Origin of the sequence: Kordia sp., from assembly GCF_022447245.1 — a bacterium.
Taxonomy (GTDB): domain Bacteria; phylum Bacteroidota; class Bacteroidia; order Flavobacteriales; family Flavobacteriaceae; genus Kordia.
Map to the genome: position 1 here is coordinate 1 of NZ_JAKVBC010000005.1, position 57,671 is coordinate 57,671.

Annotated in this window: 43 protein-coding genes (1 of these 43 running past the window's edge); 37 read left to right on the forward strand and 6 right to left on the reverse strand. The window is 34.6% G+C overall.

The features are described from left to right. Position 1 precedes the first annotated feature (1 nt). The 4 genes from MK119_RS05035 to guaB all read left to right on the forward strand — a co-directional run bounded on the left by MK119_RS05035 (position 2) and on the right by guaB (position 4,225). Positions 2-625, forward strand: coding sequence for a LysE family translocator (locus MK119_RS05035; protein ID WP_290671487.1), 624 nt, complete (start codon positions 2-4; stop codon positions 623-625). 345 nt (positions 626-970) lie between these two features. Beyond that, a complete protein-coding gene (locus MK119_RS05040; RefSeq protein WP_290671489.1) occupies positions 971-1,711 on the forward strand; it encodes a hypothetical protein in 741 nt (246 codons plus the stop codon). Positions 1,712-1,771: 60 nt separating this feature from the next. Beyond that, entirely contained in the window at positions 1,772-2,635 is an 864-nt protein-coding gene (locus MK119_RS05045; protein WP_290671491.1) for a hydroxymethylglutaryl-CoA lyase, read from the forward strand. Positions 2,636-2,743: 108 nt separating this feature from the next. Further along, a complete protein-coding gene (guaB, locus tag MK119_RS05050) occupies positions 2,744-4,225 on the forward strand; it encodes an IMP dehydrogenase (protein ID WP_290671493.1) in 1,482 nt (493 codons plus the stop codon). Between the two features lie 362 nt (positions 4,226-4,587). Here the strand turns inward: guaB and MK119_RS05055 are convergent, their stop codons facing one another. The 3 genes from MK119_RS05055 to MK119_RS05065 all read right to left on the reverse strand — a co-directional run bounded on the left by MK119_RS05055 (position 4,588) and on the right by MK119_RS05065 (position 6,305). Continuing rightward, positions 4,588-5,109 (reverse strand): OmpH family outer membrane protein, encoded by a 522-nt coding sequence (locus MK119_RS05055; protein ID WP_290671495.1) that lies wholly within the window; start codon positions 5,107-5,109, stop codon positions 4,588-4,590. Between the two features lie 109 nt (positions 5,110-5,218). Then, positions 5,219-5,455: a hypothetical protein gene (locus MK119_RS05060; RefSeq protein WP_290671497.1), complete on the reverse strand. Its 237-nt coding sequence runs from the start codon at positions 5,453-5,455 to the stop codon at positions 5,219-5,221. A 109-nt stretch (positions 5,456-5,564) separates the two neighbouring features. Further along, positions 5,565-6,305, reverse strand: a complete 741-nt coding sequence (locus MK119_RS05065; RefSeq protein WP_290671499.1) for a T9SS type A sorting domain-containing protein — start codon at positions 6,303-6,305, stop codon at positions 5,565-5,567. A 256-nt stretch (positions 6,306-6,561) separates the two neighbouring features. Here MK119_RS05065 and MK119_RS05070 point away from each other — a divergent pair, with 256 nt between their 5' ends. The 11 genes from MK119_RS05070 to MK119_RS05120 all read left to right on the forward strand — a co-directional run bounded on the left by MK119_RS05070 (position 6,562) and on the right by MK119_RS05120 (position 26,195). Continuing rightward, positions 6,562-8,544: a peptidylprolyl isomerase gene (locus MK119_RS05070; protein WP_290671501.1), complete on the forward strand. Its 1,983-nt coding sequence runs from the start codon at positions 6,562-6,564 to the stop codon at positions 8,542-8,544. A gap of 5 nt (positions 8,545-8,549) precedes the next feature. Next, complete coding sequence (locus tag MK119_RS05075; RefSeq protein WP_290671503.1) at positions 8,550-9,398, forward strand: peptidyl-prolyl cis-trans isomerase; 849 nt, start codon at positions 8,550-8,552, stop codon at positions 9,396-9,398. 1 nt (position 9,399) lies between these two features. After that, positions 9,400-10,821: a peptidylprolyl isomerase gene (locus tag MK119_RS05080; RefSeq protein ID WP_290671505.1), complete on the forward strand. Its 1,422-nt coding sequence runs from the start codon at positions 9,400-9,402 to the stop codon at positions 10,819-10,821. 7 nt (positions 10,822-10,828) lie between these two features. Beyond that, positions 10,829-11,782 carry a MoxR family ATPase gene (locus MK119_RS05085; protein WP_290671507.1) on the forward strand — a complete coding sequence of 318 codons (954 nt, stop codon included), beginning with the start codon at positions 10,829-10,831 and terminating at the stop codon, positions 11,780-11,782. Between the two features lie 135 nt (positions 11,783-11,917). Continuing rightward, positions 11,918-12,868 (forward strand): DUF6438 domain-containing protein, encoded by a 951-nt coding sequence (locus tag MK119_RS05090; protein WP_290671509.1) that lies wholly within the window; start codon positions 11,918-11,920, stop codon positions 12,866-12,868. Positions 12,869-13,384: 516 nt separating this feature from the next. Then, entirely contained in the window at positions 13,385-16,165 is a 2,781-nt protein-coding gene (locus tag MK119_RS05095) for a bifunctional aconitate hydratase 2/2-methylisocitrate dehydratase (protein WP_290671511.1), read from the forward strand. A gap of 180 nt (positions 16,166-16,345) precedes the next feature. Beyond that, positions 16,346-18,613 carry an aconitate hydratase gene (locus tag MK119_RS05100; protein ID WP_290671513.1) on the forward strand — a complete coding sequence of 756 codons (2,268 nt, stop codon included), beginning with the start codon at positions 16,346-16,348 and terminating at the stop codon, positions 18,611-18,613. A 541-nt stretch (positions 18,614-19,154) separates the two neighbouring features. Next, positions 19,155-20,465 carry an anthranilate synthase component I family protein gene (locus MK119_RS05105; protein ID WP_290671515.1) on the forward strand — a complete coding sequence of 437 codons (1,311 nt, stop codon included), beginning with the start codon at positions 19,155-19,157 and terminating at the stop codon, positions 20,463-20,465. 180 nt (positions 20,466-20,645) lie between these two features. After that, entirely contained in the window at positions 20,646-21,959 is a 1,314-nt protein-coding gene (gene tilS / locus MK119_RS05110) for a tRNA lysidine(34) synthetase TilS (protein WP_290671516.1), read from the forward strand. Next, positions 21,956-24,343 (forward strand): thioredoxin family protein, encoded by a 2,388-nt coding sequence (locus MK119_RS05115; protein ID WP_290671517.1) that lies wholly within the window; start codon positions 21,956-21,958, stop codon positions 24,341-24,343. The genes tilS and MK119_RS05115 overlap by 4 nt, the downstream gene beginning before the upstream one ends. 19 nt (positions 24,344-24,362) lie before the next feature. Then, positions 24,363-26,195 (forward strand): DUF885 family protein, encoded by a 1,833-nt coding sequence (locus MK119_RS05120; RefSeq protein WP_290671518.1) that lies wholly within the window; start codon positions 24,363-24,365, stop codon positions 26,193-26,195. 388 nt (positions 26,196-26,583) lie between these two features. On the opposite strand, the gene MK119_RS05125 is transcribed toward MK119_RS05120, so the two are convergent. The 3 genes from MK119_RS05125 to MK119_RS05135 form a co-directional block, all read right to left on the reverse strand. Continuing rightward, positions 26,584-27,603: a T9SS type A sorting domain-containing protein gene (locus tag MK119_RS05125; protein ID WP_290671519.1), complete on the reverse strand. Its 1,020-nt coding sequence runs from the start codon at positions 27,601-27,603 to the stop codon at positions 26,584-26,586. A 138-nt stretch (positions 27,604-27,741) separates the two neighbouring features. Further along, positions 27,742-28,308: a tail fiber protein gene (locus MK119_RS05130; protein ID WP_290671520.1), complete on the reverse strand. Its 567-nt coding sequence runs from the start codon at positions 28,306-28,308 to the stop codon at positions 27,742-27,744. A 46-nt stretch (positions 28,309-28,354) separates the two neighbouring features. Beyond that, positions 28,355-28,921, reverse strand: coding sequence for a tail fiber protein (locus MK119_RS05135; RefSeq protein WP_290671521.1), 567 nt, complete (start codon positions 28,919-28,921; stop codon positions 28,355-28,357). Between the two features lie 232 nt (positions 28,922-29,153). Here MK119_RS05135 and MK119_RS05140 point away from each other — a divergent pair, with 232 nt between their 5' ends. The 22 genes from MK119_RS05140 to MK119_RS05245 form a co-directional block, all read left to right on the forward strand. Next, the gene (locus MK119_RS05140) at positions 29,154-29,510 is read left to right on the forward strand and encodes a hypothetical protein (RefSeq protein WP_290671522.1); all 357 of its coding nucleotides are present in this window, start codon (positions 29,154-29,156) and stop codon (positions 29,508-29,510) included. Positions 29,511-29,513: 3 nt separating this feature from the next. Continuing rightward, positions 29,514-30,158 carry a hypothetical protein gene (locus MK119_RS05145; protein WP_290671523.1) on the forward strand — a complete coding sequence of 215 codons (645 nt, stop codon included), beginning with the start codon at positions 29,514-29,516 and terminating at the stop codon, positions 30,156-30,158. 5 nt (positions 30,159-30,163) lie between these two features. Next, positions 30,164-30,958, forward strand: coding sequence for a sensor histidine kinase (locus MK119_RS05150; RefSeq protein WP_290671525.1), 795 nt, complete (start codon positions 30,164-30,166; stop codon positions 30,956-30,958). An 11-nt stretch (positions 30,959-30,969) separates the two neighbouring features. Further along, positions 30,970-31,650 carry a response regulator transcription factor gene (locus MK119_RS05155; protein ID WP_290671527.1) on the forward strand — a complete coding sequence of 227 codons (681 nt, stop codon included), beginning with the start codon at positions 30,970-30,972 and terminating at the stop codon, positions 31,648-31,650. 173 nt (positions 31,651-31,823) lie between these two features. Next, positions 31,824-32,453 (forward strand): dTMP kinase, encoded by a 630-nt coding sequence (tmk, locus tag MK119_RS05160; protein WP_290671529.1) that lies wholly within the window; start codon positions 31,824-31,826, stop codon positions 32,451-32,453. A gap of 250 nt (positions 32,454-32,703) precedes the next feature. Then, on the forward strand, positions 32,704-33,270 hold the full coding sequence (locus tag MK119_RS05165) for a Pvc16 family protein (protein ID WP_290671531.1): 567 nt from the start codon (positions 32,704-32,706) through the stop codon (positions 33,268-33,270). After that, positions 33,263-33,817: a hypothetical protein gene (locus tag MK119_RS05170; protein ID WP_290671534.1), complete on the forward strand. Its 555-nt coding sequence runs from the start codon at positions 33,263-33,265 to the stop codon at positions 33,815-33,817. The genes MK119_RS05165 and MK119_RS05170 overlap by 8 nt, the downstream gene beginning before the upstream one ends. Before the next feature lie 75 nt (positions 33,818-33,892). Then, positions 33,893-35,860: a phage tail sheath C-terminal domain-containing protein gene (locus tag MK119_RS05175; RefSeq protein WP_290671536.1), complete on the forward strand. Its 1,968-nt coding sequence runs from the start codon at positions 33,893-33,895 to the stop codon at positions 35,858-35,860. A 51-nt stretch (positions 35,861-35,911) separates the two neighbouring features. Further along, entirely contained in the window at positions 35,912-36,343 is a 432-nt protein-coding gene (locus MK119_RS05180; protein ID WP_290671538.1) for a phage tail protein, read from the forward strand. Positions 36,344-36,351: 8 nt separating this feature from the next. Continuing rightward, a complete protein-coding gene (locus MK119_RS05185) occupies positions 36,352-36,810 on the forward strand; it encodes a phage tail protein (RefSeq protein WP_290671540.1) in 459 nt (152 codons plus the stop codon). Positions 36,811-36,820: 10 nt separating this feature from the next. Then, positions 36,821-36,976, forward strand: a complete 156-nt coding sequence (locus MK119_RS05190; RefSeq protein WP_290671542.1) for a hypothetical protein — start codon at positions 36,821-36,823, stop codon at positions 36,974-36,976. Positions 36,977-36,978: 2 nt separating this feature from the next. Continuing rightward, positions 36,979-37,734 (forward strand): LysM peptidoglycan-binding domain-containing protein, encoded by a 756-nt coding sequence (locus tag MK119_RS05195; RefSeq protein WP_290671543.1) that lies wholly within the window; start codon positions 36,979-36,981, stop codon positions 37,732-37,734. Then, the gene (vgrG, locus tag MK119_RS05200) at positions 37,731-39,476 is read left to right on the forward strand and encodes a type VI secretion system tip protein VgrG (protein ID WP_290671545.1); all 1,746 of its coding nucleotides are present in this window, start codon (positions 37,731-37,733) and stop codon (positions 39,474-39,476) included. The genes MK119_RS05195 and vgrG overlap by 4 nt, the downstream gene beginning before the upstream one ends. Before the next feature lie 12 nt (positions 39,477-39,488). Further along, positions 39,489-39,779, forward strand: coding sequence for a PAAR domain-containing protein (locus tag MK119_RS05205; RefSeq protein ID WP_290671547.1), 291 nt, complete (start codon positions 39,489-39,491; stop codon positions 39,777-39,779). Positions 39,780-39,783: 4 nt separating this feature from the next. Then, entirely contained in the window at positions 39,784-40,197 is a 414-nt protein-coding gene (locus MK119_RS05210) for a GPW/gp25 family protein (RefSeq protein ID WP_290671548.1), read from the forward strand. Between the two features lie 2 nt (positions 40,198-40,199). After that, positions 40,200-43,406, forward strand: a complete 3,207-nt coding sequence (locus MK119_RS05215; RefSeq protein WP_290671550.1) for a hypothetical protein — start codon at positions 40,200-40,202, stop codon at positions 43,404-43,406. Beyond that, positions 43,400-46,261 carry a hypothetical protein gene (locus tag MK119_RS05220; RefSeq protein ID WP_290671552.1) on the forward strand — a complete coding sequence of 954 codons (2,862 nt, stop codon included), beginning with the start codon at positions 43,400-43,402 and terminating at the stop codon, positions 46,259-46,261. Before MK119_RS05215 ends, MK119_RS05220 begins: the two co-directional genes overlap by 7 nt. Before the next feature lie 103 nt (positions 46,262-46,364). After that, a complete protein-coding gene (locus MK119_RS05225) occupies positions 46,365-51,596 on the forward strand; it encodes a hypothetical protein (protein WP_290671554.1) in 5,232 nt (1,743 codons plus the stop codon). Further along, entirely contained in the window at positions 51,571-53,298 is a 1,728-nt protein-coding gene (locus tag MK119_RS05230; RefSeq protein WP_290671556.1) for a contractile injection system tape measure protein, read from the forward strand. The genes MK119_RS05225 and MK119_RS05230 overlap by 26 nt, the downstream gene beginning before the upstream one ends. Positions 53,299-53,326: 28 nt before the next feature. Beyond that, a complete protein-coding gene (locus MK119_RS05235) occupies positions 53,327-56,053 on the forward strand; it encodes a hypothetical protein (RefSeq protein ID WP_290671557.1) in 2,727 nt (908 codons plus the stop codon). 51 nt (positions 56,054-56,104) lie between these two features. Beyond that, positions 56,105-57,649, forward strand: a complete 1,545-nt coding sequence (locus tag MK119_RS05240; protein ID WP_290671559.1) for a hypothetical protein — start codon at positions 56,105-56,107, stop codon at positions 57,647-57,649. Between the two features lie 6 nt (positions 57,650-57,655). Then, positions 57,656-57,671 carry the beginning of an immunity 49 family protein gene (locus tag MK119_RS05245; protein WP_290671560.1) on the forward strand. 857 nt of this gene lie beyond the right edge of the window, so 16 of the gene's 873 nt are visible here — the first part of the coding sequence; its start codon is at positions 57,656-57,658; the stop codon falls past the right edge of the window.

The window sequence follows — 57,671 nt, forward strand, 5'->3', positions numbered from 1 at the left end:
ATTGAATATAGAAATACTCATAGGATTTATTACAGCAACATCACTTTTGGCAATTTCGCCAGGTCCCGATAATATTTATGTTCTCATGCAAAGTATTGCAAATGGTCGTAAATATGGAATTGCTACAGTCGCAGGATTAATTACAGGGTGTCTCATACACACTACATTGGTAGCTTTTGGTGCTTCCACCATACTAAAGCAAAATCCCAAATTATTCTTTACCATTAAGCTTTTGGGAGCACTGTATTTGGTGTATTTGGCCTACAAAGTACTTAAAAGTTCAGATGAAATTGAATTAGGAGGAGATGCTATCCCTAAAAAACCTGTCTTTGAATTATTCAAGCAAGGTTTTATCATGAATGTGTTGAATCCGAAAGTTACTCTTTTCTTTTTAGCACTATTCCCAGGATTTTTATTCAGTGATACCATGAGTGAAGTTTTACAGTTTTATATTCTTGGTATCATTTTCATGATAGTATCTTTCATTGTGTTTGGAGCTATTGCAGTTTTTGGTGGAAAAATCTCAGAATCAATCAAAAAAAATAAAAGTATAGGGAAGTATATGAAGTGGATGCAAATAGCAGTCTTTACTGGAATTGCAGTTTACATTATGTTAACAGATTAAAAAGAGGTGAATCGAATTCGCCTCAATATGTTTTTATTCGTTATCAGCTATGTATGTCAATTTGGTAACACAAATTAATGCATAAGATAATGTGGTAGGCTTTTGACAAAAAGGAATGATTGTAGTAAGATCACCTATAATATTTGTACTTTGATTTTCTCCTGTTTTTATTTAATCAAGATCAGCGATAGATTTTTTGTTCAACTTCAAGTTCTTTAAATACTTTTTTTCATGATAATTTGTTTTAATCTATGTTAATATGCTTCAAGTTCCAGAAAAATAAGCTAAATTCACAGACACACTTATCGTGTTTCAATAAATACGAGTGTAATTTTATAAAATCAAATGCGTTTTTTTAATGTCTATAGGAGATGGTTTTGGCTATTCTCACTGGAATTCTTCCTTGCCACGATTATTGCTACACAAACACATGAACTAGGGCATATAGCTGTGGCTGAAAGTTTAGGGTATGAAACTCAACTTAGTTACGGAAGTATGTCATACAATCACAAAGGGTTTTCTGAAGATGAAGATGTGATTGCTTGGCGAAATATGTTTAAAGATTTGAATCCTGACCAAGAACCTACGGAAGCTCAAAATAAAGAAGCAAAAAGGCTCTTTGAAAAAATAAGAGCAAAATTCCCAAGAGACCAAGAGCATACTTTTTACATAACACTAGGTGGACCTGTACAAACAATTCTAAGCTGTTTTATAGGTCTTTTCATTTTGGCTTATAGGAGTTCTGATAAACAAGAGAACTTTAAAATTGTTGATTGGTTGGCAGTATTTATGTCGCTGTTCGTCCTTCGAGAAGTATTTAATACAGTCATAGCAGCTGGAAGCTATTTTATCAATGGAACTAATGATTTTAGTGGAGATGAATTCGGAATTTCATCATATTTAGGTTTTAATCAATGGACTATTCCGATCATGACAGCTATTTTGGGAGCCATCATTGCGAGTTTTGTAATTTTCATGATTGTACCTAAAAAGTATCGATTCACCTTTATATTGGCTGGTTTCTTTGGAAGTATACTTGGGTTTGTATTGTGGTTCAATTACTTAGGGCCTTGGTTGTTTTTGTAGCAAAAATCTGTTATCGAAAACATTTCCTAAAACGTTTTCGTTGTGTATCTTTGACATTATATGGAAAACATTAAAATAATAGAATGCCCACGTGATGCTATGCAAGGTATCAAGATGTTTATTCCAACAGAAAAAAAAGTGCAATACATTCAATCGCTATTGCGTGTTGGCTTTGATACTATTGACTTTGGAAGTTTTGTGTCGCCAAAAGCCATTCCACAAATGGTTGATACTGCTACGGTACTTTCTCAATTAGATTTGTCATCAACTAAAAGTAAATTATTGGCGATCGTAGCAAACGTTCGTGGAGCTAATGATGCAAGTATACATTCTGAAATTCAATACTTAGGCTATCCATTTTCTATTTCTGAAAACTTTCAAATGCGTAATACGCACAAAACCATAGCGCAATCAATAGAAACCTTACAAGAAATTTTAAACATTGCTGATAAAACAAATAAAGAAGTAGTTGCTTATTTGTCTATGGGATTTGGAAATCCGTATGGAGATCCTTGGAATGTAGAAATCGTAGGAGAATGGACAGAAAAACTTTCTAATATGGGCGTTAAAATACTATCACTTTCAGATACAATAGGTTCATCAACCCCAGAAGTGATAGACTATTTATATTCGAACCTTATCCCTAAATATCCTGACATTGAATTTGGTGCGCATTTACATACAACCCCAAGTTCATGGCATGAAAAAGTAGATGCGGCTTACAAAGCAGGTTGTAGACGTTTTGATGGGGCTATTCAAGGTTTTGGCGGTTGTCCAATGGCAAAAGATGAACTAACAGGAAACATGCCAACAGAAAAAATGGTTTCTTACTTCACGGCGACAAAAATCAACACAAATGTGCAAGCAATGTGCTTTGAATCTTCTTACAATGAAGCTTCCAAAATTTTCAATCAATATCATTAGTTGTTAAAAATCATACTAGACCTTTAATAAATTGTTATGTACAATACCAAATAGTATTATTTGTTGAAAAAGTAGTATATTTGCACGCAATTATATTTTAATTGCACAATGACAGCACACAACAACAAAATTCTAGGCGAAGGTTTAACTTATGACGATGTCTTACTAGTTCCTGCGTATTCCGAAGTACTTCCAAGAGAAGTCAATATTCAAACAAAATTTACAAAAAACATAACCATTAATGTTCCGATTATTTCGGCTGCGATGGATACCGTTACTGAATCTGCCATGGCAATTGCAATGGCACGTGAAGGAGGAATTGGTGTTTTACATAAAAACATGACGATCGAACGTCAAGCACAAAAAGTACGAAAAGTAAAACGTGCTGAAAGTGGAATGATCATCGATCCCGTTACTTTGCCACTAATAGCTACTGTTGCTGATGCCAAAGCAAGTATGCGGGAGCATAGTATTGGAGGAATTCCAATTGTTGATAAAGAAGGAGCTTTAAAAGGAATTGTGACCAATAGAGACTTGCGTTTTGAACACAATAATCAACGCCCTATTGTTGAGGTTATGACGAGTGATAAAGATGGTTTGGTTACTGCTTCTGAAGGAACTTCATTAAAAGATGCTGAAGCAATTTTACAAAAAAATAAGATTGAAAAACTTTTAATAGTAGATGATAATTACAAACTAAAAGGATTAATCACGTTTAGAGATATTACGAAAGTAACACAAAAACCAATTGCAAATAAAGACTCTTACGGACGTTTACGTGTTGCAGCTGCATTAGGAGTTACAGCAGATGCTGTAGAAAGAGCAGAAGCGTTGGTTAATGCAGGAGTAGATGCTGTTGTAATTGATACTGCACACGGACATACCAAAGGTGTGGTGAATGTACTTAAAGATGTAAAAGCAAAATTTCCAAATCTTGAAGTAATTGTCGGAAACATTGCCACTGGTGCTGCGGCTCGTTATTTAGTAGAAGCTGGTGCAGATGCAGTAAAAGTAGGAATTGGACCAGGATCTATTTGTACGACTAGAGTTGTTGCAGGAGTTGGATTTCCACAATTTTCAGCCGTATTAGAAGTTGCTGCCGCAATTAAAGGAAGTGGAGTTCCTGTCATAGCTGATGGAGGAATTCGCTATACAGGAGACATTCCAAAAGCAATTGCTGCAGGAGCTGATTCTGTAATGTTAGGATCGTTATTAGCAGGAACAAAAGAATCGCCAGGAGAGACGATTATTTACGAAGGAAGAAAATTCAAATCGTATCGAGGAATGGGTTCTGTAGAAGCGATGAAACAAGGATCAAAAGATCGTTACTTCCAAGATGTAGAAGCTGACATCAAAAAACTTGTTCCAGAAGGAATAGTAGGACGTGTACCATACAAAGGAAATCTAGACGAAAGTATTCACCAATTTATCGGAGGATTACGTGCAGGAATGGGATATTGCGGTGCAAAAGATATTGAAACTCTAAAAGAATCAGGACAATTTGTGCGTATTACAGCAAGTGGAATCAACGAAAGTCATCCACATGATGTTGCTATTACCAAAGAAGCTCCAAACTATTCTAGAAGATAAAAGAGTAGACTACATAAAATACCAAAGGCTGTTGCACTTTGACTTTGCTCAATGATAAACAGCCTTTTTTAATTCTTAAGTTTTCTTATCTAGGATTCGTATCTGTTGATGCACGTTGTCTATATCCTTCAGGATATTACTTATTTGTAAAGTTAATCCATTTTCGGGTTTCTTTTTTTTACGAGTATGTGGTTTTTATTTGAGATCAAGGTAATAAAACTTACATGTAAGCCGAAGTAAATCAGGTAAATAAAAAGAGAAAATGTCTCCTCAAACTTACTAGTTTGAGATCGATGATATACATAAAAAAAAGCCTTGCATTTATAATAAACACAAGGCTTTAGAATATTTTACGAAAGAATTTATTTCTTTTCTTCTAATTTAATACCAAGTTTTGCCGCTGTTTTCAATGTAATATCAAATTTTGGATCAACGTATGCCAATTCGTTTCCATCAAGGGTGAAAACTTGCGTGAACTGTTCAGTTTTTGCTACTTGTGCAACTGCATCACCTACTTTCTTATACAGTGGTCGCATCAATTCGTCTTGACGTAGCTGTACTAATTGTACGGCATTTTGTCTAAACTTCTGAATATCTTTTTCTAATTGAAAAATCTCTTGTTGCTTTTTCTTCTTATCTTCTTGACTCATAGTTTCAAAAGCTTTATTCGCTTCTTCAACTTCCTTTCCATATGCATCTAATTTTGCTTTCAAATCAGCTTGCAATTCCTTTTCATACGTTTCCATTCCTTGTTTAACATTTACAATTTCTGGTAATTTAGAAACTAAAATGTTAATATTTACAGTTCCTACTTTTGTTTGAGCAGTAGCTGTATAAGAACAAAATACAATAGCGAATGTGTAAAGTAAATGTTTAATTTTCATCAGATTAAAATTTTTGTTTTTCAAAGTTGGCTAAAGTAATGAAAACATCATACCAAAAAAACAAAGTTGTGTAAAATTAACGTTTTTAACATGCTTTTTTTAGCAAAAACTAGGCTTCAACACGTTGTCCTCTATGTGGTCTTAACTTTTCGCGCATAAATGGAACATCTTCTTCATTGATAATCATAATGGCAGCTGCATGCATTTCTGAAAACTCTACAACCTTGATCGATTCTCCATGCATCTTTTCCATTTTGATAAAATCGCGTAAATGAATACAATGATGTTCCGCAGTAAGTTTTCCAGCTGGACCTCTAAAGTCCCAAATCAGTTTAACCTTTCCCATTCCTAATAATTTTCGCAAAAATAATCAACTCTACATTAAAGAACTCAGAAAACATAAAAAAAGCGAATGGATACCATTTGCTTTGTATTTTGTATTTTAAGTTTTAAAATTACTTTGCTACAATTTTAAACGTTTTTGAAAATGCAGGAGAAGAAATTTTCACGATGTAAATATTATTCTTTGGTAAATCTAAATATTTACTGAAAGTACCATTGATAGCAACATTTCTTAAATCGACTACCTTTTTTCCTAATAAATTATAAATAGTAACATTGGAAGTTGTATAGATTCCAGAAATTTCCAATTTTCCGCCATTATATCTTGTCTGTACTTTATTTTGATTGCTATCAGTAATACTTAGTGTTTGAGTCAAAGGAGCATCAACTAAATCAATGTACAAATCAACAGTTTGATTATTTCCGCCGCCGCCAAATTGGTTTTGGAATAACAAATTGATTCCATACACATCTTGACTTACTAAAGAAGGAAATAATAAGGCAGGTATAAAAGTGATTTCATACGTATTACTAGGAGTTACTGCATTACCGTCCGTTAAGTTTAATACTGGTTGCCAGTTCAAATCATTAAAATCTCCAGGAACAGCCTGAAAACTTCCATTGGCGGTTGTTAATCCTAAATACATATAAATTGAATTTTGATTCTCAGTATAAAAATTATTGATGATGTCTGTGTCTTCAAATCGGATTATAATTACATCATTCACTGTGGCTGTCATGGCTGTTTGTGTGCTTCCCGCACCATTATACCCTGTAAAACTTATCACTTCTTCTTGTGAAAAGCAGACAGTTGCCAACAACATAAAGAATATTAAAAGGTAATTTTTTTTCATAGTGTAAACTTTACATAAAATTAGACAAAATCATAAAAAATCAAAGTTGAAATTTCTTGTTTTTTTGTAAAACTCCAATAATTGAGCCAAAAAAATGAAAAGGCATTTAATAATAGACATCCTAATTAGTTGTGAAATATTGATGAATTCTTATTTTTGTCTTTCTCAAAAAACATTCTAGATATAGTTTGTCATAATTCTCAGTACAATAACTGACAAATTATTTCTGTTAAGAATAGATAAATTAAAAACATAGATGAAAAAGAGTATTCAATTATTACTGATTCTTTTTGTAGCGTTCACAAGTTTCGGACAATCCGAAAGAGACAAATTATTATTCACTATTGACGGTGAACCTACGTATGTTTCAGAATTTTCAAGAGTTTACAAAAAAAACCTTGATATTATTGACAAGAAAGATCAGAAAGAAATTGAAGAATATTTTGATTTGTTTCTTGAATATAAATTAAAGTTAAAGGAAGCAAGAACCTTAAAACTTAACGAAAAGGATTCGTATAAAAAAGAATTAGCTGGATACAGAAAACAATTATCTAGAAACTATCTTACAGACAATCAGGCTACAGATAAATTGACAAAAGAAGCGTACGATCGTTTGCAAAAAGAAGTAAAAGCGAGTCATATCTTAATCAAAGTATCTCTAGATGCTGCACCACAAGACACTTTGGTTGCTTATGAAAAAATCATGAAACTTCGTAAATCTATTCTTGATGGAGCTGATTTTGGAGAATTGGCTATGAAAAATTCAGATGATCCATCTGCAAAAGGAAACAAAAACAATCCAGCAAATAAAGGAAATCTAGGATACTTCTCAGCGTTTAGAATGGTATATCCGTTTGAATCTGCTGCTTTCAACACGAAAGTAGGTGAGATTTCAATGCCAATTCGTACACAATTTGGATATCACATCATAAAAACAGAAGATATTCGTGACAATGTAGGAGAAGTTACTGTTGCTCACATATTATTATTGGATGTAAAAGAAGGTGAAAACAAAGAAGATCCAGCTCAAAAAATAAAAGACATTTACTCGCAAATTGAAGCTGGAGGAGATTTCGGAAAATTGGCAAAGCGTTTTTCAGAAGATAGAAGTTCTGGTGTAAATAATGGAAAATTACCAAAATTTGGACGTGGACGTTTGCGCTCAAAAGTATTTGAAGAAGTAGCATTTTCATTAAAAGAACCAAATGAAATTTCGAAGCCATTCAAATCTGAATTCGGATGGCACATAGTACAATTGGTTTCAAAGCATGCTATGAGAAGCTATGAACAAGAAAAAGGAAACTTAGAACGTAAAATAAAGAATGACAAAAGAGCTAATGTGATCAACTCGTCTATTCTTAAAAAAATAAAAAATACGTATACAATTAAAGAAGGAAAAGATGCGAGAAAGGACTTTTACGAATTAGCAGATGAAACCTTTTTTAGTAACAACTGGAAAAAGCCAACAGATACAGAATTCTTAAACAAAACGTTATTTCAAGTAAAAGATACCAGAGTAACGTATAACGAATTTGCAACGTATTTACTAAAAACACGTGCGCGTACTATGATTAAAAATCCTGAAGCCAAAGGATTTATTAATCGTTACTATACTGAATTTATGAATGGTCGATTGATGACTTTTTATGAAAGTGATTTAGAAAATATCAATGAAGAATTTGCGGCTATCTATGGTGAATATCGCGATGGTTTGTTATTGTTTGATTTGATGGAAACAGAAATCTGGGAAAAGGCAAAAACAGATACGCTTGGCCTAGAAAAGTTCTTCAATGCAGAAAAAGAAAACTACAAATGGAAAAAGCGTGTAGAAGGAGTAATAGCTTCTTGTACAAAAGAAGAAGCTGCTAAAAAAGTGCAACAACTCTTAAAAGAAGGAAAATCATTAGATGAAATCAAACAAGCAATCAATCAAGACAGCAAAGTTGATGTAATATTTTCTCCAGGAGTATACGAAGAAGGACACAGAAACTTGCCAAAAGATTTTAAGCTAGAAAAAGGTGTTTCTAAAATTTTCAACGATGGAAATACAGACTTTACCATTATAAAAGCAAATGAAATTATGCCTGTGAGTTACAAAGAACTTTCAGAAATCAAAGGGAAAGTTATCAGTGACTATCAAGTGCATTTAGAAAAAGAATGGATAAAAACCTTAAAAAATAACTACAAAGTAAAAATTAACAAGCGAACCTATCGTAGACTAGAAAAACTCGTAAAATAATCATATTGAGAAAACTAAGTGTCATAATTGCGATCTTTCTATGTATTTCCTGTGAATACTTCCAAACTACGGAAGTAAATGAACCTGTTGCTAGAGTAGGTGAAAGTTACTTGTATAAAAGTGATATTACACCATTAATTTCTGATAATATATCTGCGCAAGACAGCAGTATCATTGTTAGTAATTATATAGATCGATGGGCAACACAAGAACTCTTCATTCAAAGAGCCAAAATCAATCTTCCACAAGAAAAACAAGATGCGTTTGAAGAATTGGTAGAAGAATATCGAAATGATTTATACATTGAGGCTTACAAAGAAGCTATCGTAAAACAATCTATAGATACGATGGTAACTGGTTTTGACGAAGCAAAGTATTATACCGCAAATAAAGAAAATTTCAAACTAAATGAAGAGTTACTTAAGTTACGCTACATTAACATCGCAAAAGACAACTCTAACATAGAAGAAATCACGAAGCGCTTTGAACGTTTTGATGAAGAAGATAAAATTGTTTTAGATTCGCTAGCAATTCAATTCAATAACTACTCATTAAACGATTCTATTTGGGTAAAACAGACACAAATTTTTAACAAAATTCCGGTCATAACTAACGAAAACAAAGATAAATACTTAAAAAAATCACAATTTTCTCAAATAGAAGATTCATTAGAACTATATTTGGTGCAAATTGAAGATAAAATAGGTAGAAATGATATTGCGCCGCTCGCGTATGTCCGCCCTACTGTTCGACAAATCATTCTCAACAAGCGCAAGCTTGAATATATCAGAAAATTAGAAAAAGACATCACAAAAGATGCAATTAAGCAAAAACAGTTTGAAACTTATAAATAACATGAAGCGAAGTATATATGTACTTATGCTGCTTGTAGCATTTGGAATGCAAGCGCAAGAAAAGGAAGATGCAACAATGGTTTCTGAAACCATGACGGAAGCGAAAACACAAGTGAAAGACTCTACAACACCAAACACACAACGTGTTAAAATTGATGGTGTTGCCGCGGTAGTTGGTGACTTTGTCATTTTAGATTCTGATGTTGATAAATTTTTATTAGACTTAAAACAACAAGGTGTTTCTTCAGCAGATTTAACAAAATGTGGTTTGCTTGGAAAATTAATGGAAGACAAATTATATGCGCACCAAGCAATACAAGATAGTATTGAGGTTTCACCAGGGGAAATAAGAGATCGTGTAAATCAAAACATTGAATATTTTAGTCAACAAACTGGAGGAATGGAAAACTTATTGAAGTTTTATGCGATAGAAGATGAAGCAACACTTCGAAAGCGTTTGACAGAAATTACGAAAGTACAATTCTTAACAAATAGAATGCAGTCAAAAGTAGTACGAGATGTTGAAATTACACCAGAAGAAGTACGTCAGTTTTTTGAAAAAATACCTGTAGATCAACGTCCTGTAATTGGAGTTGAATTAGAAGTATCTCAAATTATCATTGCTCCAGAACCTTCTGAAGAAGCAGTAAATAAAGTGATTCAAAAACTAAAAGACATCAAAGCAGAAGTAGAAGGAGGATCAAGTTTTGGTACCAAAGCCATTCTATATTCTAAAGATAGAGCTTCTGGACGTCAAGGAGGTTTAATGCCAATTAACAAAAGAATGTCTTTAGCAAAAGAATTTAAAGATGTGGCATTCTCGTTACAACAAGGAGAAATTTCTGATCCGTTTGAAACTGAATTTGGATGGCATATTGTTATGGTGGATAAAGTGCGTGGACAGGAAAGAGATGTTCGTCATATTCTATTAATTCCAGAAGTTACAAATGACAGATTAGAAGAAGCTCGTAAAGAAATAGATACCTTACGTACACGTATTGTAGCAGGAGAATTGACTTTTGAAGAAGCTGCACGTTCTTTCTCAGATGATAAAGAAACACGTAATAACGGTGGAAAATTGATCAATCCTGCAACTTTTGACACACGTTTTGAGTTAACAAAAATGGATCCAGAGCAATACTCGCAAATTGAACCATTAAAAGGAGATGAAATCTCAATCCCTTTAATTGATGAAACACGTACAGGTCAAAAAAGATTCAAACTACTTAAAGTGACCAATCGTTTCGATGAACACGTAGCAGATTATTCTAAAGACTACATTAAAATCAAAAGTTTAGCACTCAAAGAAAAACAACTTAAAGAAGTTGGAAAGTGGATCAAACAAAAGATTGAAGATACCTACATCAATGTAAATTCAGAAAATCGCAACTGCGAATTTCAAAATAACTGGTTAAAAAAATAATAATTCTATGTCAGACGTTGCTGCTATTGAAAACCTTGTAAAAAAACACAAGGAACTCAAGAATGAAATCTCTAAAATAATTGTTGGTCAAGAAAAAGTAATAGATCAAATATTACTCTCTATATTTTCTGGCGGACATGCGCTATTGATTGGTGTTCCTGGATTAGCAAAAACGTTAATGGTAAATACAATTGCCACAACTTTAGGATTAGATTTTAAACGTATTCAGTTTACACCAGATTTAATGCCAAGTGATATCTTGGGAAGTGAAATCTTAGATGAATCTCGAAACTTTAAATTCATCAAAGGACCTATTTTTGCCAATATCATTTTGGCAGATGAGATCAATCGTACGCCTCCAAAAACGCAAGCTGCTTTATTAGAAGCGATGCAGGAACGTGCCGTAACTGTGGCTGGACATCATTATAAATTAGATTTACCATACTTTGTATTGGCAACGCAAAACCCAATTGAGCAAGAAGGAACCTATCCGTTACCAGAAGCGCAGTTAGACCGTTTTATGTTTGCCATTCACTTAACATATCCAACATTTGCAGAAGAAGTTGAAGTAGTAAAAGCAACAACTACAGACGTAGAAGCTTCTGTAAAAGCATTATTCAACGCACAAGAAATCATAAAAATTCAACAGCTTATTCGTAAAATTCCAGTAGCGGATAATGTAATAGAGTATGCAGTACGTTTGGTTTCTAAAACACGACCAAAAGAAGCAAGTGCCATTGATATTGTAAAGCAATATGTTGATTGGGGAGCAGGACCAAGAGCTTCGCAAAACCTAATCTTAGCAGCAAAAGCGCATGCGGCAATCAATGGGAAATTTTCTCCAGATATTGAAGATGTGCAAGCAGTTGCCATTGGAATTTTATCGCACAGAGTTATCAGAAACTACAAAGCAGAAGCGGAAGGAATTACGATAGAAAAAATAATTGAGAGTTTATTTTAGAATAATAAACACACAAAATATAAAAAATCACAAGCCTTAGTTTGTGATTTTTTTGTTTAAAATCATGAACAAATAGCGGAGATTAAATTTTAAAAAATTGATAGATCGTTGTATCTTACATACAAACATGATTAAATGAACAAAGGAACTCTACTAGCATTATTATTTTTTACTTCGAGCATTACGTATGCGCAAACCATCCAAAAATTAAAAACATTTAAAGAAGTCGCTGCATTTCTTCAAAAAGAAATAAGTAAGAAATACACATTTGATTCAGTTTTTGAAGGAGAAGACGAAATAGACACGGAGGATTTTAATGAAGTTGTTCAAAAAATAGATTTAGATAATAATGGAACTACTGACTTAGTAATTGATTATATAGGAGATCCAATTTTCATTGTAAATAGAGGTAATACTATCTATGAAGAAATAAAAATGTTGGATGTTAATAGAGCTTTGGAAGGTGAAGAACTAGCCTCAGTAGCAATGAAGCAAACTGATAATAAAACTATGTTTATTCGCGAAATAAAGTTACCACCATATACTACTGAGAACTCTAAAAACGTCATTATTAAAAAAAATCAAAAAGACTTTGTATACGATCGAGAAAAGAAGAAAATGATTGAGGTTGTTCGTGATATTCAGTTTCGACTTGATACTTTGGAAGTAAAATTTGGAGCCTTTGTGGAATTTAATCCTAATAAACAACAATTAAAAAACGAAATTAAAGAAGTTCACTTTGAAACAACTCCTTGTTATGGAAGTTGTCCTGTATTTGAATTAAAAATATCTTCAAATGGTACACTAGAATATAATGGTAAACGATTTACCAATTTTACAGGACGAAAAAATCTAAAACTAGACTCAAAGCAAGTAGAAGAATTATTTGCACTCATTGAATATACAGATGTTAAAAACCTAAAAAATAATTATTATATAAACGCGACTGATAATCCTGCAGTAAATCTCAAAGTTATTTTCAAAAATGGTGATATCAAAGAAATTTATGATTATGGTCTTATGGGAACTTATAACTTAAGAGTTATCTATAATAAACTCAAGCAAATTGGCAGCGAGATAAAATAATAGAAAGTTTGTTAATGCTAAGCAAGTCTCTTCAAAACCATCATTTTAACATAAATTTCAAAAGTACAAATCAGCATATTTTTTTAGAATCCACAAAAAAAACACAGCTTTTTTACGAAACTTTGTAACTATCTAAAAAAATAAGGCTTCAAATTACGAAATTCGTAACAAGAAGCTTTTAAAATATATAATATTGAATATTTTTCAGTAAAATCAAATTTTTGATAAAAATATTTAGTTAAAAGCAAACGGATATTGTTAATCTTTTAAAAATCAATAAAATTTCGTAATTTCGCAGAACTTTCAAAACACTAAAAAACGCAACGATCTGGATATTAATATGATACCTTCTGTTTTGCTTATGTAATTAGAAAAATCACTGGTAAAGTGAATAGAATTATAGGTAAAATGTGTCTTTTGAAAGAAGGTGTAATTCATATTATTAGAAAAGAAAAATCAACAAACTGGTTGTTTTAGAAAGTATCTATTTAATATTTACTGAAAAAGAAATCTTATATGAATACTTATCAAGATTACCTAAATGAAATCGAAGAACGAAAAAAGCAAGGATTACATCCAAAACCAATTGATGGCGCTGAATTATTGAGCGAAATCATTACACAAATCAAAGATGTAAATAATCCAAACAGAAAAGAATCGCTACACTTTTTTATCTACAATACGCTGCCCGGTACTACAAGTGCCGCAGGTGTTAAAGCTAAATTCTTAAAAGAAATAATTCTTGGAGAAGCTACTGTAGAAGAAATCACACCTGATTTTGCATTTGAGCAATTATCGAACATGAAAGGAGGACCTTCGATTGAGGTATTACTTGATTTAGCTTTAGGAAATGGTGAAACAATTTCTAAAGAAGCTTGTAAAGTATTAAAAACACAAGTTTTTCTTTATGAAGCAGATACAGAGCGTTTAGAAGATGCCATGAAGGCTGGAAATGCAATTGCAAAAGAAATCATAGAAAGCTATGCACAGGCAGAATTCTTTACCAAATTACCAGAGGTTGATGAAGAAATTGAAGTAGTAACCTATATTGCTGGTATTGGAGATATTTCAACAGATTTATTATCACCAGGAGCAGATGCACACTCAAGATCAGATCGTGAATTACACGGTCAATCTATTTTTGAGCACAACAAAGAAATGCAACAAGAAGTATTGGCATTAAAAGAACAGCACCCAGATAAACGTATCATGCTAATTGCAGAAAAAGGTACAATGGGAGTTGGTTCGTCAAGAATGTCGGGTGTCAATAATGTAGCCTTGTGGACAGGAGTCTCTTCAAGTCCGTATGTACCATTTATCAATATTGCACCTGTAATTGCTGGTACTAATGGAATTGCTCCAATTTTCTTAACAACTGTTGGTGTAACTGGAGGAATTGGAATTGACCTAAAAAACTGGGTAAAACAAAAAGATGAGAACGGAAAAACGGTTGTAGATCAAGATGGAGAGCCAGTTTTAGAAGAAGTATATTCTGTAAGAACGGGAACAGTACTTACCATTAATACAAAAGAGAAAAAGTTATACAATGGTAAATACGAATTAAAAGATATCTCTGCTGCATTAACACCGCAAAAAATGGAATTTATCAAAGCTGGTGGTTCGTATGCCGTAGTTTTTGGTAAAAAACTACAAACATTTGCTTGTAAAGTTCTAGGAATAGATGTGCCTCAAGTATATGCGCCTTCCAAAGAAATTTCTATTGAAGGACAAGGATTAACAGCAGTAGAAAAGATATTCAACAAAAATGCTGTTGGAACTACACCAGGAAAAACATTACATACTGGATCTAATGTTCGTGTAGAAGTAAATATTGTAGGTTCTCAGGATACTACAGGATTAATGACTTCTCAAGAATTAGAAATGATGGCGGCAACAATCATTTCTCCAATTGTAGATGCAGGATATCAATCAGGATGTCATACAGCTTCTGTTTGGGATGATAAATCTAAAGCAAATATTCCAAGATTAATGAAGTTTATGAATGACTTTGGATTAATTACAGGACGTGATCCTAAAGGAAAATATCATGCAATGACAGATGTCATTCATAAAGTGCTAAATGATATTGCAGTTGATGATTGGGATGAGATTATTGGTGGTGATTCGCATACACGTATGGCGAAGGGTGTAGCATTTGGAGCTGATTCAGGTACTGTTGCATTAGCATTAGCAACTGGTGAAGCAACCATGCCAATTCCTCAATCAGTAAAAGTAACATTCAAAGGAAATATGGTTCCTTATATGGATTTCCGAGATGTAGTTCATGCTACACAACAGCAAATGTTAGATCAATTTGAAGGGGAAAATGTTTTTCAAGGAAAAATTATTGAAGTACATATTGGAACATTAACCTCAGATCAGGCATTTACATTTACAGATTGGACAGCAGAAATGAAAGCGAAAGCTTCTATCTGTATTTCAGAAGATGAAACATTGATTGAATCATTAGAAATTTCAAGAGATCGTATCCAAATTATGATTGATAAAGGAATGGACAATGAGAAGCAAGTATTACAAGGTTTAATTGACAAAGCTAATAATCGTATTGCCGAGCTTCAATCAGGTTCGAGACCAGCATTAAAACCAGATGCTGATGCAAAATATTATGCTGAGGTAGTGATAGACTTAGATAAAATTGTTGAACCAATGATTGCTGATCCAGATGTAAACAATGAAGATGTTTCTAAGCGTTATACGCATGATAATATTCAACCATTATCATTTTATGAAGGAACAAAGAAAGTAGATTTAGGATTTGTGGGATCTTGTATGATTCACAAAGGTGATATGAAAATTTTAGCACAAATGCTAAAGAATATTGAAGCACAATATGGTGAAGTTAAGTTTAATGCTCCATTAGTTGTAGCTCCTCCTACCTATAATATCGTGGATGAATTAAAAGCAGAAGGGGATTGGGATGTATTAGCTAAATATTCTGGTTTTGTGTTTGATGATAATGCGCCAAAAGGAACAGCTAGAACTAAATATGAAAACGTATTGTATTTAGAACGTCCAGGCTGTAATTTATGCATGGGGAATCAAGAAAAAGCAGAACCAGGAGATACAGTAATGGCTACTTCTACACGTTTATTTCAAGGTCGTGTAGTTAGAGATAAAGATGGTAAAAAAGGAGAATCATTATTATCATCTACGCCAGTTGTAGTTTTATCTACAATTTTAGGAAGAACGCCAACACTAGAAGAATATCAAGCAGCTGTAGATGGAATTGTATTGACGAAATTCAAACCGTCACAAAAACAATTAGTGATGTCATAATTTCGCCTGTATTATAATTGAAGCCTGAGTAAATTTACTCAGGCTTTTTTATTTTTACTCATCATATTAAGAGCCGTCGAAATGTTGTTATTTAGGATGATTATATATAAAGGAACTTGATGATTTCAATTTTTATTTTTTGCTAAATTGCAAGAAGCGAAATTAAAACAAGAATAAAATATGGCTTTTGATATTGAAATGATAAAAAAGGTTTACGAAACAATAGTGGAACGTGTGGACAAAGCCCGTGAAGTTACTGGTAAACCATTAACACTTTCAGAAAAAATATTGTATGCTCATTTATGGGATGGAACTGCAAGCAAAGCGTTTGTAAGAGGAAAAGATTATGTAGACTTTGCACCTGATAGGATTGCTTGTCAAGATGCAACTGCACAGATGGCGTTATTGCAATTCATGCAAGCAGGAAAAAGCAAAGTAGCAGTTCCTACAACGGTTCACTGTGATCACTTAATTCAAGCAAAAGTTGGTGCGAGTGCAGATTTACAATCCGCAATGAATAACAGTAGTGAAGTATTCAATTTCTTAGAGTCAGTATCAAACAAATATGGAATCGGATTCTGGAAACCAGGAGCAGGAATCATTCACCAAGTAGTATTAGAAAATTACGCATTTCCAGGAGGAATGATGATCGGAACCGATTCACACACTGTAAATGCTGGTGGATTAGGAATGGTTGCTGTTGGAGTTGGAGGAGCTGATGCAGTAGATGTCATGGCTGGAATGCCTTGGGAATTGAAATTTCCAAAATTGATTGGAGTAAAACTAACAGGAAAACTTTCTGGTTGGACAGCTCCAAAAGATGTGATCTTAAAAGTAGCTGGAATCGTTTCTGCAAAAGGAGGAACGGGTGCTATTGTCGAATATTTTGGACCCGGAGCTGTAGCAATGTCTTGTACTGGAAAAGGAACAATCTGTAACATGGGAGCCGAAATTGGAGCAACCACCTCAACCTTTGGATACGATGAATCTATGGAACGTTACCTACGTGCTACAGATAGAGCAGATGTAGCAGATGCAGCCAATGAAGTAAAAGACTATTTAACTGGAGATACAGAAGTATACGCAAATCCTGAGCAATACTTTGATCAAGTTATTGAAATCAATTTATCAGAATTATTGCCGCATTTAAATGGTCCATTTACACCAGACTTAGCCACACCAGTTGGAACAATGACTGACAAAGCGATTGAAAACGACTGGCCATTACAGGTAGAATGGGGATTAATAGGTTCTTGTACAAACTCTTCTTATGAAGATTTATCAAGAGCAGCTTCAATTGCGCAACAAGCCTTAGATAAAGGATTGAAAACAAAAGCGGAATTCGGAATCAACCCAGGATCAGAACAAGTACGTTATACAGCAGAACGTGATGGTATCTTAAATGTATTTGAAAAATTAGATGCTACGATATTCACAAACGCATGTGGGCCATGTATTGGACAATGGGCGCGTTACAGTGATCCTAAAAATGCTCCAAAAAACAGTATTGTTCACTCGTTCAATAGAAACTTTGCAAAGCGTGCAGATGGAAATCCGAATACTCACGCATTTGTAGCTTCTCCAGAAATTACAGCAGCAATTGCTATTGCAGGTCGTTTAGACTTCAATCCAATTACTGACAAGCTGATCAACGAAAATGGAGAAGAAGTAATGTTAGATGAGCCAACAGGATGGGAATTGCCACCAAAAGGTTTTGAGGTAGAAGACAATGGATACTTAGAACCTGTAGAAGATGGAAGTGATGTAGTGGTAAGTGTTGCAGATGATTCTGAAAGATTACAATTATTAATGCCTTTTGTACCTATCGGAGATGAAATTACAGGAGCAAAACTATTGATCAAAGCACATGGTAAATGTACCACGGACCATATTTCTATGGCTGGACCATGGTTACGTTACCGCGGACACTTAGATAATATTGCAAACAATACCTTAATTGGCGCTGTCAATGCATTCAACATGAAAACGAACTTTGTAAAAAGTCAGTTAGATGGAGAATATGATGCGGTTCCAAAGACACAGAGAGCATACAAAGCTGCAGGAATCAAAACAATTGTAGTAGGAGATCACAACTATGGAGAAGGTTCTTCTCGTGAGCATGCTGCCATGCAACCAAGGCACTTAGGAGTTGCGGCTGTATTAGTAAAATCTTTTGCACGTATCCACGAAACAAACTTGAAAAAACAAGGAATGTTAGGATTGACATTTGCAAATGAAAACGATTACGATTTAATTCAAGAAGACGATACATTCAACTTCTTAGATCTAAACGAATTTGCACCAGGAAAACCATTAACTATTGAAGTAGTTCACCCAGATGGAAGCAAAGACATAGTCTTAGCAAACCATACCTACAATCAAAGTCAAATTGACTGGTATAATGAAGGTTCTGCTCTAAACTTAATCAAAAAAGAAAACAACGCTTAACAAAGAAAGCAACATTTCAATCATACAATAAGCTCTGAACGAAAGTTCGGAGCTTTTTTTTGCCCTTTTTACACCTTTGCTTAAATTCTCTGCACTGCTCTACAATTTGCGGATTACACTTGCTCTCCTACTGTGCTCTTGTGCGCAATAATTTTTGCACCGCTGCTTGTGAAAGGATGCTTATTTCTAGAATTTTCACCAGATTCATAAACAGTTTTTATTAAAAAGTGTCTGTAATAGCTAGTCAGAAAGCTTTAAAAGCGAAGTTTATTTAATTATTTTTAAGAAAAATACAAAGTCTATATACTAAATAACTTACAATTGACGTTATGCTATCATAGTATTGCTACTATTTCATTAGAAGAAGCCTTGAGTTGTATATGTTCAAGGCTTTTTATTTGAAACAAAATGAAAGGCAATCATAAAAAGCTAATAAATACCAGGCATGATTTACCTACAAAAAAAGTCTTCGCATAAACGCATGATAAACATTTGGCAAAACGGACATTAATTAAGAAATTTACAGCCTAAACTTGAATTCTTGAGAGTCACGTTAAAATTTTCCCCAGAAAACCCTTCTATCCTAAAGCAGCAATTGTTACTATGGAGTCAACAATTTTATGAAGTTGTATGGCTTGATTCAAATGATTACAAAACAAATTACGGCGATATTGATGCAATTTTAGCCGTTGATGCGCTCACATTACTACAAACCGATTATATAAACGCATTTCAAAAATTAGAAGAATACCAAAAAACAACGAACGATTGGATTTTTGGCTACTTGTCGTATGATTTAAAAAACGATGTGGAACATTTAGTGTCTCAAAACTTTGATGGTTTACATTTTCCTGAACTGTACTTTTTTCAACCTAAAAAAATATTTATCCTTAAAGGAAATATATTAGAAGTACATTATTTACAAATGGTTAGTGACGAATTGCAACAAGACATTCAAACCATCACAAATACTGAAATTGATCAACAAGTATTTCAGCATGAAGATTCCAATAAAGAACATCGTCCAAAAATAAAACTGCGAATTCACAAAGATGAATATCATGAAAAAGTAAACAAATTACTAGGACATATTCATCGAGGAGATATTTATGAAGCTAATTTTTGCCAAGAATTCTACGCTGAAAACGCAGAAATTGATCCGTTTTCGACGTATACACATTTGAATGCAATCTCAAAGCCACCTTTTGCGACTTATATGCGATTGGCAGACAAATATATTCTCTCGGCATCACCAGAGCGTTACATTAAGAAAGAAGGTACTACAATCATTTCACAGCCAATAAAAGGAACTGCAAAACGAGTTGATGATTCTGTAAAAGATCAAGAAATGGCAGAAAATCTTCGAAAAGATGAAAAAGAACGTGCAGAAAACATTATGATTGTTGATTTGGTACGAAACGATCTATCCAAAACCGCCATCAAAGGAAGTGTAAAAGTAACGGAATTATGTAAAATCTACACGTTTGATCAAGTCCATCAAATGATTTCCACAATCATGTCGGAAGTTGCAGAGACTCAAAATCCTATAGAAATTCTAAAAACAACTTTCCCAATGGGAAGCATGACTGGAGCGCCTAAAATTTCTGCTATGAACATCACAGAAAATCTAGAAGAAACCAAACGCGGAATTTACTCTGGAGCCATTGGGTATTTTACGCCAAACAACGATTTCGATTTTAACGTCGTAATTCGCTCAATTCTTTATAACAGCACAGAAAAATACGTTTCTTATTCTGTCGGAGGTGCAATTACAGCTAAATCGGTTCCTGAAAAAGAATATGAAGAATGCTTGATTAAGGCAAAAGCCATGCGTGAAGCGTTGGAGTCTTAAATACAACACCATCTAAAAAGCCTTAGATCAAAATTTAATTCTTCTTTTTTTCTTAATTTCTTGTGAGAAACATAATACTTTAATAACATTTCTAGGTCGTTTTCATGGTTAATTCGTCTATTTAATTATCTTTGGGAACACTAAGTATAATAAGGGTTTTACTCTGTTTAATCTATTCGTTTGCTAGGAAATATAGAGAAACATATTGCTGAGCATTTATCATTTTTGAAAGATTCAAAATTACTGATCGCTATCAGTGGAGGATTGGACAGTGTTGTGTTGGCAAAACTGTGTTACGACTTACAATTTTCGATTGCTTTTGCACATTGTAATTTTCAATTGAGAGGAGAAGAAAGTGATTCAGATGAAACATTTGTAAAACAATTAGCGGCTGATTGGAATATAAAAGTCTTTACAAAGAAATTTAAGACGGAAAGTTTTGCTACAAATGAAAAACTTTCCATTCAAATGGCAGCACGTGCATTGCGTTATGAGTGGTTTCAAGAAATTGCCAATACGTATGCATACGATTATATCTTAACAGCACATCACAAAGACGATGCGTTGGAAACGTTCTTAATCAATCTGTCACGAGGAACAGGAATTGAAGGTTTAACAGGAATTCCTGAACAAAATGGAATTGTTGTACGCCCGCTATTATCATTCACAAGAAGTGAGATAAAAAACTTTGCAGAAGAAAATGACTTGCAATGGAGAGAAGATAGTAGCAATGCTTCCACAAAATATATTCGCAATAGAATAAGGCACGACATAGTACCGTTGTTAAAAGAATTGAATCCAGCGTTTATGGACAATTTTGAAAGAACACAAGTGCATTTACGCGAAAGTAAAGATATTCTTCATGAAAGTATTAAAAATCTTCGTAATCAATTAGTAGAAAAACTTACGGATGATCAATGTAGAATTGAAATTGCTGCCTTGCAAAAACTGCCAAATCCGAAAGCATACACGTATGAATTGCTTAAAGAATATGGATTTAATACATGGAAAGATGTATCAGATTTGTTGACAGGACAAAGTGGAAAACAATTGTTTTCAAGGGACTATCGATTAATAAAAGATAGAGCATATTTGTTACTACAAAAACGCTCAAAAAAAGAAATCGCTTCCGAAACGATTTTAATAAACGATTCGGAATCAATAATAAAAACACCTATTCGACTACAAATCGAAGAAGTAACGTGCATAACAAATACTGGAAAAAACGTCTTATATATTGAAAGAGAGATGTTAAAGTTTCCTTTAATCCTAAGAAAATGGCAAAAAGGAGACTATTTTTATCCATTCGGTATGAAAGGTAAGAAAAAGTTAAGCAAATACTTCAAAGATGAAAAGTATTCGTTGATTGATAAGGAAAATCAATGGTTGCTTTGTAGTAGAGACGATATTGTATGGATTATTGGAAAACGCTCTGATAATAGGTACAAATTAACCAAACCAACTAACACAATTATTAAGCTAACATTGCAATGAAAAAATTAATTACGCTCTTACTTGTTTGTGTATCCACTTTTGCGGTACACGCACAAATGAACGATCCTGTACAATGGACTTCCGAAATAGAACAAATTTCTGATACAGAGTTCAACCTAATTTACAAAGCAGAAATTCAAACAAAATGGCGTTTGTATTCTCAATATTTAGGCGAAGGAAGTGGTTTTCCAACAGAATTTATGTATGATTCTATTCAAAAAGCGAATGGTTTAAAACTCGTAGGAAAGAACCAAGAAAGTAAAGGAATTACCAAGTTTGACAAAGTTTTTCAAGCAGAACTAACGTATTTTACAGGAACTGCGACATTCACACAAAAAGTAGAAGTTACTGACCCGAATATGACTTCTATTACTTCTGAAGTAATTTACCAAAGCTGTGATGATGAAAAATGTGTTTTAGGAGATGAAACATTCACCTTTGCCATTCCTGGACGTGAAACAAAAAACAGTCTTCAACAATCCAAAATATTTGATCCAGTTTCATGGTCAGGTTCAGTAAACAAGCTTTCTGATGATGAATATGAGCTAGTAATGGATGCTACAGTAGAAGAGAAGTGGCATTTATACTCACAAAAAAGTTATGGTGATGATGGACCATTTCCAACAGAATTCTCATTTATAGATGCAGGTAAAGGTTATGAAACTATTGGAAAAGTACAAGAATCTGAGACTACAGAAGTATTTGATAAGGTTTTCAATAAGAAAATCTCATTCTATGAAGGAAAAGGAACTTTTACACAAAAAATAAAAGTAACAGATAAAAATGCTAAGGAAATCACTGCAGAAGTAGTGTTTATGGTATGTGATGATGAAAAATGCTTACCTCCAACAGCAAAAGAAATTAAGTTTGACTTAACAAAAGCAACAACTGCAAAGCAGTCAGAAAAAAAGGGTTCATCAAGAAGTTTATGGGCAACATTTTTCATTGCTTTCGGACTAGGATTTGGAGTACTCTTAACACCTTGTGTATTTCCAATGATTCCTATGACAGTAAGTTTCTTTACAAAACAAAGTAAAAACCGATCTACTGGAATTAGAAATGCAATACTATACGGATTATTCATTATTGTAATCTATACAGGTCTAGGAACTGCTATTTCAGCATTATTTGGATCTAATGTTATGTATGATATTTCTACAGGAGTTACGTTTAACCTAATCATGTTTGTTGTCTTGATGATATTTGCATTCTCGTTTATGGGAGCATTTGAGATTATGTTACCGAATTCTTGGATGAACAAAGTAGACCAGCAGTCGAATCGTGGAGGAATCATAGGAATTTTCTTTATGGCATTGGCATTGGCAATTGTATCGTTTTCATGTACATTCCCAATTGCAGGAACAGCATTATTGGAAGCAGCTACAGTAGGAGGAATCACACCAATTATTAGTATGTTAGGGTTCTCTTGTGCTATTGCAATTCCGTTTGCATTATTTGCTATTTTCCCTGCATGGATGAACTCTTTACCGAAATCTGGAGGTTGGCTAAATACAGTTAAAGTATTTTTAGGTTTCTTAGAATTGGCATTTGCATTCAAATTCTTATCAATGGTAGATATTGTTCTAGAAACACATTTCTTAGATAGAGAAATATTCTTAGCCATCTGGATTGCTATATTTGGAACATTAGCGCTATATCTTTTTGGAAAAATCCAATTGCCGCACGATAGTCCTATAAAAAATTTATCTGTAGGAAGAGCTTCGTTAGGAATGTTGGTATTAGCATTTACTTTATACATGGTGCCAGGGTTATGGGGAGCACCCTTAAAAATGATTAGTGGTTTTCCACCGCCAATGAATGGATTTAGCGAATCGCCGTATGGAGTTGGATATAAAAAGCGAGTACAACAGGCTAGTGTCAATTATTCTGAAGCAAAACACAAAGATGCTCCAAAACTAGAAGAAGAAGTTTCTCATGAAGGTCCACATGGAATCATAGCTTTCTTAGATTATGAAAAAGGATTGGAATACGCTAAAAAAGTGAATAAACCAGTAATGATTGATTTTACAGGAGTTACTTGTGTAAATTGCCGTAAAATGGAAGAGCAAGTATGGACAGAAGGAAATATTTTGAACATGATCAAAAATGATGTTGTACTGATTTCACTGTATGCAGATAATAGAACCAAACTTCCAGAATCAGAGCAATATGAATCTAAGTTGACAGGAAATAATATTCGTACTATAGGAGATAAATGGAAAGAATTTCAGCAAGTACATTACAATACCAATGCACAACCACTATATGTAATTCAAGATGTCAACGGAAACGATTTAACGGAAGCTGTTGCATATACACCAGATCCTGAAGAATACGAAAAATGGTTAAAAGACGGTATTGATAAGTTCAATAAAAAGAAATAAAACCAACCCGAATAATCATATGAAAAAGATTTCGAAAAGCTTAGTGTTTTTGCTAGTTTGTACAGTTTTTATCGCTTGTGAAAGCGAAAAAAAAGAAGTTGTAAAAAACTATACAGAGGCAGAAGTTACTGAAAATTCAAACCGTTTAAATAATTGGTTTCAAGAACAATTTAAGCAAGACTTAAAAGATTCTCCAGAAATGCAAACGCGTATTGGAGATAAAACTGATTATGGGAAATGGGATGACATTTCACCTAAAGCTGAAAAAAAACGATTGCAAGTAGCAAAAGATCGCTTAAAATGGTTGAATAAAAAGATCGATGTAGCTGCTTTAGATGAATCCGCAGCGTTGAGTTATAAGTTGTACAAACAACAAATTGAAAATCAAATCAATGATTATAAATACAGATTGTATAACTATCCATTGAATCAAATGCATGGAATGCAAGCTGAAATCCCTGCATTTTTGATCAACATGCATCAAATCAAAGACAAAGCAGATGCTAAGGCGTATATTTCACGTTTGGTAGAAATGAATCATTTGTTTACACAATTGGAAGGAAATCTAAAAGATCGTGAAAAAGCAGGAATCATGCCGCCAAAATTTGTGTTTGATCATGTTATCAGTGATTGTGAAAATATCATTAAGGGAAAACCGTTTGACAATAGCAATAAAAACAGCACACTTTGGAATGATTTCACATCTAAAATTGCAGATTTAGCTTTGGAAGATGAAGATCGTAAAAAGCTAGAAATGTTGGCAAAGGATGCGCTTTTGAACTCAGTCAAACCTGCGTATGGTTCATTAATACTATTACTTGAAGAACAAAGAAAGCGTGCTACAGATGAAGATGGTACTTGGAAATTTCCTAATGGAATGGAATTTTACAACACAGCACTACAGCGTACCACAACAACAAATATGACCGCTGATGAAATTCACGAACTTGGATTGCAAGAAGTAGATCGTATCCATAGCGAAATGAAAAAAATTATGCATCAAGTTGGTTTCAAAGGAAACTTAAGTGAGTTTTTTGTCTTCATGAAAAATGACAAACAATTCTATTACCCAGCTACAGATGAAGGTAGAAAAGCCTACATGGACAAGGCTACCGCAATGATTAATACCATGAAATCACGCTTAAATGAATTGTTCATTACAAAGCCAAAAGCAGATATTCAGGTGAAAGCTGTAGAAGCATTCCGCGAAAAATCTGCTGGAAAGGCGTTCTATCAACAACCAGCATTAGATGGTTCGCGTCCAGGAACATACTATGCAAATATGTATGCTATGGAAGCAATGCCAAGTTACCAAATGGAAGCATTGGCGTATCATGAAGGAATTCCAGGACATCACATGCAAATTGCTATTGCACAAGAATTGGAAAATGTACCAATGTTTCGAAAATTTGGTCGTTATACTGCGTATGTAGAAGGTTGGGGATTATACTCCGAGTTTATTCCGAAGGAAATGGGCTTCTATAGCGATCCCTATTCTGACTTTGGACGTTTGGCAATGGAATTATGGAGAGCTTGTAGATTGGTTGTTGATACAGGAATTCATGCCCGTAAATGGACACGTCAGGAAGGAATCAACTATTATACTTCTCATACACCAAATGCAGAGTCAGATGCTATAAAAATGGTAGAAAGACACATTGTAATGCCAAGTCAGGCAACGGCATACAAAGTTGGAATGAACAAAATTATTGAACTTCGTAAAAATGCAAAAGAAAAGCTAGGACCGAAGTTTGACATTCGCGAATTCCACGAAGTGGTGCTTAGCAATGGAGCAGTACCGTTAAACGTACTAAGCGATTTAGTAGACAATTGGATTGCTAGTAAAAAGTAATTCAGTCAAATAAAATATAGAAAAAACGAGTGCTGTATAAGTACTCGTTTTTTTGTTTTTTACACTTTCGTGAGATGGTACGCATTTCAATATAAAGCTAGTCATTCAAGGTAGACAACTATTAAAAACAACAAAAATGCTCTTTGTTTCCGTGCGGTTTGAAACTTCTCAGTAATAATAGTATACTTACTGGAAATTTTGTAGCAATGTGTGAGTTCTATATAAAAACCGTCAATACTTCCAGAATATATTTTAGGAATCAATATTTGTTGTTTCAAGTACTAGCTTATGGAAATCAAGAAAAAATCTTCCTGAAATAAGGTTAAGACATAAAAAAAGTGGATACAATCGTATCCACTTTTTAGTTTTATAATAAAATCAAGAATATTTACTTGATAATTAATTTCTTAGTTGTAGAAGCATCGTTAGATGATAACTTCATTAAATAGATTCCTGTAGTTAATTTTAAACTTAAATCAACATTACTAGTAACTCCATTCATGTCTTTAGAAGAAATTGTACGTCCACTAAGATCAGTAATCGTTATATTTTGTAATGCAATTCCAGAATTACGAATTGTAATATTTCCATTAGATGGATTTGGATACACAGCAAAAGAATTACTTAAAAACTCATCATTTGATAAAGTCGTTAAATTAAGTTCAGTTGGCATATTTGTTTCAGCTACATTATGTACTGCATCTAAAGTATTTACTGAGTAGTAATTAGAAGGATTTTGAAAAGCGGCTTTTGCCGCAGCTACAGCTTCTGCTGTTGTTGCAAAACCAGAAAAATCATAAGTACCGTTATAAATAACATTATCAAACTCATCATCAGCACCTGGACCATTTCCTAGTGCTAGTGCGTGTTGAGGACTAGTCAATGAAGAAGGCAATGTAGTTTGATTGCTGTCAGCAGGATCTCCAACAAAAAGTGTAGAAGCTGAATGTAAAATATATAAGAAAGATGGATTATCTGCTGCATTTCCACCTCCAGATGCACTTGTAGCATCTTGAAAAACAACTACTTGATCCCCTCCAGTCGAAAGCAAAAAGTTTCCTGTAATTCTAGTATCTGAATACGTTGTAAAATCAGTGCCACCACCTTCATATCTTATGATATCTCCAGCATCTAAGCCACCAGCAGGAGCAGTATATTTTCTTGCTCCTTCGGTACAATTAGGAGATCTAAATTGACTTGTAGTCCCGTCTACTCCGCAATCAGTAAAGTAAATACCTGTTCCAGCTGAGATGTCAACAAATGTGACAAATGCAAAAGTGTCAGGATCATCTCCTTGCAATTGTATTACAACAATATCTCCAGGAGCAAGGACTGTTTGTGCAAATACACTGTTCGTTAATAAAAACATTGGCAAGGCAGCCAAAAAGTAAAGTAAAGTTTTTTTCATATTGTTCAAGATTTATTGGCAGTAAAGATACTAAATTTAAAAAGATACCTACAAACTGCTTGGGAATAATTAATATTTAGTTAAACTCCCTTTCTTAGTTTATCATAAGAAAGGAAGTCTAATTATTGTTATTTTGATTTAGCTTCTAGAAGGGAATGTTCCTTGTAAAGCAATGATATAATTAATACCCAAGAAAGGGTTTCTTATGTTAAAAGCTTGTCCACCTCCAGTTGTACTAGTATTTCCAGTAATTCCAACTGAGTTTGGAGCCATAGTTCTAGTATTATCTACTGTATTGTAGACACTAATGTCTCCACTAGATACCTGAGCCACACCTAAATTACCAGCAGAAGGATCATCAGATGTTGCATCTTCATCATTTACAGCAATGCTACCTTTCATCGTTCCAGCATAGTGAAAGTGATTCGGTAATTCTAACAATGTCAGTGTTTTTGTTTCAATTCCACCTCTTTGTCCTAACTTAATATCAGAAAGTCCTGGTCCACGACCAGCATGAATTGGACTTCTACTTCTTAAATCAGGTAAAGCAAAAGATGTCCTTCCATCTCCTCCGTACGTTGTCCCTAAAAGAGAAAAAAGCGCTTGATTTTGAGAGATAGCAAGTAATTGTCCGTCGCATAACGCCCAACCTCTTGGAGCAAAATTTCCAGCGAACATTACGATTTGTGCTAAAAATGGATTCATAATATATTTTTTAATGTTAATTAATTCGATTTTATAAAGCCTGATTTTAGCTTCTTGAAGGATATACTCCAACCAATGCAATGATAAAGTTCACAGCTTCAAAAGGATTTCTAATATAGAAAGATTGACTTCCTCCAGTTGATAATGTATTTCCAGTAATACTAACAGAATTAGCTGCCATAGTTGTTGAATTAGTTATTCCGTTATATAAACTAATATCACCAGTACTAACTTGTGCTACACCAAAATTAGCATTCGTAGGATCATCTGTAGTTGCATCTTCATCATTTACCATAATACTACCATTTAATGTAGCTCCACTATGCGAGTGATTTGGCATTTCTAATACATTTAAAGTGTGGTATTCTACACCACCTCTTTGTCCTAACTTAATAGAAGAAAGTCCTGGTCCTGTTCCTGGGTGAATTGCACTTCTACCACGTAAATCTGGTAAAGCAAATGTTGTTCTACCGTCACCTCCATAAGTTGTTCCTAAAATAGAAAACAAAGCCGTGTTTGATGAGATAGCTAATAATTGTCCGTTACATAAACCCCAACCTCTTGGGGCAAAGTTTCCACCGAACATAACAATTTCTCCGATAAATGGATCCATAATAATATAGTTTATAAGGTTAAAAGAATAAAGATAGCATTTTTTATTAAATGCCTATATTTCAAAAATATGAGTATTACGTCATTAATATGATGGTCAAATTACTCAAAATTAAAAACAGGTAGAATTACGTAATTCTTAATGTAAATTAATTTTTTAAGTAAGAATTGTAGAAAGTAGATTCATATATTTTACTATTTTTAAGCCATACTAACTACAAAATTTAATAATTATGGATTCAAATTCAGGAGAACAAAAAGCGGGATTTATTTACCCACCAAATGCAATTCCTTTAAGTACAGCGTCTGAATGGACAAAAGCATGGAGAAACAGAACATCAGTTGAGGAAATCAATGGTTTTTTTATTCCTATGACAGACATTGTAGAAGCACAAACAGAACTTGGAGTGAGTAATATGCGTGGCTATATGGGAATAGACTCAACTGGAACACACCATTTGCTTCTTGTGGGTGTTGATGCCAAAGGAAATGATATGATTGACGAATCTAAAGGTCAATTTGTATATGATTATACCAAACCTTGTCCGCAACAATGTGGTGATGGAAACGTATTAAATGGAGGAGAATAATTTATGTCGTTATTAGATATATTTTCTGATAGTTCAACAATACTATTATTGTTGAATGCTGTACTTTATGCTAAGTATATACTATCAAAAGATTTGACATATAAATATTTTGCTATTTATTTAATACTAATGGCAGTAAATCAAAGTTTTGTCACTATTTTTTTTGAATTAGAGATAGATAATACATTTCTAGCCAATACATTCATGATAGCTCAGTTTATTTTGTTAAGTCTATTCTATTATGCAATCTTTGAAATGCAAAATAGAAGAAAATATATATTAATTATACTAATAATTGTATCAATAATCTTAGGAGTTCAATACATTTGGACTCCTAATTTATTTTTTAATTATAATACTATAGGAATTATTGCTACTTCATCCATTCTTATATCATATGCAATTACTTATTTTTTCTATTATATTGGAGATAAAGAACTCAAACTATATTTAGTAAACAGTGGAATATTAATTTATCTTTTAGGAACTATTTTAATCTTTTCTATTGCGAATGTTGGTTTAAAAATTGCTCGAGATATAGAAGTGGCCTTATGGATATTAAATGCTTTTATTTATCTTGTATTTCAAGTGATTATTACTACACAATGGTTTGTTGATCGGAAAAGAAAGAAAAATATAAAAAATTAGTTGTAATGGATTCACTTTTTATAGAAGATATTGGAGTTATTACAGTTGTAATTTTTGGGGTAGTCCTTTTATTGGTAATGGGATTGACACTAATTCTGTTTTTCTACCTATCACGAAAAAAAATCATTCAAAAAGAACTTGAAAAGAAAACATTAGAACTCAATCATCAAAAAGAAATGCTAAAAGCTACAATTGTAGCACAAGAAGCCGAACGCAATCGTATTGCACAAGATCTACACGATGCCATTAGCGCTAAACTAAATGTAGTTTCCTTAAGCGCTAATTTTCTGTTAGAAGAAGAAAATGTTACTGAACAAGAAACATATGAAATCATCAATCACATGTTAAAAGTAACGAATAAAACGATTGAGAGTTCTCGAAAAATTGCACATAACTTATTGCCGCCAATTCTAGAAAAATTTGGACTTGGTGCAGCGTTAGAAGAATTGTGTGATGAATTTAACAACAGTAAAAAAGTACAAGTTTCCTCAAAAATAGAGTATACAACAGGAAGACTCTCCAAAGATAATGAATTGCATGTCTTTAGAATTGTTCAAGAACTCATGAATAACTCTATGCGCCATGGAAAAGCAAAAGGAATTGAATTAAATTTTAATCCCAAAGAAGAAAATTTATTCTTGTATTATAAAGACGATGGCTTAGGATTTGATACTAAAAAAATAGGAATTCAAAAAGGATTAGGGTTGCGAAATATAGAAACTAGAGTATCTTTACTACAGGGCGAAATTAGCTATCACAGCGAAAAACAAAAAGGAGTAGAAGTAGAAATTACCATATAAATTACAACATCATGGATACACCAATTATAAAAATAGCCATTGCCGACGACGAAGCTCTGTTTAGGGCAGGAATGTCGTTCATACTTACACGTGTAAAAAACTTTGAAATTGTTTTTGAAGCTGAAAATGGTTCAGACCTGATAGAAAAATTGAAAGTTGCTACAGAATTACCAGATGTCATATTGATGGACCTAAAAATGCCGTTGCTTAATGGTGTTGAAAGCACTAAAATTCTACAAAAAGAATATCCAGAAATAAAAGTTATAGCAGTAACGAGCTATGATGGTAAATCATTTATTACAAATATGATTGATGTTGGAGCTTCTTCATATCTACTTAAAAACACATCGCCAAAAGTAGTTGTACATACCATCAATGAAGTGTATGACAAAGGATTTTATTATGATGAGCGTGTGCTAAAAATTATTCACAAAAACCTATTATCTGCTAAAAGCAAACGCATAAAAAGTGATTTAGATAACAATCTACTCACAAAACGAGAAAAAGAAATTTTAGAACTTATCTGCAATCAATATACGACCAATGAAATTGCAGATAAGCTCTTTATCAGTCCACGTACAGTGGAAGGGCATAGAAATAATTTATTGCTCAAAACAGAATCTAAAAACGTGGCTGGTTTGGTAATTTATGGAATTCAAAAAAAGCTGATAGAGTTATCACCTGATTTTTAAATTTTCTTAATTGACAATTTTATGACGTATCCATTACTATCAATTTTACACTTTATAATTTGACAGAAAATAACTCATTACAAATCATAAAAACAGAGCTTAGAAATTAAATTCTAAGCTTTTTAATTATCCAGAATATTATCTTTACTTTTGGGGCTTACAAGCAGCATTACATGAAGAAAAATATATTCATTGCCATAGAAGGTATTGATGGAAGTGGGAAAAGTACACAAGCAAAAAACATTGCTAAAAAACTAGAAGGAGATGGACACAAAGTATATCTTACATTTGAACCAACAGATATGCGTATCGGGAAAATGATTCGCAGTATTTTGGGCGGAAAAGAAAAAGCAGACGAAAAAGTAATTGCAGCTTTATTTGTGGCAGATAGATTGGATCATTTACTGCATGAAACTGAAGGAATTCTCAAAAAAATAGAAGAAGGTTATACCGTTATTACTGATCGCTATTACTTCTCTTCATATGCGTATCATGGAGCGCATATCGATATGGATTGGGTTATTGCTTCTAACAAAATGGCAGCAAATACCTTAAAACCTACCGTAAATATATTTGTAGATGTTTCTCCAGAAGTTGCTATGGAGCGTATTAATTTAAACAGAGATTCAGTTGAAATATACGAAACGCTAGACAACCTAAAAGCAGTGCAAACACAATACCTAAGAGCATTTGATAAACTCAAAGAAGAAGAACATATTGTAGCTGTAAATGGTGATAAAACTCCTGAAAAAGTTACAGAAGCACTTTGGGAAGTCATTCAAAAAGAAATAAAAGACTTCTAAAAAAGACTTAAAATACTAAATACTACAAAATCTCTTCAATTGAAGAGATTTTGTGTTTTATAAAATAATATAACTGAGTTTACTACATACTTTCAAAGGGCTCAGAATAACAAAACCGTGTTTTCCCTAAAAGTAAAAGTTTTTTCTCCCTAAATAAAAACCGTGTTTTTCCTGTGTCAAATTAGCGAATTGACTCTAATAAATCGGAATAAGGATATATAGATTTGTTTTCGTAATCAATAAGTGGAAAATGATTAATAAATTCGTAGATAAGTTAAACTCTGATGGGCTTGTTACCTATATCAATACGTTGGCAGGTATCACCGTAAAGTTAGGAGCACAAAATGTTGCCGATGTTGATTCTGACGAAAGCGATATTGATGGAGATAATTTACTTATAACGATAGTGCGTATTGAGGAAGAAAGTACTTTAAAAAACTTTCCAAATAAAAGACTCGTGGAAAATGGAGGCGCTTTTCAGGTAGATAATCGTTTTCCAAAAATTCATCTCAACTATTACCTATTATTCTCTTGCACATTACAATATGACAAAGCAGTAGCAGTCATACACAAAACAGTTAAATTTTTTCAACATCTAAAAAAGTTTGCTTTCACAGCAGATGAAGATGATATAGAACTCAATATGGAACTATGTTCACCAAGTTTTGAGCAACTCAATAATATTTGGGGAATGTTAGGTGGAAAACAAATACCTAGTGTACTCTACAAAGCAAGAGTATCAGCACTTGAAAGAGACATTGAAAAACTAGCATCAGTAATCACAACGATTGGAGGAGAACAAAAGCACTATGAGTAGATTTAGTTACATATACGCACCGCTAACCACGGTGAGATTAAACCATGAAAACGAGTTAGAAGCACAAAACTATGTAAAAATCTATCCAAGCAAAGCTTCTGAAGCACTCATCCAAAAATACAAACTTGTGGTAAAACTGATACCCAAAGGTTTTGTGCTTCTTTATAAAAAGCAAGAAGAATTTGTGGCGCAAACGGTAGAAGAAACCTTTATGATTGGCGAAGAAGAAGTCACAGACCAACGAATTACTGAATATGTATCTAGTACGCCAGATCCAACATATTCAAATTGGTTACCTGGTGTAGTCGATTTTAATTTAGAGTTCTACGCAATTGCTGATAAAGAATATAAAAATGATACCGATTGGGACAATCTAGCATTGAGCGACTTTGTAGTATACAGTGCAACTGATTTAAATGGAACCATTACCACTAATACTACAATAAACGAACGAATACAACCAGATGCTATTTTGCAACTCAATATTACTGATACAAACATCTCAACACCAGTTTCATTGGCGTTTGAAGTTAATATAAATCCATAGATACTTATAACAATAACGTTAATGTCGAATTACATTTTAATTAAATACTAACAAAACTTTTAAATCATAAATATTATGCCTAGTACATTAAAAACACCAGGAGTTTACGTTGAGGAAATTGTGAAATTTCCACCTTCCGTAGCACAAGTTGAAACGGCTATACCTGCATTTATTGGGTATACTGAAAAAGCAACAAATAAGCTTCCAGGAGATCTAAACAATATTCCCACACGAATTACATCATTATTAGAATACGAACGTTTCTTTGGAGGCGCCAAAGCTGAAACGACAATTACTGTAACAGTAACTGAGGACTCAGATAATAATAAAACTATTGCTGTAACACAGCCTACGGCAAAGGAACCTTTTATAATGTACTATTCAATGCAATTATACTTTGCTAATGGAGGAGGTCCATCTTATATAGTTTCTGTAGGACGTTATGGAAGTGTACTAGCTGATAGTGAAACAGCAGTAACAGGAATAGCAGATACAGTTGCACTAAAAGCTGGATTAGATGAAGTTGCAAAAGTAGATGAGCCAACACTACTGTTATTTCCTGATTTAACTAGAGCAGATAGTATTGATACAAGTACATTTTATGGACTATACAATGATGCATTGACGCAATGTAATAAACTACAAGATAGATTTACAATAATAGATACACTTAGTTATGACGGATCAACTTCTACAGATCCAAATGTTGCAGCATTGCGCAGTGGTATTAGTTTAGGGAAAGACTTTGTAAAGTATGGAGCAGCGTATTATCCACACTTAGAAACCATTCTAAATTATACCATTAGTGAAACTGGAATCTCAGTAGTACATACAGGAGGAAGTTCTCCAGCGCCATTAGCACAAGCAAAAGCGAATGCAGCTAAAGATATTTTAGAAGGATATACAACAGATGGAGTTTTAGCGGACTTAGAAACAACTATGGAAGCTGCCATCACAGCTTTAGCAGGAGCTTCAGATGATTCAGGAGCTTTAGCTTTAGTGCCAGATGTCATCAATGCAGTTGATGCGATTATCGCGCATTTAGAAAATGTAATCTCTGAAGCTGAAAAATTAGTAGATGCAGGTAGAGATGCTGCAGATGCCTCGTCTGTCCCAGCAGATACTGCAGCAGTAACAGCAGCTGTAAATGCTTTGGATACAGTAATTACATCACATGTACGTAGTGGAATTGTAAGCTTAGAAGGAGATAAAGATAGTTTAAGTGCTGCAGCAGATCAAACAGAAGCAGATACAGCAGGAACAAGTGCTAACGGAAATGTTGACGCACTAGACATAGCTGTAGAAATTGATGCAAGAATTGCGGCAATCATCACAGCAATTGATACCATTGTAACAGCAGGTGGAAGTGCAGGAATCTTAAATGGAAAAACACTTGCAGAAGTTGAAACCTTAGATAATTCAACATACAACAAAATCAAAACAGCTATCAACAATTTGCCAATGGAATTACCTCCAAGTTCAGCAGTTGCTGGAGTATATGCTAGAGTAGATAGTACAAGAGGTGTTTGGAAAGCGCCAGCAAATGAAGGATTAAGCTATGTGGTAAAACCAACAGTTCGAATTACTAACGATATTCAAGATGGATTAAATGTAGATACAACTACAGGAAAATCAATCAATGCAATTCGCTCATTCACAGGTAAAGGAATCCTAGTTTGGGGAGCAAGAACTTTAGCAGGAAATGATAACGAGTGGAGATATATTTCAGTAAGACGCTTCTTCAACATGGTAGAAGAGTCTGTAAAAAAAGCAAGTGATCAATTTGTATTTGAAGCGAATGATGCCAACACTTGGGTTCGTATCCGATCAATGATTGAAAACTTCTTAGTCAATCAATGGAAAGCAGGAGCATTAGCAGGAGCTACAGCTGATGAAGCATTTTATGTAAAAGTTGGATTAAACCAAACCATGACTGCAGATGATATTCTTAATGGAATTATGAATGTAGAAATTGGAATGGCAGTAGTACGTCCCGCAGAATTCATCGTATTGAAGTTCTCTCATAAAATGCAAGAATCATAATTGATTAGTAATAACTAAAAAGAAGAAATAAATCATTAAAAACATAAAACTATGTCATATCCATTACCAAAGTTTCACTTCCAAGTAGAATGGGGAGGAACTAAAATCGGTTTTCAAGAAGTGTCAGGACTCGATTATGAAGTCGAAAAGTTAGAGTACAGAGATGGGGCAAGCCCAGAATATAGCAAAATTAGCATGCCAGGAATGGTAAAATTTACAGATATCGTATTAAAAAGAGGTGTGTTTAAAGGCGATAATGAATTTTTTGAGTGGATGAAAACGGTCAAACTTAACAAAGTTGAACGGCGTGATATCACCATCAGTCTATTAGATGAAGAACATGCGCCTGTAGTAGTTTGGAAAGTATTAAACGCTTGGCCATTAAAGATTCAATCTACAGACTTAAAAGGAGAATCAAACGAGGTTGCTATTGAAACATTGACTTTAGCACACGAGCGTATAGAAATTAGCAATGAAGGATAATCCAAATTATGGCACTTTTTGACAATTTTAAATATCCAGTTTCTGGCTTTCACTTTGTAGTCTACTTTAATGGACTCTTACCAAATCCTGTTGACATGAGTTTTCAGTCAGTATCAGGATTGAGTGTAACGGTTGAAACAGAAAGCTATGCAGAAGGTGGAGAAAATAGATTTGTTCATGAAATACCAAAAGGATTAAAATTCAGCACGCTAATACTCAAAAGAGGTCTCAAAAGTGTACCGTCATCCGTAGCAAAATGGTGTGAAGATGCGTATGAGAAATTCGAATTCAAACGCTTAAATCTAATCATCGTATTGCTCAGCGAAAATCACCTTCCTATCAAAACATGGAATGTAGTCGGAGCTTATCCTATCAAATATGAATTGGGAGAATTTAATGCCGAAACGCAAAGCATACTTATAGAAACCTTAGAGTTAAAGTATGACTATTTTAAACTCTTACTATAACAAAACTATAATGGGAATCGAAATAAAAAACTTGCGTATCAAAGTAAATGTCAACGCTCAAAAAGAGGAAGAAATGTCATTGGTTAAAGAAGAACGTTCCAACTGGACGTCTCACGAAATCATGACAGCCGTTTCAAAAATGATCACTAACAAAAAAGAACGCTAATCATGTCTATACTTGGAGAATTAGAAAAAATGCTCATATACAAGCTCGACGATAAGGGAAATAGACAAGGCGAGCCAATCAAAGTTACGATCAATCCAGAAGGATACAAAGAGTCGTTTTCTGTAGAATACAACCAAGACCAAGAAGCAAACTCAAGCGGTAAAAAACCAAAATTCGTCAAAGTAAAACCGGGCGACTTTACCTTTAAATTACTATTTGATGCTACAGGAATCTTTGAAATTGTAGACTTAAATCTTACAGATACACTCAACAGTATCGCAGCAGACATTGCAGGATTCAATCCATTTCAAGACGATCAGGCTAGTGAAAAAAATGTAGTTACAGAAATTGATAAAATCAAAGAACTAGTCACATACAAAGGCGAAATGCACATGCCGTATGAACTAGAAATTGCTTGGGGGTCATTAAATCTTAAATGCTTCCTCATCAAACTAGATATCGATTACAAACTATTTAATACCAAAGGATATCCAATTCGAGCGGTAGCAACACTAACCTGTAAAGACAGTACAGCAGACAAACTTCGTCAAGCAGCAGTAAACAAACAATCTCCCGATTTAACACACATTCGTCGTGTACAAGAAGGCGATACTTTACCGCTGATGAGTTATAGAATTTACGGCGATCCAAAATACTATTTGGAAGTTGCTAGGGTAAATAACTTGCTCAATTTTAGAAATATAGAACCGGGAACTGAATTATTTTTTCCACCATTAAATAAAACGCAAAGCGCATGAGTTTAGTCGGAGACATATCGACAGATCAACAAAACTTAGTCACATTTACAGTGCTCATTGGAGATGCGGAAGAAGAAGTAAGTGCAACCTATGGTGTAAAAACCATTACGGTAGAACGTACGTGCAATCGAATCCCAACAGCAACTTTAGTCATTGTAGATGGTGATAGCGTAACGCAAGAATTTGAAGCAAGCAATGCACCGTCATTTGCACCCGGAGAAAAAATTCATATCAAAGGAGGTTATGACTTTGAAGACAAAACACTTTTCAAAGGAATCATTACCAAACATGCCATAAAATCAAATAACTCAACAAATTATTTGATCATTGAGTGCAAAGACGAAGCGTTCAAAATGACGCAAGCACGCAAAAATAAAATCTTTTATGAAGCTACTGAAAGTGATGTAGTTGGTGATATAATTAGTGAAAATGGATTAAGTGGATCTATGACATCAACATCATACACACATCATGAAATCGTTCAGTATCAAGCAACAGATTGGGATTTTATTCAATGTAGAGCACAAATCAATAACATGCTATGTTTCGTACAAGACGGAGAAATTAAAATAGAAGCACCAACCCTAAGTGGAAGTGTGTTCACGGCAACTTTTGGTGATAATGTTTTCTCTTTTGATGCAGAAATAGATGCCCGTAATCAGTATGATACGTTTGAAGCATCTGCCTGGAACTATTCCAATCAGGAATTGGTTACCAAAACAGCGAGTAATAACGGATTAAATACTGCTGGAAATCTAGATTCAGGAACACTTGCAGAAGCGGCTGGAGGAAATACAGTCACACTCACACATACAGGAGATATTCCAGACGAGATACTAACGTCTTGGGCAGAATCTAAAAGTATGTATCAGCAACTCGCTAAAATATGCGGAACCGTAAAAGTACAAGGAACAGAATTGGTCGTGCCAGGAAAAGTCATCACACTTGCAGGAATGAGCGATCGCTTTAACGGAGACGTATTTGTATGTGGTGTTCACAATACAATTACTGACGGAAACTGGCTCACAACGATAGAATTTGGATTAAATCCAGACTGGTTTGCCGAAACCTACGAAGTAAGTCAATTGCCAGCTTCAGGAATGTTACCAGCCATTGGAGGATTACAAATAGGAGTCGTATCAGCCTTAGAAGGTGATCCAAAAGAAGAGCACAGAATCCAAGTAAAACTGCCAATCATAAGTCCTGATGAAGAAGGAGTTTGGGCACGTGTACTAACCATGCATGCAGGAGAAGAATTTGGTGTACACTTTTTACCAGAAATCGGGAACGAAGTCCTAGTAGGTTTCTTAAATGACGATCCAAATCAGGCAGTAGTCTTAGGTTCATTATTCAGTAATACGAATGTTTCTCCAGTGAAATATTCAGATGATAATTTTGAAAAAGTAATCAAGACGAAAAGTGAACTCAAAATTACCATGAATGATGAATTGAAAAGCATCAAACTGGAAACACCAGCTGAAAAAATAATCAATATAGACGATGATGAAGGTGTTATCACATTAGAGGATGAAAATGGAAACAGTATCACTATGAATTCTGACGGAATCACGATTGAATCTGCAAAAGACATTATCATCAATGCAGCACAAGGAAATATAACCATGGAAGCCATCAATATAGAAATGGCTGCTTCTGCAGAATTTAAAGCAGAAGGAGCTACGGCAACTTTAGAAGGTTCAGCCACCACAACCATAAAAGGAGGAATCGTACAAATAAACTAAAACAAAAAAACAATGCCACCAGCAGCAAGAATCACAGATATGCATATATGTCCAATGACAACAGGACCTGTTCCACACGTAGGCGGACCAATATTGCCACCAGGAGCACCAACCGTACTCATAGGCGGATTGCCAGCCGCAAAAGTAGGAGATATGTGTGTATGTACTGGACCACCTGATAGTATTGTGGCAGGCTCAGGAACAGTATTGATAGAAGGAATGCCAGCTGCAAGAATGGGTGATTCAACAGCACATGGAGGCACGATAATATTAGGAGAACCAACTGTATTAATAGGAGGATAACATTATGGATTCATCAATAGCAGCATACTTAGGAAAAGGATGGGATTTTCCACCAACGTTTCTAAAAAATCAGGGAGAAGTCAAAATCATTTCTGATATAGAAGACATTGAAAAAAGTTTACACACCATCATAACCACGCGTAGAGGCGAACGTGTAATGCGCCCAAGATTTGGTTGCGATCTTACAGACCAAATATTTGAAAATCTTAGCGCAACGCAAATGACCATTATGAAGAATAGAATTGAAGAAGCCATCATTCTGTACGAACCAAGAGTTGAGGTCATCAAAATAGCATTAGACACACAAAACTTTCTAGAAGGGAAGTTTCTAATCAAAATAGAATATCTAATAAGAGCAACAAACACAAGGAGAAACATTGTATTCCCTTACTATATAACTGAAGCAACAGACATTTAATCATGAGCGATTGTACAGAAAATACACTAATAAAGTCACGCGAAGGCACTACACAGCAAGAGCGTTACCTTTCTTTGCTTGATCCTGAGAATGTAAAACTCATGGGGTTTGAAGTAAAGGATTGGATGAACTTTGCAGAAGAGTTTTCAAAACACGTACAATTATACGATCAAACAAATTACCAAACGCCAAGCGGAACTTGGGAACCGTTTCACAATGCTTCTGAAGAAATTAAAGAAGTTATTGAAACCTACACAGAGGGAGACATTACGCCACAATTGGCACTATTCATAGCGTTCTTAAAATTATTAAACAAGAGTAAAGAGCGATTCAATCAAATTACACAGCGTCATCTTGATTTTTACTATAAAGAAGTATTACAACTCAAGAAAAAAGACGAAAAAACAGATCATGCGTATATTATTTTCGAATTAGCAAAAAATGCAAACGAACAATTTTTAAGTGACGAAACACTAGTAGATGCAGGGAAAGATAGTAACGGAAAAAACCTTCACTATAAACTAGAAGATGAAATTGTCATTAACAAAGCTAAAATAGCAACGTTGCGCAATACATATTCCTATCAAGACGAATCTAATTGGCATGCATCAAGCATTGCAAATTCTGCCGATGGAGAAGGAGGAGAAGCTGAAGATGGAGGAACTTCTTGGTTGCCATTTGGCGATAGAGATCGCAATTTGGCGAAGAAAGGTTTTTCACTTAGTGCACCATCATTATTACTATCAGAAGGTGTTCGTACGATTACCATAAATGCCGCTTTTACATCGTTACCAAATGGAAAAGAATTGCGTTCAATCATAAAAGTAGAACATACGGGAGAAAAGGGTTGGGTTGAACTTCCATTTGCTGCAGTTACAAAAGCACAAACACTAAATAATGCTGTAGCAATCGTTATTGAACTAACAGAAGATGATGAAAAGATTGTTAATTACGATGCAGAAATTCACGAAGGAGCATACAGTACAACATATCCAATCATTCGTGTCTTATTTTCACAAGAAGATACTTCTGAAAGTACATATGAGACATACCTATTACTAGCAAATGCAACTTTACAAAACATTACCATTACTACAACAGGATCATATTCTGAAAACCTAACTATCAGAAATGATTTAGGAAAAGTAAAAACTGACAATCCGTTTTATCCATTTGGAATTCAAGCAAAAAAACGCGCTAGTTTAAAAATTTCTTCTGATGAATGGATTGGAAAACGAATTAGTAATGTGGAAGTATCTTTAAGTTGGAAAGATCGTCCAGATAGCTTCCAAGAACATTACCAACAATACATAAAAGAGTACATTGAGCTCAAACCAACTGAAACGTTCAAAGATATTTATGATGCCATCAAAGCAGGAACAAAAACAAGCACAACTTTAGTGACTGGAACTGATGGAGAAAATCGTTTTAAAGTAGACGCAAATTATATTGGATCAGTAAAAACACGTACCGAAAGTGTTGCAGATGCAGTAGCCAAAGAAGATGACGATGATGAAGAAGTTGTACGCAGAAGAAGATTAAAAGAACGTCGTGCCAGAGAACAAAGACGTAGCAATGATAGAAGATTAATTGGAAGAAGAGACAAAAGATCTCGAAGACATTCAGAAGAAGAAGTACGTGCAATGCGTCATAGACATACTGATAACAAGGACACACGTAGAGATGCCGACGTTGTAGACAGAACATCTTCAAACGGACTAGGACAACCCATGTTTAATGGTGCTTCAAGTGTTACATTCAGTAAATTTTTGCCGACAAATACAACGTATGTACCTAAAAAATCAGATGATTATTTTGTACAATTGTCTTTACAAAACAGTTTTTTACACGATGCGTTTTCAAAAATATACACTTATCATGCTTTAAATGAATTGGCATTACCAAATAACGCATACACGCCATTTGCTGAAAATATTTCGGTAAAAGTGACCAGTGTAGAAACAATTGCAGCCAATAAAAATGAAGTACAACTATATCACGAATTACCTTTCGGAATCAAACGCGTAAAACGCTCCAACTTATCACTAATGGCATTGCCAGAAGATGGAGGACAATTATACATTGGAATAGAGGAGGCAATTGCCGATCAAAACATTCAACTGTTATGTCAAATTGAAGAAGGTTCTGAAAATCCAGATGCGATAGAAACCTATGACAAAGCAACCGTAACATGGCAATATTTATACAACAATACATGGAATAATTTAAAACCTGCATATTTACTCAAAGACCAAACCGATAACTTTTTGAAAGCTGGATTGATAGCCTTTACAGTACCAAAACAATTTGGGGACAACACGCTCTTTGCAGAAGACTATTTATGGATTCGTGCTACGATTTCTAAACCGTATGATACCGTATCAAAATTTACAAACATTCATGCGCAAGCAGTAGAAGTACAATTTGTAAATAACGATAATACTACGCAACATTTGGAAAAAGGAATGCCAGCAGAAACCATTTCAAAGCTACAAGATCGTTTGGCTACTGTAAAAAAAGTAATGCAACCGTATGCTTCTTTTGACGGTTTACCAAAAGAAAGTGACTTGGATTTTTACCGAAGAGTTAGCGAACGATTACGTCATAAAAACAGAGCTATAACGCTATGGGATTATGAACATCTGGTACTTCAAGAATTTAATTATTTACACAAAATCAAATGTCTTAATCACAGTACAAACACTAGCTTTAAAGCGCCAGGAGAAGTATTATTGGTTGCCATTCCAAACATTATTGATCAAAATGTATATGACATATACAAGCCAAAATTGAGTCAAACTAAACTCAATGCAATTGAAACGTACATTAACAAGTTAAACACCTTGCACATAGAGGCCAAAGTAGTATCGCCAGTATATGAACCTGTTACAATTCTATTAAGCGCACGATTCTATGAAGGTTTGGATGCTAATTTCTATGCGAAAAAACTAAAAGAAGACTTAGCACAATACTTGTCGCCGTGGGCATTTGACAAAAATCAACCGATCTCATTCGGAAATGCTTTATACGGAAGTGAAGTCATCTTTTACATTGAAAATTTAGACTATGTAGATTATATAAAAGATTTCAAAATGCTGCACGATGGAGACGAAAAAGATGAAATCATCCCAACAGATCAAAAAAGTATATTAACCTCAGTCGTGCCAGAATCACACACTGTTACCGCTATTACAACTGTAGAATGTTAAACGTAGACGAACATATCACCATACCGAGCAATGTAAGCTATCAGAACGACTTAGATTTTCAACATCTAAGAGATGCAGGACAGCAATATATTGAAAATCTCAGTCGAAAAATCTGGACAGATTACAACATCACAGATCCAGGAATTACGATCATGGAATTGTTATGCTATGCCATTACGGACTTAGGATTACGAATAGATCAACCTATTAAAAACTTGGTTGCTTCCGAAGAAGACAATTTCGAAGGAATGCACGAGCAATTCAAATCTGCAAAAAACATTCTTACCTGCAAACCAGTTACAGCCTTAGATTATAGAAAATTATTCATCGATATCAAAGGAGTAAAAAACTGTTGGTTGGCAATTCACAAATTACCAATACATGCAGATTGCAACGAGGAAAATCCACGAATCAGCTTTGAACCATTTGTAGGTTCTGAATACAATACAGAAACCATCTACGTCAAAGGACTGTACACCATTTTAGTCGATTTTGATGATGATGAAGAGTATGTAGAAGAAGACATCATAGCTACGATCTTTACAAAATATCATGAAAACAGAAACCTTTGCGAAGACTTAGTTGAAGTTAAAAAAATATCTAAACAATGCATTCGTGTATGCGCAGAAATCCAATTGGAAAATGGCGCCAATGAAGAAAAAGTACATGCAACCATAAATTGGGAATTAGGACAGTACTTATCACCAAGTGTACGTGCAAATTCTTTAACAGAAATGTTAGATAGTGGACTTTCGCCAGATGAAATATTTGAAGGACCAATCTTAGAAAACGGGTTCTTAACGCCAGAAGCATTACAAAAATCAGAATTGCGCAAGCAAGTACGTTTGTCTGACATCATGAATATCATCATGAAAATTGATGGAGTCAAACTAATTGAAGACATCAGTATAGACAATTGTCTACCAAAAGTAAATGGTGAAGATGGAGAATGCAATCAAAACATTACGGCAAAAAGCGATCCTTGGTTGATCTGTGTAGAAGAAAACCATTTACCAATACTCTGCGATCAAAGTACATTTAAATATAAAAAAGGCTTCTTACCAGTTGGATTAAACCAAGAAATGGTTGCTGAATTTACGGCAGAACTTGAAGCAGCAGAAAAAGTAAGTACAGAAAAATCATTTGATGACTTGCCAATGCCTTTAGGTGTGTACAGTCAAATTAAATACAATACGGTACAACATCATTTACCAGAAAACTACGGAATATCTAAATATGGCTTGTCCAATACAGTTCCAGACGAACGCAAAGTACAGGCGAAACAATTACAAGGATATTTGCTCTTTTTCGATCAAGTATTAAGTACGTATTTTTCGCATTTGGAACATGTAAAAACACTCTTAGCAGCAGATGAAAACCTGCAACAAACCTACTTTTTCAAAGCTGTAGAAGGCATTAATGGAATTGAGACTTTGCTTGACAATTATCCAAAATACAAGCAAAATGTAGAGAATATCATTGACAAGTTGGAGGATTTTAACGAACGTAGAAACGAACTCTTAGATCATTTAATTGCACGTTTCGCAGAAGTCTTTGAAGATTATACCAATACGATGTACAAACTCTTTGGAAAAGACAAAGACAGTGTTGAAGCAAATATCATCAGTACAAAAAATAGATTCATCAAAGAATACGATATCATCAGTTCGGAACGTGGATTAGCATTCAATTACAGAAGTGAAGAACAATGGGATACAGAAAATGTGTCTGGATTCCAGAAACGAATTGCACTATTATCTGGTTTAGACGATTATTCACGACGCGATTTATTCAACGATTACATCAGTATAGAAACGTTACAACGTAATACAGAACGAGATGGAATTCACTTTGAATACCGTTGGTTAATCAAAAGCGATAGTAAAGTATTTCTATCATCGCAAAAAGACTTTGTTACCAAACAACAGGCAATCAATGAATTATTGGAAGTTTTAAAACTAGCAACCAATCAAGACAATTACGTATTACGCCAAACAGAAACAAGATCACAACGCTATTACATTGCTTTGCTAGATGAAGAAGGAGAAGTAATTGGAAGACAATATAACCATTACTACGCTACCCAAGAAGCTGCTGAAGAAAAGAGACTCGAAGCCATTGCATATATAAGCAACTTATTATTTGATGAAGGTTTCTACATGATAGAAAACATATTGACATTACCATATCATACTAAAAAAATTGATGATTTAAACGATTGTTTGCCTTTATGTTTAGATGGATGTAATGCTTGTAAAAAAATAGATCCATTCTCATATCAGGTAACTATCATATTTCCAGGATATACGCCGCGATTCTCTAATATAGATTTCCGCATTTTCATGGAAGACTTAATCCGAAGAGAATTACCAGCGCATATTTTACCACGAATTTGTTGGGTTGGACACATTGATGGCGCGTTAACCCGAATAGAGGAAATAGAAGTAATTACAGGTCCAATAGACGGAGAAATCTCCGAATTAGGAGAAGTTTCATCTCCAATTATTGAGGATACCGTAGATGAAGCTATTTCAGAACCAATTGATACAGTAACGCCAATAAATGTAAATGATTTATCAGATGGAATGATACGAAGAAGTAAAATATACAAAATCGTAGATGACGATGAAGCCTATGATATGAAGCACATTCAAAAAGCGTGGAAACAATTTTTAGAATCCAAAAAAGGAGAACCAAACTATATGGCATCGCACCAAACAACCAAAACATTACTCTGTGCGATGAACCGAATGAACACCATTTACGCTACAGGAACCTTACATGATTGTAATGATGATGATGGCGAAAATAAAAACAGAATCATACTTAACAGAAGCGCCTTGGGTTCACTGTAAGTAGTAAAATTATATACTAGGTATTAGGTATTGGCTGTTAGATCTTAGGCTTCACAAAAGAAACCAAGACTCAAAACCCAAAACCAGTAAAAAATAAATAGAGATGAAAACAATAGAGAAAAAAGAACCGTACTTACACACCTTAAACACACGCGGCAATATCTATGAAGAATTTTTGCCGGATCAAGTTTTAACACATAAAAATCTAAATAAAGTTGTAAATTACTTCGAAGATCAAGATCGGTTAAGTCGTGTGTACTTAATAGGTGTCGGTGTTGGTTGCGGATTAAATATTGTTTCATACTCAAACTCATACATAGAAATTGGTCAAGGTGTCGGTGTAACAACCGATGGAGACATTATAAAATCAGAAACACGTAGATTTCACTACTATTCGGTACTGACTGATAGAGCGTCTTACGAACTATTTGATGGACTACAGGTATATGAGATTTACGAACAAGAGGAGGCGGGACGTCTGAGCGACGAGCTTCCGCTCTCCTCTTTTACAAGTAACGAATCAGGCGCACTCAGAGACTACATAGTTGTGGCTTATGTTGAAAATTATTCAGAAGATGAAGGTTTATGCGGTGGTTCTGGTTGTGATGAAACTGGAAATAAAATATATAGCAATCTCAAAATTCTCTTAATTCACAAAAGCAATAAAAATGCACTCGTAGCAGAAGATACTATTTACAACAGTCACGATGTACTATCGTACTATGATACATTGCCAGAGTTGTGCATGCCACGTTTATTGTTAACCAAAGACAATACGACTGCAGGAATTGATATTCACGATCAATTTACAGCAAGTTTTTCTCTAAAAACAGATTTATACAATGGAATAACAACGATTATTGATCGTTTTAGCCATCGTATCAACTTTGCAAGGTTTGGAGTAACCATTCCGCAAATCACAGCATATTTTGACGATATTTTTGTAGTTCAAGATGAACCTTTTATTCAGTATAAATACGATTTACTAAAAGATTTAATTGATACCTATGGTGAAATAAGAGACTTAATACTCTTCACACGTTTTGAATGTGTAGCAAATATAAATGCCTTTCCAAAGCACTTACTCTTAGGAACTTTGGAAGAAGCAACACGTTTGCAAACACGTCATGAATTTTATCCATCACCGACGGTTTCGGAAAATGATGAAAATCTAATGGCAATTAGAGCATTGTGTATCAAATTTTTCAACCAACTAAAAGAATATAAAATACCAAATACATCTTCGGCAGCCATCAAAGTAACGCCATCAAAGAGCTACGAATTCAAACTGAGTGAACGTTCCATTCCGTACTATTATGAAACAAAAAATTCACTCATATCCAATTGGAATCCATCGGCAATTCAGTTGCGAAAACTAAAAAAGCATTTAGGATATCACGTTGCAAACCTACAAAACATTCCATGTGTTCAAAAACCTTTAGAATACAGTCATTTAGACAAAGATTTCTATCGTATAGAAGGACATATTGGCAAAGATTTCCGTTCAGCGTTACGTAAAATCAATAGTCTAAAAGCAAAATACAATCTAGCTTTTGATGTAAAAACAGTAAGTATTGGATTTCCGGTAAACAAAGTGTCACTAGAAGATGATACCTGCAACACAAAAGACTATTCCATCTTATTACAAACTTGGGAGCAAGAATTTTGCTGTATAGCAGAAAGTGCTACAGAATTCTTCTCAAAATATCAATTTGATGATTTAGGAAACAATGACACCAGCACTGATGTATACGCATTGGCTACTCAAAATCAGCAACAAGTATTGCAATTATTAGGAAGAAGACAAACTACGGGAAAATCTGAAAATCCTGAAAAAATAGCAGGAAAAACCATTAATACAAATGCTGAAGTATTAGAAGCAGGACAAAGATCAACGTCAGCACGTTACAGTCAATCACTTCAATATGCTATAGATGAAGCGTATTCGTATGTAGGAACACAAAATGTAGCAGGATTATATTTGGCAACTATTGCTTTAGGAATCATAGATCAAGCACAAGGTACGGTAGACAGAACAAGTGATTATTTCTTCTATACAGAGGCGCCAATCAAAATAATTGCGGGATTGGCAGACATCAAAAATAACTTCTTACAATCCTTAGATGAAGTATATGTAACAGAAAAGTGGACCGCACTCAACAATGCTATCGAAGCATTATGTACACATGTAGATCAAGTTCTATTTGCAATATCGGAAGCATCAGACGATGCTACATATGGAACAAAGACACACGATAAAATGTACGAATTCTTTATTTATGAATTATCTAAAATCTGTTGTCTAAAAGAAAAATTAGCATGGTTAAAAGAACAAATTGACGAAATCAGAGATAATTTATACAGAGAACTCATTCTATCAAAATTAGTAGAAAAACATCCCGGAATAGAACACATGGCTGGTGTACCAAAAGGAGGAACATTCCTAATGGTATATCTCGGAGGAACAGAAGAATTATTAGAAGATGATACCAAACTAAGTCAATTCAACGGAATTGTACAGTTTGACTTTGCCTTACCATACATGTGTTGTTCGGATTGTCCGCCAGAAACAGTTGTATACAATGCAGAACCAGACATTACTCTCACAATCTCAAAAACAAAATATTGTTTACCGTCAGATGATGGACAAGTAGACTTTATAATTAGTCCAGTAGATGGAGTAGTGACATCACCACAAGGCGATGCATTCATCGTAGCAACGGATTCAGGGTTTGCATTTGACCCTAATGCAGTTCCAGATGAATTGTTAGGAGAACCATTAACATTCTTAGTAAATGGAACAACACCGCTTGTACCGCTAGAACTTTGTGTGTTCAGATTGCCTACAGATATAACTCCTTCAGTAGAGTTTTTATCGTGGGATGAAGCAGGAATCAACTTAGATTTATTGCTAAGTCATGACTTAGATATGCAAACTTATTACTCGTATGTTTGGAATCGTGCAGATGGTTCTGAAATAGGAACGACAAAAGAAATCCTTGCAGCATTCTTTGCAAATCCGGGAGAAGCATTCCAAGAAACAATTACAGTAACCATTGGTGTTACAGGAAATCCTGTACCATGTACAGTAACGACCGATCTAGTAATTGATTTTTCAAGACCTGTAGAAGACAGTGTTACTGTTCCACCAATTATCTGTCATAGATTGATTGAGACAACACCTGTGTGGACATCAATAATCATAACTCCAGATGATGCAGCATTAACATCGCCACAAGTACCCGTTGATGGAGTAAACTTTATAGAACAAGACAATGATGGAAACTATTTTATAGATCCAGCTAAAGTACCAAACGATTTAGCAGGCGATGCTATTACTTTTGAAATTGATGGAAGACCAGTTTCAGGAGTATCTACACGTGTAGCGAAGCTACCGTTTGCTATAAATACAAACACACCATCACATGAAATTATTGGATGGGACGAAACGGGTGTCAATGTAGATATCAATGCTGTACATATATTTCAATCAGAAGATTATATCGAATATCGTTGGATCGATCTAAATAATGATAACATTGTCATAGGAACAACCAGAAACCTCTCAAACTTTAGAATAGAAAACAGTGGTGAAGATTCGGTAATTGTAAACTACAGAGTTTTTATGAGCGTTATCGGATTAGAAGATTCATGTGTAGAAAGTTTTGATGTCGGTTTCACGCTAAACAGACCAACCTTGGAAGTGCCAATAGGTATATGCTTTGGACAGTCAGTAGAATTAAGTGTAAGTTCTGGAGATATTGTAACGACTTCACTAGATAACAATATCATTCAAAATATATCTGATGTTATTACGCTAGAATCTGGCTTAGTATCAAACTCGGATGTAGGACAAACTATAGAAATTTTTGTAAATGGTTCACCAACTGCAACTACAACAGTATACAAAATTCCTACAGTAGAAAATGTAGATGCTGACTATGTCTTTAAACGTTGGGATGGAAACGATTTAATCGTAGATCTTACTGTAAACTATTCTGTACCAGGAGTAAACAATCCTCAAGGGTACATAGAAACAAAATGGTTTGATGAAAATGGCAATCCAATTACAACAACTACGGATCATGTAATTGCTGCAGGAGGAGACAATGTAGATATGAATTATACAGTGATTGTTTGTGTCCAAGATAACTTAATGGATGCAGATCCTTGTGAAACACCTTCTGTTGATGTACCAATTAGAGAAGATGCGCCAACTCCAGACTTACCAATAGATTTAGGCTTATCTGATAGATATTGCTGGAAAGAAGGAACGACGGCATTGAATATAACGATTCCAGTTTCTCCTAACGACTTTACAATCACATCACCGCAAGTAGGTACAAGCATACTCAGAGCAAATGCAGCTTCGTATACATTAAGAGCTTCTGCAATTTCTAATACACTTTCTGGGAACCTTATTGAGTTTTTGATTGGAACTACAAGAGTAGATACAACAAGAGTATACAAATTGCCAGCTGATGATAGCATTTTGCACAATCGTCCGGCTTCGCAATGGCAAGATGGAAGTTACATTTTCAGATTAAGTCATAGCTTTGATGATAAAGATTACTTTAGTTACAATGTGACTGATGCAGCTACAGGACAACTTATAGAAGAGTCAGAACCAGGAGCATTTAAAATACCAGCAGATAATAATTCTGTCAATCGACGTGTCAATATTACCATATTTGTAAATGGTTTAGATTGCTCATCATCAGCATTAATAACAATTACAGACATGCGAGATAATGGTGATCCTACAGGTGACCCAATAGGAGATCCAATTGGAAACCCTACTACAATGGCACGATTGAATTGCGATACATCATATACAGATAGATTATTAGATTTAGGGGTTAATACAGATTTACAAGGATTAGAAACAAAATTCTTTTCAGAATCATTTAGCAATGACATAACAGGAAATGTCATTACTCCAATGAAGAATGTGGTTAAGCAAATGGAAACTTCTACGGATATTAATAATGACAGTATTGGCGCAATCAGTCAAATCAATGGCTTGCGTGATGAGTTGAATAATAAATATTTAAGAAATACAAGTTTTAGAAGTGATAAAACATCCATTTTAGAATTAGATGAACTTCTTGAAATTATGTCACTTGAATTATTACGATGCGTAGATGAAGAAAATGCAGAGCTAAGAGGTATTTATAATGAATTGATTACTACTTCTAATAGTAGAGATACAGATTATGGTGAAGGTTCTCGTTCAAAAATTACACAAGTATACCTAGATAGTTTCTCAACCAAAAATGACACATTTAAAAACACGATAAATAACACGTTTGTCAAAGGAGGAAGTGTTAGATAGCATGCATACGATTCACAACATAGCGTTTGAAGTAGATGTAAACTACGACAATTCGTTGGTCTCTTGGGAACAATACTATGTTGATTTTTTTCAAGAACGTTTATTACCGCGAGTAGAACGTATGTGTGATGATTGGGACAAAAAACATCCGAATAAGAGATGTGTGATTGATGAAATTGATATAAATGTTGAGGTGGGTAATCTTGATTTGGGAATCTTGCAAAAAGAAATCATTCAGCAAATCAGACAACAATTGCACAGTATTCAATCTGATGGTAGTAGTACAGATGGAAATATAGTAGCAACGATTACAAAAGAAGCTCCGCCATTTGATGCTTTGATGAAATATTTGGAAGAAGGAATCTTACCAGGGCACATATCAGTAAAAGCATTTAAAGAATGGTTAAGCGCTATTGCGGAATTCACTTCTGCGGAAAAAAACAAGTTAACAGCACTATTTATAGCAAAAACGGAAGCTATAGAGCGCATGTTGTCATTATTGCGGAATGATTATGAGAAATTCTCAAAACTTATCACAAGTAGACAGGAAATCACATCGCAATTCGTAAAGCTAGAAGCAACATTCTTTCAGCAGTTCTTAAAGATACTTTGCAAGCAATTTAAACTGACATACAAAACGGAAGAAGCTGATATTTGGTTTAAAACCTTGGGTTTTAGCAGTTCATTATCGCAATTTTCCAAAACATTCATTCAGTTGCTGAAACCAAAAGCGCAGACAGAAAACAAACAGTTTATAAAGGTTAATGAAGCACAACTTGCGATATTGGTTCTGCAAGCAATGGCACAATATGAACAAAATGAAAGCATTACAATACTTGCTTCAAAAATAGCAACAGTTGTCAATAATAATAGGATACAATCGCAAGAAAACAATAAACAATCTATTAAAAATAAAGACACCAAAGAAATAACAAATAGCTCTAAAAATACGGAAACTAAAAACAAAGAAAAAGAAAATACATCGACATCAGAATTAAAGTCGGAAGAGTTTCAAACAACAAAAAGTAAACTCAAAGAAACAGAAAATCATCCTACTAAAAATACGTCAATTAGAGTTGTAAAGAATGAACATTCAGTAGAAAGCCAAGGAAAGATAGGAACCGAATCTAATCTCGCGGAAGCAAACAGCAAACTGCAAGCAAAAAATATTGATGAAACAGTAATGTCTAGAGAATCAATAATAAAAGATATGGATCTAACCACTGAAAAAGCCGGGCTCATTCTGGTACATCCTTTTTTGTTTAGATTTTTTAACGGTATTGAATTGCTTACAGAAGACAAGCAAATTGATGACATTGGAAAAGCATGCATGCTACTACACTACATAGCAACTGAAACAGAAGAGGTCACAGACGTTGAACTAACACTTGAAAAAATACTCTTAGGAATTCCGCTAGAAACTGTGGTCAACTATCAAACGCCACTTACCGAAAAAGACAAAAACCTTTGCGAAGAATTACTGCTAGCTGTACTAGAACATTGGGTTGTACTCAAAAAAAGTACCATCAATACATTGCGAGATATGTTCCTAAAAAGAGAAGGAGAACTTACCATGACGGACAAAAACATCAAACTAAAAGTAGAAAGAGCAGCACAAGACATATTACTAGAAAAAGTTCCTTGGAACATCAGTTTACTTCGCTCAAAATGGATGGATACTATGATGCATGTAGAATGGTAAAATAACTATAGAAAAACTAAAAATACAAATGAATACTGCGCGTGCTCAAAAAAATACAACGGATACATCGAAAGGAAATTCCTCTCGGTCAAGTTTATTTATTGCACCAACGCAGCTAAAAAAGAATAAGGAAAACACTGCAGCTAAAGAGACTCCCGATTTATTTATTGTTGCTTCGCATCAGAAAGAAGCACAAGGAACGCAAGAAAGTGCTCAAATGTCTGAAATGACGAGTACTCCTTTTATGAATACAACTTCTCTGACTCAAACTTCTTCTACAACTGGCACAACTATCAAAGAAGAGCAAAAAGAAGAAAACCAAGAAACACAAACTCAAGAAAAAACGCAAGAACCGACTTCAAAAACGACGGAAGCTACAACGGAAAAAGATGCTACAAGCGTAGCAAAGGGAACAGAAAAAGCACAAACCAAAGGAGAACAAAAAGGAACTCAAAAAGCAAAAGGTACCAATGGAAAAGCGAAAGGTAAAGGTGCTGGCGGAGGCGGAAAAGGATATTCAGTTCCTGGAGCAGCACAAGCAGGAGTTCCAGAAATAGAAACAGTAAAAGAAGACGATGCGCCACTTGCGTTATCAACGGAAAACGGAAAAGTATATGCAGACGGATTGGTGAGTCAATCTCCATCCAACTTCATGCGTGGCGTCAAAGAATCCAATACAACCGTAGCAGAAGTTCGTAAAAATGAACAAAAAACACTCTCAGATTCACTTCCAGAAATAGAACAACCAACTGGAGTTCCAACAAAATCTGCAGCTCAAAAACAAAAAGCAAAAGCAGCTTCCGATCAAGTTGGAGCACAAATACAAGGTGACAAATCAATATTGGGCGATCTTACTCCTACAGGAAAAGTCAAAGGAGATCAAATTCCTACCGAAAGTGTGCAACCAGCAAGTTCTGTGTTGGCTAAAATAAAAAGCTTCTTTAGTGTAGGAAAAAGCGGAAGCGAAGAAGATCGAAAGTCGGAAATCAAAAGTAGTATCAGCAAATTACCAACTTCAGAAAGTGTAAAAACAAGTCCTGGAGAAAAGCCAACGGTAGATTTAACTGGACAAGCCTATCAAAACAAAAACAAAGATAACTTAGACGAATCTACAGCAACAACCAATAAAGAACAAGAAAAAAATCTTGCGGAGAGTAAACTCTACAAGGGTGAAGATGACATTTATCCAGAAATGGAATTAGAAATGTTATCTCCAACAGTTGAATTAACGGCACCACCAGAAACGGCAGCACTTTCAGAAGAAATACCAAATGTATCTGCCGAAGTAAAAAATAGTTTTGATACACAAGCAAAATCATACATAGATCAAGAGTTAGAACCTGATATGCAAAAGCAAAATGCCGAATATGAAAAAATGCAGGCAGATCAGGAAAAAGAGCGTATACAGTCTGAAAAAGACATTGATGCAGAAACACAACGCGTAAAACAAGAACAAGAAACTGCACAAAGCAATGCAAAATCAGATGTAGAAGCACAACGCACCGAATGGAAGCAGGAAAATGAAAATGTAAAGAAAGAATACAGCGAAAAATCAGAAGCTGAAAAGAAAAAGGTAGATGGAGACATTGATACGCAGGTAAAAGATGCAGACACAAAAATTACTACGGAGTACGACAAAGCGAAAAAAGAAGCAGACAAAGAAGTAGCGAAAACAGACAAAGAAGCCGCTGCCAAAAAAGCGCAAGCAAAGAAAGACTCTGAAAAGAAAAGTTGGTGGGACAGAGCTATCGATGCCGTAAGTAGTTTCTTTGACAAACTAAAAGAAGGCTTAAACAAGCTCTTTGATGGTTTGCGTGCACTAGTAAAAGGTTTGATAGAAGCTGCTAAAAAACTAGCTAATAAATTGATTGATTTGGCACGTGATGCTATTGTTGGATTAATCAAAGCCTTTGGAGAAGTCTTAAAAGCATTGGTAAATGTAGCTTTAGCGGCATTCCCGAAACTTCGAGATAAATTTAATGCCGCCATTGACAAAGCTGTAAACGCAGCAGTAGACGTTGTAAATAAATTGGCAGAAGGACTCAAAAAAACTGTAAATGCTTTACTCGATGCACTTGGAGCTGTACTCGACGCCATACTTGCAGCATATCAAGCATTCTATAACTTATTGTTAGATGCGATGAAGTTCTTAGTATCTGGTTTAATTCAGATCATACGCTTCTTGTGGAATTTACAAGTAGGAGCGTGGTATGCGCCAGGACAATTCTTTGGAGCTTTAGCAGAAGTTGCTTTAGGAGGAAATCCAGCAGAGCCATTAAAAGATTTTGAAGTTCCCATAGGACAAGAAGAAGCTTGGGCAGCAGCTATGGGTAAAAACTCAGGTGAACAAACGGCTGATGCAACAAGTGCTACAAAACCAATTCCTGAAGCATTACAATCTGTACTCACCAAGTCAGAACTAAGTGATGATGATGTTGTATTAGAACCATATCCTGCAGTTACATTAGAACCTGAATTGATTGCTGATTTGCCACCAATGCAAGATGGCGTTCCGTTAGAATTAGGAGGAGCAGGAGCAGATGCAATGACTACACAAGATTTCCAAGCTTCTGCAGCAGATGCAGCTGGCTATGCATTTCCGCCACAACAAGTAGAACAAACTGTTGAACAAAATGCAGGAGCAACTGGACAATCAGTGGATCAAGCTGCCGAAAAACCAACTCCAGATTGGATCAATATGACTGATCAGGACAAGCTAGATCATTACAATAATCAAATGTTGGTAGAATCGTAAGCAGTTGGAAATACGGCACCACAACCAGGAAAAGTACCGTCTACACCAAACATGGATAATAATCCTGCAGTTTTGATAACCAAAACAGGACGTTTAGACATGGCAACACGCTTGGCGTTTATGGGACGTCAAATGATGACTGGATTGCAAGTGTTTTGGAACAAAAACAAAGTATGGATTATTGCTGCTTTAGTGGCTGCATTAATTGCTGCAGGACTCATTGCATTCTTTACAGGTGGCGCAGGATTAGTAGCCGCTGTTGATATTATTGTAAAAGCAATGATCATCATCTTTGGAGCGTATGCAGTATATCAAGCATTAGGACATATTTGGGATTATGTGAAAAAAGCGTGGGCAGGAGATGCCGTTGGCGCAGGAAAATCTTTAGCGATGGCAATGGCAGTGATTGTGATGGAATTCTTATTAGATAAAATTCTATTAGGAATGGGTAAAGTCTTTAAGCGTGTCATGGCTGCAGCCAAAGCAACTAAAGTAGGGCAAAAAGTAGTGAAAGGTGTCAACTATGTTCGTAGAGGAGCAACCAAAGTAGGAAACGTTGTCAAAAAAGGAGTCGCTAGAGTTAAGAATACACGTTTGGCAATTCGAATACAAGGCATGGTTGGTAAAGGAACGAAGAAATTAAGTAACTTACGTAAGAAAATATTAGAGAAATTCAAATTCAAACGAATTTGGTTTCAAAAAAGAGGAAAATGGGTTGAGCTTTGGGCTGAATTTAACCCTGACTTCTTATTAAGTACGACAGATGCTGATACTGGAGAACCTATTAAAGTGAATGCTGATAATAGGTTTACACAAGCTAATAAACCGCAATGGCGTAAAAAAGCAGATGGAACGTATGAAGTCAAGGTAGATGCAAATTCTCCTTGGAAAAGTGCTAAAAGAGTAGATGATCAAATAGATGTGCCTGCTAAATTTAAAACAGATGGTCAAGGTAATATCATCGAAGATACATTCCCTCGAAACAGACCTGCCAAACCAGCGGATGTTGATAATCTTCCTGAATTGGATAGAAAAATGCTAGATGCAGAAACAAGACGTACTCAAATTGATGCTGAAATAAGAACAAGTAGAACTCCTGAAGTAGAAGCCGCATTAAAGAAAAAGAAAGATGGAAAACCATTAACCAAACAAGAACAAGATTTATTAGATGCACATCATAAAGTAACTAATAAAAAAGTGAAAAATAGTGAGCAAATTGGAGATATTGGCGCTGAAGATGCTATTAAGAAGAAGCATGGTAACATAAATCATACAGATACATTTGAAGGACCAGGTGTATTTGATCAAGTTCACAAAACAGATGCGGGAGACTTTGTTTTAGTAGAAGCAAAAGGAGGTAGCTCTACCTTAGGTTCTGCAAAACATCAAGGATTTAGAGTAGAACAAGGAACTAAAGAATATTTTGATTATGTTTTAGGAAGAATGCGCAACTCTGGTGATGCAGCAAAAATACGCATGGCAGATGATCTAGCAGCAGCGTACGATTTAGGAAAAGTAAGATTTTATAAAGCACAAACGCCTATATCTTCTGCAGGACAAGCACAAAGTACTGTACTTACAGAATTCTTAATATGATAAACTATGGAGAATACAATAG

Excerpts from the sequence above, each read along its gene's own strand:
- MK119_RS05040 (WP_290671489.1), top strand. The coding sequence starts at position 971 with ATGCGTTTTTTTAATGTCTATAGGAGATGGTTTTGGCTATTCTCACTG.
- MK119_RS05045 (WP_290671491.1), top strand. The coding sequence starts at position 1,772 with ATGGAAAACATTAAAATAATAGAATGCCCACGTGATGCTATGCAAGGT.
- guaB (WP_290671493.1), top strand. The coding sequence starts at position 2,744 with ATGACAGCACACAACAACAAAATTCTAGGCGAAGGTTTAACTTATGAC.
- MK119_RS05055 (WP_290671495.1), bottom strand. The coding sequence starts at position 5,109 with ATGAAAATTAAACATTTACTTTACACATTCGCTATTGTATTTTGTTCT.
- MK119_RS05060 (WP_290671497.1), bottom strand. The coding sequence starts at position 5,455 with ATGGGAAAGGTTAAACTGATTTGGGACTTTAGAGGTCCAGCTGGAAAA.
- MK119_RS05065 (WP_290671499.1), bottom strand. The coding sequence starts at position 6,305 with ATGAAAAAAAATTACCTTTTAATATTCTTTATGTTGTTGGCAACTGTC.
- MK119_RS05070 (WP_290671501.1), top strand. The coding sequence starts at position 6,562 with ATGAAAAAGAGTATTCAATTATTACTGATTCTTTTTGTAGCGTTCACA.
- MK119_RS05080 (WP_290671505.1), top strand. The coding sequence starts at position 9,400 with ATGAAGCGAAGTATATATGTACTTATGCTGCTTGTAGCATTTGGAATG.
- MK119_RS05085 (WP_290671507.1), top strand. The coding sequence starts at position 10,829 with ATGTCAGACGTTGCTGCTATTGAAAACCTTGTAAAAAAACACAAGGAA.
- MK119_RS05090 (WP_290671509.1), top strand. The coding sequence starts at position 11,918 with ATGAACAAAGGAACTCTACTAGCATTATTATTTTTTACTTCGAGCATT.
- MK119_RS05095 (WP_290671511.1), top strand. The coding sequence starts at position 13,385 with ATGAATACTTATCAAGATTACCTAAATGAAATCGAAGAACGAAAAAAG.
- MK119_RS05100 (WP_290671513.1), top strand. The coding sequence starts at position 16,346 with ATGGCTTTTGATATTGAAATGATAAAAAAGGTTTACGAAACAATAGTG.
- MK119_RS05115 (WP_290671517.1), top strand. The coding sequence starts at position 21,956 with ATGAAAAAATTAATTACGCTCTTACTTGTTTGTGTATCCACTTTTGCG.
- MK119_RS05120 (WP_290671518.1), top strand. The coding sequence starts at position 24,363 with ATGAAAAAGATTTCGAAAAGCTTAGTGTTTTTGCTAGTTTGTACAGTT.
- MK119_RS05125 (WP_290671519.1), bottom strand. The coding sequence starts at position 27,603 with ATGAAAAAAACTTTACTTTACTTTTTGGCTGCCTTGCCAATGTTTTTA.
- MK119_RS05130 (WP_290671520.1), bottom strand. The coding sequence starts at position 28,308 with ATGAATCCATTTTTAGCACAAATCGTAATGTTCGCTGGAAATTTTGCT.
- MK119_RS05135 (WP_290671521.1), bottom strand. The coding sequence starts at position 28,921 with ATGGATCCATTTATCGGAGAAATTGTTATGTTCGGTGGAAACTTTGCC.
- MK119_RS05140 (WP_290671522.1), top strand. The coding sequence starts at position 29,154 with ATGGATTCAAATTCAGGAGAACAAAAAGCGGGATTTATTTACCCACCA.
- MK119_RS05145 (WP_290671523.1), top strand. The coding sequence starts at position 29,514 with ATGTCGTTATTAGATATATTTTCTGATAGTTCAACAATACTATTATTG.
- MK119_RS05150 (WP_290671525.1), top strand. The coding sequence starts at position 30,164 with ATGGATTCACTTTTTATAGAAGATATTGGAGTTATTACAGTTGTAATT.
- MK119_RS05155 (WP_290671527.1), top strand. The coding sequence starts at position 30,970 with ATGGATACACCAATTATAAAAATAGCCATTGCCGACGACGAAGCTCTG.
- tmk (WP_290671529.1), top strand. The coding sequence starts at position 31,824 with ATGAAGAAAAATATATTCATTGCCATAGAAGGTATTGATGGAAGTGGG.
- MK119_RS05165 (WP_290671531.1), top strand. The coding sequence starts at position 32,704 with ATGATTAATAAATTCGTAGATAAGTTAAACTCTGATGGGCTTGTTACC.
- MK119_RS05170 (WP_290671534.1), top strand. The coding sequence starts at position 33,263 with ATGAGTAGATTTAGTTACATATACGCACCGCTAACCACGGTGAGATTA.
- MK119_RS05175 (WP_290671536.1), top strand. The coding sequence starts at position 33,893 with ATGCCTAGTACATTAAAAACACCAGGAGTTTACGTTGAGGAAATTGTG.
- MK119_RS05180 (WP_290671538.1), top strand. The coding sequence starts at position 35,912 with ATGTCATATCCATTACCAAAGTTTCACTTCCAAGTAGAATGGGGAGGA.
- MK119_RS05185 (WP_290671540.1), top strand. The coding sequence starts at position 36,352 with ATGGCACTTTTTGACAATTTTAAATATCCAGTTTCTGGCTTTCACTTT.
- MK119_RS05190 (WP_290671542.1), top strand. The coding sequence starts at position 36,821 with ATGGGAATCGAAATAAAAAACTTGCGTATCAAAGTAAATGTCAACGCT.
- MK119_RS05195 (WP_290671543.1), top strand. The coding sequence starts at position 36,979 with ATGTCTATACTTGGAGAATTAGAAAAAATGCTCATATACAAGCTCGAC.
- vgrG (WP_290671545.1), top strand. The coding sequence starts at position 37,731 with ATGAGTTTAGTCGGAGACATATCGACAGATCAACAAAACTTAGTCACA.
- MK119_RS05205 (WP_290671547.1), top strand. The coding sequence starts at position 39,489 with ATGCCACCAGCAGCAAGAATCACAGATATGCATATATGTCCAATGACA.
- MK119_RS05210 (WP_290671548.1), top strand. The coding sequence starts at position 39,784 with ATGGATTCATCAATAGCAGCATACTTAGGAAAAGGATGGGATTTTCCA.
- MK119_RS05215 (WP_290671550.1), top strand. The coding sequence starts at position 40,200 with ATGAGCGATTGTACAGAAAATACACTAATAAAGTCACGCGAAGGCACT.
- MK119_RS05220 (WP_290671552.1), top strand. The coding sequence starts at position 43,400 with ATGTTAAACGTAGACGAACATATCACCATACCGAGCAATGTAAGCTAT.
- MK119_RS05225 (WP_290671554.1), top strand. The coding sequence starts at position 46,365 with ATGAAAACAATAGAGAAAAAAGAACCGTACTTACACACCTTAAACACA.
- MK119_RS05235 (WP_290671557.1), top strand. The coding sequence starts at position 53,327 with ATGAATACTGCGCGTGCTCAAAAAAATACAACGGATACATCGAAAGGA.
- MK119_RS05240 (WP_290671559.1), top strand. The coding sequence starts at position 56,105 with ATGGATAATAATCCTGCAGTTTTGATAACCAAAACAGGACGTTTAGAC.